This window comes from Brevundimonas sp., assembly GCF_029946145.1.
Taxonomy (GTDB): domain Bacteria; phylum Pseudomonadota; class Alphaproteobacteria; order Caulobacterales; family Caulobacteraceae; genus Brevundimonas.
Genome location: NZ_JAQSDY010000003.1, coordinates 1 through 57671, shown reverse-complemented (window position 1 = coordinate 57671; position 57671 = coordinate 1). Strand labels below are relative to the sequence as shown.

The 57671-nt window shown below is 66.9% G+C and carries 49 protein-coding genes, 3 tRNA genes and 3 pseudogenes (1 of these 55 running past the window's edge); 32 read left to right on the top strand and 23 right to left on the bottom strand.

Going from position 1 to position 57671, the window contains the following annotated elements; genetic code table 11:
* Positions 1-408: the 3' portion of a cation:proton antiporter gene (locus tag PSV23_RS00655; protein WP_370460968.1), read on the top strand. 867 nt of this gene lie to the left of the window's left edge; the window shows 408 of its 1275 coding nt (coding positions 868-1275); its start codon lies beyond the left edge, outside the window; the stop codon is at positions 406-408.
* Positions 409-478: 70 nt separating this feature from the next.
* On the opposite strand, the gene PSV23_RS00650 is transcribed toward PSV23_RS00655, so the two are convergent.
* From PSV23_RS00650 to PSV23_RS00630, 5 genes are all read right to left on the bottom strand, one after another.
* Positions 479-1978: a tryptophan 7-halogenase gene (locus PSV23_RS00650; RefSeq protein WP_300465566.1), complete on the bottom strand. Its 1500-nt coding sequence runs from the start codon at positions 1976-1978 to the stop codon at positions 479-481.
* Between the two features lie 15 nt (positions 1979-1993).
* Complete coding sequence (locus PSV23_RS00645; protein ID WP_300465564.1) at positions 1994-3955, bottom strand: glycoside hydrolase family 3 protein; 1962 nt, start codon at positions 3953-3955, stop codon at positions 1994-1996.
* 72 nt (positions 3956-4027) lie between these two features.
* Positions 4028-6820, bottom strand: coding sequence for a TonB-dependent receptor (locus PSV23_RS00640; protein WP_300465563.1), 2793 nt, complete (start codon positions 6818-6820; stop codon positions 4028-4030).
* Between the two features lie 229 nt (positions 6821-7049).
* Positions 7050-8486, bottom strand: a complete 1437-nt coding sequence (locus PSV23_RS00635; protein ID WP_366524180.1) for a glycoside hydrolase family 30 beta sandwich domain-containing protein — start codon at positions 8484-8486, stop codon at positions 7050-7052.
* A gap of 98 nt (positions 8487-8584) precedes the next feature.
* Positions 8585-9652 carry a LacI family DNA-binding transcriptional regulator gene (locus PSV23_RS00630; RefSeq protein WP_300465561.1) on the bottom strand — a complete coding sequence of 356 codons (1068 nt, stop codon included), beginning with the start codon at positions 9650-9652 and terminating at the stop codon, positions 8585-8587.
* A gap of 93 nt (positions 9653-9745) precedes the next feature.
* Here PSV23_RS00630 and PSV23_RS00625 point away from each other — a divergent pair, with 93 nt between their 5' ends.
* Entirely contained in the window at positions 9746-10990 is a 1245-nt protein-coding gene (locus tag PSV23_RS00625) for an MFS transporter (protein WP_300465559.1), read from the top strand.
* A 107-nt stretch (positions 10991-11097) separates the two neighbouring features.
* Here the strand turns inward: PSV23_RS00625 and PSV23_RS00620 are convergent, their stop codons facing one another.
* The 3 genes and pseudogenes from PSV23_RS00620 to PSV23_RS00610 form a co-directional block, all read right to left on the bottom strand.
* Positions 11098-11310, bottom strand: coding sequence for a hypothetical protein (locus PSV23_RS00620; protein WP_300465557.1), 213 nt, complete (start codon positions 11308-11310; stop codon positions 11098-11100).
* 366 nt (positions 11311-11676) lie between these two features.
* A pseudogene (locus tag PSV23_RS00615) lies at positions 11677-11991 on the bottom strand (helix-turn-helix transcriptional regulator).
* Positions 11901-12274 (bottom strand): annotated as a pseudogene (locus PSV23_RS00610) (ATP-binding protein); the annotation flags it as partial. The pseudogenes PSV23_RS00610 and PSV23_RS00615, both read right to left, overlap by 91 nt.
* Here PSV23_RS00610 and PSV23_RS00605 point away from each other — a divergent pair.
* Positions 12269-12444: pseudogene (locus PSV23_RS00605) on the top strand (DDE-type integrase/transposase/recombinase); the annotation flags it as partial. The pseudogenes PSV23_RS00610 and PSV23_RS00605 overlap by 6 nt on opposite strands.
* 7 nt (positions 12445-12451) lie before the next feature.
* Here PSV23_RS00605 and PSV23_RS00600 read toward each other — a convergent pair.
* Positions 12452-13810, bottom strand: coding sequence for a pyridoxal-dependent decarboxylase (locus PSV23_RS00600; protein WP_300465556.1), 1359 nt, complete (start codon positions 13808-13810; stop codon positions 12452-12454).
* A 151-nt stretch (positions 13811-13961) separates the two neighbouring features.
* Positions 13962-15050 carry a PLP-dependent cysteine synthase family protein gene (locus tag PSV23_RS00595; protein ID WP_300465554.1) on the bottom strand — a complete coding sequence of 363 codons (1089 nt, stop codon included), beginning with the start codon at positions 15048-15050 and terminating at the stop codon, positions 13962-13964.
* Positions 15051-15126: 76 nt separating this feature from the next.
* On the opposite strand from PSV23_RS00595, the gene PSV23_RS00590 reads away from it, so the two are divergent.
* From PSV23_RS00590 to PSV23_RS00580, 3 genes are all read left to right on the top strand, one after another.
* Positions 15127-17163, top strand: coding sequence for a BTAD domain-containing putative transcriptional regulator (locus tag PSV23_RS00590; RefSeq protein ID WP_300465552.1), 2037 nt, complete (start codon positions 15127-15129; stop codon positions 17161-17163).
* 166 nt (positions 17164-17329) lie between these two features.
* Positions 17330-17695 carry a hypothetical protein gene (locus PSV23_RS00585; protein ID WP_300465551.1) on the top strand — a complete coding sequence of 122 codons (366 nt, stop codon included), beginning with the start codon at positions 17330-17332 and terminating at the stop codon, positions 17693-17695.
* Positions 17696-17906: 211 nt separating this feature from the next.
* Positions 17907-18413 carry a cupin domain-containing protein gene (locus PSV23_RS00580; RefSeq protein WP_300465549.1) on the top strand — a complete coding sequence of 169 codons (507 nt, stop codon included), beginning with the start codon at positions 17907-17909 and terminating at the stop codon, positions 18411-18413.
* Between the two features lie 392 nt (positions 18414-18805).
* Here PSV23_RS00580 and PSV23_RS00575 read toward each other — a convergent pair whose 3' ends face one another.
* Both PSV23_RS00575 and PSV23_RS00570 read right to left on the bottom strand, forming a co-directional pair.
* Positions 18806-20917 carry a GAF domain-containing hybrid sensor histidine kinase/response regulator gene (locus tag PSV23_RS00575; RefSeq protein ID WP_300465547.1) on the bottom strand — a complete coding sequence of 704 codons (2112 nt, stop codon included), beginning with the start codon at positions 20915-20917 and terminating at the stop codon, positions 18806-18808.
* Between the two features lie 237 nt (positions 20918-21154).
* Positions 21155-21400: a hypothetical protein gene (locus tag PSV23_RS00570; protein ID WP_300465545.1), complete on the bottom strand. Its 246-nt coding sequence runs from the start codon at positions 21398-21400 to the stop codon at positions 21155-21157.
* Between the two features lie 890 nt (positions 21401-22290).
* On the opposite strand from PSV23_RS00570, the gene PSV23_RS00565 reads away from it, so the two are divergent.
* Together PSV23_RS00565 and PSV23_RS00560 are read left to right on the top strand one after the other, a co-directional pair.
* Positions 22291-22665 (top strand): response regulator, encoded by a 375-nt coding sequence (locus tag PSV23_RS00565; RefSeq protein ID WP_300465543.1) that lies wholly within the window; start codon positions 22291-22293, stop codon positions 22663-22665.
* A gap of 11 nt (positions 22666-22676) precedes the next feature.
* Positions 22677-25928: a PAS domain S-box protein gene (locus PSV23_RS00560; RefSeq protein WP_366524181.1), complete on the top strand. Its 3252-nt coding sequence runs from the start codon at positions 22677-22679 to the stop codon at positions 25926-25928.
* Positions 25929-26040: 112 nt separating this feature from the next.
* Here PSV23_RS00560 and PSV23_RS00555 read toward each other — a convergent pair whose 3' ends face one another.
* Both PSV23_RS00555 and PSV23_RS00550 read right to left on the bottom strand, forming a co-directional pair.
* The gene (locus PSV23_RS00555; RefSeq protein WP_300465541.1) at positions 26041-26292 is read right to left on the bottom strand and encodes a helix-turn-helix domain-containing protein; all 252 of its coding nucleotides are present in this window, start codon (positions 26290-26292) and stop codon (positions 26041-26043) included.
* Between the two features lie 236 nt (positions 26293-26528).
* Positions 26529-26603 (bottom strand) — tRNA-Asn (locus tag PSV23_RS00550).
* Between the two features lie 70 nt (positions 26604-26673).
* Between PSV23_RS00550 and PSV23_RS00545 the strand changes: the two genes are divergently transcribed.
* Together PSV23_RS00545 and PSV23_RS00540 are read left to right on the top strand one after the other, a co-directional pair.
* Entirely contained in the window at positions 26674-27477 is an 804-nt protein-coding gene (locus PSV23_RS00545) for an RNA methyltransferase (RefSeq protein ID WP_300465539.1), read from the top strand.
* 272 nt (positions 27478-27749) lie between these two features.
* The gene (locus tag PSV23_RS00540) at positions 27750-28298 is read left to right on the top strand and encodes a hypothetical protein (protein WP_300465537.1); all 549 of its coding nucleotides are present in this window, start codon (positions 27750-27752) and stop codon (positions 28296-28298) included.
* Positions 28299-28332: 34 nt separating this feature from the next.
* On the opposite strand, the gene PSV23_RS00535 is transcribed toward PSV23_RS00540, so the two are convergent.
* Positions 28333-28406, bottom strand: a tRNA-Cys gene (locus PSV23_RS00535).
* A gap of 154 nt (positions 28407-28560) precedes the next feature.
* Between PSV23_RS00535 and PSV23_RS00530 the strand changes: the two genes are divergently transcribed.
* The 5 genes from PSV23_RS00530 (at position 28561) to PSV23_RS00510 (ending at position 35240) form a co-directional block, all read left to right on the top strand.
* Positions 28561-29190, top strand: a complete 630-nt coding sequence (locus tag PSV23_RS00530) for a protein-L-isoaspartate O-methyltransferase (protein WP_300465535.1) — start codon at positions 28561-28563, stop codon at positions 29188-29190.
* 125 nt (positions 29191-29315) lie between these two features.
* Positions 29316-30857, top strand: a complete 1542-nt coding sequence (locus tag PSV23_RS00525; protein WP_300465533.1) for a TolC family outer membrane protein — start codon at positions 29316-29318, stop codon at positions 30855-30857.
* 152 nt (positions 30858-31009) lie between these two features.
* Entirely contained in the window at positions 31010-31645 is a 636-nt protein-coding gene (locus PSV23_RS00520; RefSeq protein ID WP_300465532.1) for a DUF2497 domain-containing protein, read from the top strand.
* 131 nt (positions 31646-31776) lie between these two features.
* Positions 31777-34515 carry a valine--tRNA ligase gene (locus PSV23_RS00515; RefSeq protein ID WP_300465530.1) on the top strand — a complete coding sequence of 913 codons (2739 nt, stop codon included), beginning with the start codon at positions 31777-31779 and terminating at the stop codon, positions 34513-34515.
* A complete protein-coding gene (locus PSV23_RS00510) occupies positions 34512-35240 on the top strand; it encodes a TlyA family RNA methyltransferase (RefSeq protein WP_300465529.1) in 729 nt (242 codons plus the stop codon). Before PSV23_RS00515 ends, PSV23_RS00510 begins: the two co-directional genes overlap by 4 nt.
* Before the next feature lie 103 nt (positions 35241-35343).
* Here the strand turns inward: PSV23_RS00510 and PSV23_RS00505 are convergent, their stop codons facing one another.
* Positions 35344-36015: a hypothetical protein gene (locus PSV23_RS00505; RefSeq protein WP_300465527.1), complete on the bottom strand. Its 672-nt coding sequence runs from the start codon at positions 36013-36015 to the stop codon at positions 35344-35346.
* A 153-nt stretch (positions 36016-36168) separates the two neighbouring features.
* Between PSV23_RS00505 and PSV23_RS00500 the strand changes: the two genes are divergently transcribed.
* Both PSV23_RS00500 and PSV23_RS00495 read left to right on the top strand, forming a co-directional pair.
* Positions 36169-37413 carry an RNA methyltransferase gene (locus PSV23_RS00500; protein ID WP_300465525.1) on the top strand — a complete coding sequence of 415 codons (1245 nt, stop codon included), beginning with the start codon at positions 36169-36171 and terminating at the stop codon, positions 37411-37413.
* Positions 37414-37422: 9 nt separating this feature from the next.
* Complete coding sequence (locus PSV23_RS00495; protein ID WP_300465522.1) at positions 37423-37836, top strand: hypothetical protein; 414 nt, start codon at positions 37423-37425, stop codon at positions 37834-37836.
* Here PSV23_RS00495 and PSV23_RS00490 read toward each other — a convergent pair.
* The 3 genes from PSV23_RS00490 to PSV23_RS00480 all read right to left on the bottom strand — a co-directional run bounded on the left by PSV23_RS00490 (position 37833) and on the right by PSV23_RS00480 (position 40880).
* On the bottom strand, positions 37833-38948 hold the full coding sequence (locus PSV23_RS00490) for a PA0069 family radical SAM protein (protein WP_300465519.1): 1116 nt from the start codon (positions 38946-38948) through the stop codon (positions 37833-37835). The two genes, PSV23_RS00495 and PSV23_RS00490, sit on opposite strands and share 4 nt — an antisense overlap.
* An 85-nt stretch (positions 38949-39033) precedes the next feature.
* Positions 39034-39118: transfer RNA gene (locus tag PSV23_RS00485), tRNA-Leu, on the bottom strand.
* 94 nt (positions 39119-39212) lie between these two features.
* Positions 39213-40880, bottom strand: coding sequence for an amino acid permease (locus PSV23_RS00480; RefSeq protein ID WP_300465517.1), 1668 nt, complete (start codon positions 40878-40880; stop codon positions 39213-39215).
* A 211-nt stretch (positions 40881-41091) separates the two neighbouring features.
* Between PSV23_RS00480 and hrpB the strand changes: the two genes are divergently transcribed.
* Positions 41092-43530: an ATP-dependent helicase HrpB gene (gene hrpB, locus PSV23_RS00475; protein ID WP_300465515.1), complete on the top strand. Its 2439-nt coding sequence runs from the start codon at positions 41092-41094 to the stop codon at positions 43528-43530.
* A 64-nt stretch (positions 43531-43594) separates the two neighbouring features.
* Complete coding sequence (locus PSV23_RS00470; RefSeq protein ID WP_300465513.1) at positions 43595-43975, top strand: gamma-glutamylcyclotransferase family protein; 381 nt, start codon at positions 43595-43597, stop codon at positions 43973-43975.
* A 16-nt stretch (positions 43976-43991) separates the two neighbouring features.
* Here the strand turns inward: PSV23_RS00470 and PSV23_RS00465 are convergent, their stop codons facing one another.
* Complete coding sequence (locus tag PSV23_RS00465; RefSeq protein WP_300465511.1) at positions 43992-44870, bottom strand: M23 family metallopeptidase; 879 nt, start codon at positions 44868-44870, stop codon at positions 43992-43994.
* On the bottom strand, positions 44867-45601 hold the full coding sequence (locus PSV23_RS00460; RefSeq protein WP_300465510.1) for a hypothetical protein: 735 nt from the start codon (positions 45599-45601) through the stop codon (positions 44867-44869). The genes PSV23_RS00465 and PSV23_RS00460 overlap by 4 nt, the downstream gene beginning before the upstream one ends.
* Before the next feature lie 220 nt (positions 45602-45821).
* Between PSV23_RS00460 and rpsB the strand changes: the two genes are divergently transcribed.
* From rpsB to PSV23_RS00435, 5 genes are all read left to right on the top strand, one after another.
* Complete coding sequence (rpsB, locus tag PSV23_RS00455; protein ID WP_300465508.1) at positions 45822-46757, top strand: 30S ribosomal protein S2; 936 nt, start codon at positions 45822-45824, stop codon at positions 46755-46757.
* Positions 46758-46849: 92 nt separating this feature from the next.
* Complete coding sequence (gene tsf / locus PSV23_RS00450; RefSeq protein WP_300465506.1) at positions 46850-47791, top strand: translation elongation factor Ts; 942 nt, start codon at positions 46850-46852, stop codon at positions 47789-47791.
* Positions 47792-47990: 199 nt separating this feature from the next.
* Positions 47991-48395 carry a hypothetical protein gene (locus PSV23_RS00445; RefSeq protein WP_300465504.1) on the top strand — a complete coding sequence of 135 codons (405 nt, stop codon included), beginning with the start codon at positions 47991-47993 and terminating at the stop codon, positions 48393-48395.
* A gap of 91 nt (positions 48396-48486) precedes the next feature.
* Positions 48487-49050, top strand: a complete 564-nt coding sequence (locus PSV23_RS00440; protein WP_300465502.1) for a hypothetical protein — start codon at positions 48487-48489, stop codon at positions 49048-49050.
* 85 nt (positions 49051-49135) lie between these two features.
* Entirely contained in the window at positions 49136-50104 is a 969-nt protein-coding gene (locus PSV23_RS00435; protein ID WP_300465500.1) for a M20/M25/M40 family metallo-hydrolase, read from the top strand.
* 40 nt (positions 50105-50144) lie between these two features.
* On the opposite strand, the gene PSV23_RS00430 is transcribed toward PSV23_RS00435, so the two are convergent.
* Positions 50145-50951 carry a hypothetical protein gene (locus PSV23_RS00430; protein ID WP_300465498.1) on the bottom strand — a complete coding sequence of 269 codons (807 nt, stop codon included), beginning with the start codon at positions 50949-50951 and terminating at the stop codon, positions 50145-50147.
* 152 nt (positions 50952-51103) lie between these two features.
* On the opposite strand from PSV23_RS00430, the gene mce reads away from it, so the two are divergent.
* The 8 genes from mce to PSV23_RS00390 all read left to right on the top strand — a co-directional run bounded on the left by mce (position 51104) and on the right by PSV23_RS00390 (position 57219).
* Positions 51104-51529 (top strand): methylmalonyl-CoA epimerase, encoded by a 426-nt coding sequence (gene mce, locus PSV23_RS00425; protein ID WP_300465496.1) that lies wholly within the window; start codon positions 51104-51106, stop codon positions 51527-51529.
* A complete protein-coding gene (locus PSV23_RS00420) occupies positions 51529-51789 on the top strand; it encodes a DUF1467 family protein (protein ID WP_300465494.1) in 261 nt (86 codons plus the stop codon). Before mce ends, PSV23_RS00420 begins: the two co-directional genes overlap by 1 nt.
* Before the next feature lie 9 nt (positions 51790-51798).
* Positions 51799-52137 (top strand): DUF3088 family protein, encoded by a 339-nt coding sequence (locus tag PSV23_RS00415; protein ID WP_300465492.1) that lies wholly within the window; start codon positions 51799-51801, stop codon positions 52135-52137.
* Between the two features lie 51 nt (positions 52138-52188).
* Positions 52189-53250 (top strand): acyltransferase, encoded by a 1062-nt coding sequence (locus tag PSV23_RS00410; RefSeq protein WP_300465490.1) that lies wholly within the window; start codon positions 52189-52191, stop codon positions 53248-53250.
* Between the two features lie 61 nt (positions 53251-53311).
* Positions 53312-54628 (top strand): proline--tRNA ligase, encoded by a 1317-nt coding sequence (proS, locus tag PSV23_RS00405; protein ID WP_300465488.1) that lies wholly within the window; start codon positions 53312-53314, stop codon positions 54626-54628.
* On the top strand, positions 54625-55926 hold the full coding sequence (locus PSV23_RS00400) for a lipoprotein-releasing ABC transporter permease subunit (RefSeq protein WP_300465486.1): 1302 nt from the start codon (positions 54625-54627) through the stop codon (positions 55924-55926). The genes proS and PSV23_RS00400 overlap by 4 nt, the downstream gene beginning before the upstream one ends.
* Positions 55919-56620: an ABC transporter ATP-binding protein gene (locus PSV23_RS00395; protein ID WP_300465484.1), complete on the top strand. Its 702-nt coding sequence runs from the start codon at positions 55919-55921 to the stop codon at positions 56618-56620. Before PSV23_RS00400 ends, PSV23_RS00395 begins: the two co-directional genes overlap by 8 nt.
* 182 nt (positions 56621-56802) lie before the next feature.
* Positions 56803-57219: a hypothetical protein gene (locus PSV23_RS00390; RefSeq protein WP_300465482.1), complete on the top strand. Its 417-nt coding sequence runs from the start codon at positions 56803-56805 to the stop codon at positions 57217-57219.
* A gap of 171 nt (positions 57220-57390) precedes the next feature.
* On the opposite strand, the gene PSV23_RS00385 is transcribed toward PSV23_RS00390, so the two are convergent.
* Positions 57391-57510, bottom strand: coding sequence for a hypothetical protein (locus PSV23_RS00385; protein WP_235561751.1), 120 nt, complete (start codon positions 57508-57510; stop codon positions 57391-57393).
* Positions 57511-57671 lie beyond the last annotated feature (161 nt).

Genomic DNA, 57671 nt, shown 5'->3' with positions numbered 1-57671 from the left:
CTGCCGATGTTCTTCACCTTCTCGGGACTGAACACCCAGCTGACGATGATAAACAGCCTGGGCCTGCTCGGAATGACCGCCGTTGTTCTGGTCGGCTCGATCGCGGCCAAGGGCCTGGCCTGCTATGGTGCCGCGCGCCTGACGGGCCAGGACAACGCAACCGCCATGGGCATCGGCGCCCTGATGAACGCGCGGGGACTGATGGAACTGATCATTATCAACATCGGGCTTCAGCGCGGAATCATCGGACCGGCGCTGTTCTCCATGCTGGTCCTTATGGCCATCGTCACCACCCTGATGGCCTCGCCCCTGTTCGAGTTCGTCTATGGCCGGAAGGCGCGCGAGCGCGGCGAACTTGGCGCTCTGACCGACGACGCCGCCGCCGCCCCTTCCAAAGCCGCCACCTGAGCCTGGGCGCGCCGACCGCTCAAAGTCGACCGCGGACGCGCCGGGTCCTGCTGGATCGGCTGAAGAGGGGCTAGGCGGCGGGACAGGTCCGCGCGATGTAGGTGGCGTGGGAGGGCATGACCGCCACGCATTTCCGGATGACGTCTTCCACGCCGGTCAGGAAGGTCACAAGCTCGGCCCCCGACTTGAGGTCGACCAGCGGGTCCCAGGCGCGCGGGATGACGCCCTGGCCCAGGAAGACCTGGATCCAGCTCTCCTCGGCGAACAGCTCCTCGTCCTCCCGGAAGATGCGACCGTTGGCCCGGAACAGGTCGATCTTTCGCTGCAGCGTGTCCGGAATCGCCATGTCGCGGCAGTAGCGCCAGAAGGGCGTGTCGTCCCGTTCGGTGGCCTTGTAGTGCAGGATGATGAAATCGCGGATGCGCTCGTATTCAAAATCGCTCTGGCGATTGAACTCCGCGATCGTGGCCGGATCAAACCCAGCATCCGGCAACAGGCGCACCAGCCGGATGATGGCGGACTGGATCAGATGGATGCTGGTCGATTCAAGCGGTTCCAGGAAGCCGCCGGCCAGGCCGATGGCGACGCAATTCCTGTTCCAGATCTGTTTTCGCTTGCCGGTGACGAACCGAAGCCGGTTGGGCTCCGCCAGCTGCTCTCCGTCCAGATTGGCCAGCAGGAGCCGTTCCGCCTCGTCGTCCTCCATATATTGGCTGGAATAGACGTGGCCGTTGCCGGTCCGGTGCTGAAGCGGGATGCGCCACTGCCAGCCCGCGGGGCGGGCCGTCGAGCGGGTGTAGGGGGTGAAGGGCTCGACGCGCGCGCAGGGCACCGCCATGGCGCGATCGCAGGGCAACCAGTGCGTCCAGTCCTCATAGCCGGTCTTCATCGCCTGTTCGATGATCAGGCCGCGAAAGCCCGAGCAGTCAATGAACAGGTCGGCCTCGATCACTTCGCCATCGTCCATGGTCACGGACTGGACGAAGCCGTCCTCTCCTCGCAACGTCACGTCTGCGACCTTGCCCTCACGCCGACGGACGCCCGACGCCTCGGCGAGACCGCGCAGATATTTCGAATACAGGGCGGCGTCGAAATGGAAGGCGTGGGCGATGTGGCCCAGCGGCGAGTCCATCATCTTGGGATCGGCCCGCATGAATTTGTTCTCGAGCGCGGCCGCGGTGTTGATCGAGTAGTTGGCGAAGTCCGAGGCCTCGCCCCGGGCGTTCAGCTTGAGCCAGTACTGGTGGCAGCGCAGCCATTCCAGATCGCGGCCGATGACGCCGAACCCGTGAATATAGCTGGCGCCCTGCTTCCACCAGTCGACGAACTGGATGCCCAGTTTGAAGCTGCCCTGGGTCCGTTGCATGAACGCGTTTTCGTCGAGGCCCAGCAGTTCATTGTATTTCTTGATCGCCGGGATCGTCGCCTCGCCGACGCCGATGATGCCGATGGCCTCGGACTCGATCAGGGCGATCTCGTACAGGCCCTTGAACAGCTTCGACATCAGGGCGGCCGTCATCCAGCCCGCCGTGCCGCCGCCGATGATCAGGATCCGCTTGAGCTGCTGCATGGTTTCGGGTCCGCGCTACCGGGCGGAGATTTCGCAGGCGGCGGGCGTGGCAGGCAAGGGCAGTTGGCCGACCCGGCGGTCGGCGGCGTAGCTGAGGCCGTAGCCCCGAGCGAACTGGACCACGTCCCCCGGACCTTCGCCGGTGCTGCAGGCCGAGCCGGGCCAGGCGAACGACAGGCGGCCGGTGAAGTCATGGCGGCCGCCGGTCAGGACGTCGGCCAGCCCGGCTCCTTCGGTGCCCGGCAGGAAGGCGGCGACAAAGGCGTCGGACAGGTTGATCAGGTCGTTGGCGTAGGCGGGCCGTCCCGAATACAGCACCGATACGACCGGCACGCCCTTGCCTGACACGGCCTGCAGGGCAGCGAGATCGGCGGGATACAGTGCGCTATGTTGCACGGGTTTCGGGAAGCGCACGTCGCCATTGAACTCGGCATAGGGCGTCTCGCCCAGTACGGCCACGACGGTGTCGAAGTCCGCGACGTTCACGCCGGACCCGTCGGCGGACCAGGTCACATTGGCTTCGCCCAACGCCTGTCGCAAGGCGCCCAGAAGGGTCGAGCCTGTGGCGAAATCGGCGTTGGTGTTCTCGGTGCCCTGCCAGGTCAGCGACCAGCCGCCGGTCTGGTTGGACAGGCTGTCGGCGCTGGCTCCCACGACCAGAATCTTGCGGCCGCGGGCAAGCGGCAGGGCGTGGTTGTCGTTCTTGAGCAGGACGACGGACTTGCGCACCGCCTCGCGGGCCAGGGCGCTGGCGTTCAGGGCGGCGACGCGGCCGGTGAAGGCGCTGGCCGACGCGGGGTGGTCAAACAGACCCGAACGCATCTTCACGCGCAGGATCCGGGTCACGGCGTCATCGATGCGCGATTCCGCGATGCGGCCCTCGTGGACGTCGGCGAGGGTGTTGGCGATGAAGGCGCGCCAGTCCTCCGGCACCATGATGATGTCCATGCCGGCGTTGATGGCCTGGGCGCAGCGGTCCCTGGCGCAACCGGGCACCTGTTCGATGCCGTTCCAGTCGGACACGACCAGCCCGTCGAAGCCGAGGCGGTGCTTCAGCACGTCGGTGATCAGTTCGCGATTGCCGTGCATCTTGCCGTAATCGCGCCCCGCCGAGACGTCGTTCCAGCTGCTGTAGGACACCATCACGGTCTGAACGCCCGCGTTCAGGGCGGCGTAGTAGCCGACGGCCTCCTGCTGGATCAGCTGCTCACGGGTGTCGCGGTTCTCGCCCTGATCCACACCGTCGAAGGTGCCGCCGTCGCCCAGATAGTGTTTGGCGGTGGCCAGGACGTCGCCCTCTCCGGAGATGTCGCCCTGGAGACCGTGCACCATGGCCGCGGCGTAGCGGGCGACCAGGGCCGGGTCGCTGGACCAGCTCTCATAGGTGCGGCCCCACCGGCGATTCTGGCCGATCGCCAGCGTCGGGGCGAAAGCCCAGGTGATGCCGGTGGCGCGGACCTGCCGAGCGGTGGCACGGCCGATGCGCTCGATTAGCGCCGGATCGTTGGCGGCGCCGAGGCCGATGTTGTGAGGGAAGAGGGTCGCGCCGGAGACGTTGTTGTGCCCGTGTATGGCGTCCGTGCCCCACAGCAGCGGAATCCGCACCGGCATGTCGGTCGACAGGGCGGCCCGGGCGAAGCGGTCAGCGAGGTCGCTCCAGTCGTCGACCGTCGCGTGCTTGTTCATCGACGGCCAGGCCCCGCCGCCGTTGAGCACCGAGCCGATGTAGTACTGCCGCACCTCGTCCGGGGTGATGTAGCGCACGTCGGGCTGGGTCATCTGCCCGATCTTCTGCTCCAGCGTCATGCCCGCGACGATGGCGGCGATGCGCCGTTCCATGGCCGCGTCCGGCGCCGTGGGCGACCGAAGCGCCGGCCATTCCGCCACAGCAGGCGGGACGGCCTGGCTCGCGGGCATCGGTGCGCATGCGGCCAGCGCCAGCAACGAGGCGCAGAGCTTCAGTCGGAGGGAGTTCATCGTCTACTCGTTACTCACTCTGGAGGATGGCCCCCGCCAGGGCCGTGAAGTCGCGCCAGCGCCCGGCCCGCCCTAGAACCTGTAGTTGATGCCGAACAGGAACTGGCGACCGTATTCCTCGTAGGTCTCCGGAAGGGCTCCGCCGTCAGCCGTCGTGGTGCCGCCTGTGTCCAGACCCAGACGGGTGCGATAGGGCGAGTTGGTCAGATTGTTGACCTGGAACAGCAGCCCCAGCCCTTCGAACTGCCCTGACTGGAAGGTGTAGCCGATCTGGGCGTCGACCTGCTCGTCGTCGAGGATTTCAGTGTAGCCGCGGGTCGCGAACAACTGGACCACCTCGCCCTTGAAGGCCTCGCGGAAGCGTTTGCTGATCCGCGCCTGGAAACCGTTGCGCTCATAGTAGCCGGTGAGGTTGTAGACCATGCCGGACAGGCCGGGGATCCGCACCTCGTCGCCCGTCGGGCTCGGGTTCAGGTCGGACTCGGTGAACGAGATACTGCCGGTCATGCCGAAGCCGTCGAGCGGCTCCCATATGGAGCCGAAGTTGAGCGCGCCGCTGACCTCCAGCCCCTGAACCACGCCGCCGTCGCCATTGGCCGGCAGGGTGATCTGGCCGATCGGACTGATGAGGACGCCCGCAGGGATCGCCGAGGCGGTGCTGGGCAGGGGTATGCCGGAGAAGTCGAAGGTTCCGGTCTGCTGGTAGATGTAGGTCTCCAGCTCCTTGTAGAAGGCGGCGATCGAGAAATAGGTCGTGGAGTTCACGTACCATTCGTAGGCGAGATCATAGGCGTTGGCCCGCCACGGCTCGAGTTCGGGATTGCCGCCGCTGGCGGACCATGGATTGACGGTCTGGCCCGGCGTGCAGGGTTGGCCGGTGCAGACCAGCGAGTTGAAGCCCGGCGTCACATTCGCGCGCATCTCGTCCATCCGGGGACGCGCCATGGTCTTGGACGCCGCGAAGCGCAGGCGATGCCCGCCGCCCAGATCGTAGATCAGGTTCAGGCTGGGCAGAACGTCGGTATAGTCGGCTCCCTTTGTGACCGACGTCGGCACGATCGGCTGTCCCGGCTCGAGGCCGTTGATAACGACCCCGGTGGACTCCTGCTCTTGCTGGACGACCTGCAGGCCGATGTTGCCGCGGAACCGTCCGCCCTCGAAGTCGGCCTTGGCGAAGAAGGTGGTGACCCGTTCTTCGATGTCCCAGTTCTTGTCGAAATAGTTGGCGTCGAGGATGGGCGCGCGGTCGTAATAGACGTCCAGCGCGCGGGACAGGTCCACCGACAGAACCGAACCGAAGCCGGCGTAGCCCAGCGAGGTCGGGGTCTCCAGATATTGTGGATCGACCAGAACCTGCTGACGCCCGTTCTTCAGGAACAGGTCGAAGTCATCGACCCGTTTCATCTTGTCGCGGTTTGCGAAGTTCACGCCGGCCGAGACGCTGGTGAAGAAGCCGTCGAGGTCGCGCTCTGCGCTCAGGTCGATGGCGTAGATGCTTTCCTCGACGTGCGGGAAACGGATGGCGCCGTCGTGGCCCCAGCCACCCCAGGGCGCCCGGTCGCCTAACGAGACCTGGCCGGCGTCGGCGTAGTTCAGGCCTTGCGAATAGGTCGGATAGCCGTCGTCGTTCACCTCGAAGGTGATGGTGTCGAGCGTGCGACCCACGTCCGGCGTTCCCGGCGCAACACCACCGACGCCGCGGCCGTAGCCGGCGTAGGTCTCGAGGATCTGCTCGTCCCGGATGTTGCTTGAATAGGACAGATCGGCGCGAACCCGGGTGCGGTCGTCAACCTCGTATTCGTTGTTCAGGCCGACGGAGAACAGCTCGTCTTCACGGGTATTGTAATCGTTGCGGATGATCGGCACGCCGCCGTTCAGGGTCCCGCTGCGGGCGAAGGTCGAGCCGCCGCGCTGTTCGGTCTGGACATTGGTGAAGGTCGCGCCGTCCGCCCAGCCGTTGGAGAACCACTGCGCGCCGCGCGTCGTCTCCTCCTGGTCAAACTTCGAATAATAGAGGTCGAGAATGCTGTGCAGGCGATCGTTCGGACGCCATTCGGCGATGGCGATGAAGGCGTCGCGGGTGTTCAGGCGGGAGGTGGCGAACAACTCCTGGCCATTGAGTATCAGGGCGTCATCGGCGCTGTCAGGTGTTACGGCGAACCCGAAGGCCTCATAGCCATAGGCCTTGTAGTGCTGGTTCTGCGACGGGGAATCGAGGTGCGCATAGCCGAGCGCGAGACCGAAGGTCCCGTCGGCGAACTGGTCGATGTAGCTGATCGACGCGCGACCGCCGTAGTTGCGGACGTCATCATTGAGCGCGTCGCCCTCGATAAGCTCGCCGCGGAGGTTGACCGCGATCGCGCGCTCCCGAAACGTCAGCGGACGCACGGTGCGCAGGTCGGCGGTGCCGGACAGGCCCATGCCCGAAATCCCTGCGTCGGGCGTCTTGTAGATCACGACGCTGGACAGAAGCTCGGACGGATACTGGTCGAACTCCACCGAGCGGTTGTCGCCGGAGCTGGCCTGTTGCCGGCCGTTGAGGAGGGTGGTGGTGAAGTCCGGAGCCAGGCCGCGGATGGAGATCACTTGGGCGCGGCCGTTGACCCGCTGAGCCGCGAGTCCGGGCAGACGGGCGATAGACTCAGCGATCGAGACGTCTGGAAGCTTGCCGATATCCTCGGCTGAGATCGCCTCTACGAGCGAGGTTTCGTCCCGCTTGATGCTGATCGAATCCGCGATCCCGCGCCGGATGCCGGTAACGATGACTTCATCGAGCTGGGTCGCTTTGGGGTCCTGTGGCGTCCGGGCATCCTGGGCCAGCGCCGCACCGGGCAGGGCGATGGCCAGTGCAGCCACCGACGACATCAGCGCCGTCCTTGTCCTCGACATGGATACGGACGAACGAACGCCTGCAAAATCGCTTCGCATGTAGACCCCTCGTGTTTCCCCGGCGCCGGCCTGTGGCCGGTCGTCCCTTCTATTTTTCAGCCCCCTGCCGCGATCATGTCAGACCTTGGTTGGAAGCGCTTCCAATTGCTATCCCATTTGCCCGCCGGCCGCAATCCCGATCAGCGTTCTTCGATTTCTCCGGCTGTCAGGGCATCCGCCAGACATAGGTGGCGGCGGTTCTGGCGGGCAGGATGGCCGATGCCTGCCGGTCCCCCTCTTGGATGTTGAACGATACCGGCGTGACGGCCTCGTTCAAAATGATCAGCACGCGCTCGCCATCCGGATTGACGAAGGCGACACCCTGCAGGCCCTCGGGCTCGAGTGATGAGATGCGCCGCGCGCCCGGTCGCACAAACCGGCTGGCGTGGCCGAAAGCGTAATATTCCTGGTTCCGCTCGACCGTCCCGGTGCGGCTGTGGATGGTCACTACGCCGCGGCAGTCGCCGCAGCCGCCGGCGTGCGGCCCGTGGTTCTCGTCGAGGGCGAGGTTCCACATCAGAACCCCGCGCGCCCAGTGATCGGTGGAGCCGATGATGAGCGCCTTCATCGTCCAGCTGAAGCTGTCCGAGAAGTCAGCCGCCCAGTTCCCGCCCGAGCATTCGGTGAAGAAGACATCCTTGTCCGGATGGACGTCCCGCACCTGGCTCTGGGCTCCGACGTCGCCTCCATAGCAATGCCAGGCGACGCCGGCGACGTGGGCGTTGGCGACGGGATCGGCGAGTACGCCAAGCGGTTGTTCGGGATGATCCCAATTGTGATCCCAGTCGAGAATCCGCGTCTCGATTCCCGCCGACCGGAACCTTGGGCCCAGGTGTCGGCCAATAAACTCCGCGCGCCCTGGCGGCGCCCAGCGCATGCCGGGATAGGAGTCGGGCTCGAAATCCGGTTCGTTCTGGATGCTCAGATAGTCGGTGGGCACCCCGTGGTCGGCGGCGGAGCGAACGTAGCGGGTCAGATAGTCCGCATAGGTTCCGTAGTATTCCGGCTTGAGCTGGCCCTGGATCATCGACCCGGTTGTCTTCATCCAGCCCGGCGCGCTCCACGGCGACGCCATGATCTTGAGCTCCGGATTGACCGCCAGCGCCTGCCGCACGGTAGGGAAGACATATTGTTCCATCCGCGCCGTGGAGAAGCTTCGCAGCTCAGGGTCGGGCGTGTCGACCAGGCTGTAGTGATTCAGGGAGAAGTCTGACGCCCCGATCGTGACGCGCGTGAAGCTGAAGCCCAGCCCGCCGTCCTCGCGCCCGAACAGCTCGCGGATCAGAGCCTCGCGCGCCGTCGGCGTCAGCTTGGTCTGGATCAGCCAGGCAGAGGCGTCAGTGACGGCCGCCCCGAAGCCGACCATCGACTGATACTGCAACCCCGCATCCACGGCGACAACCGGGCCGTCCGCCACGTCGGCGACCTGAAAGACGAGGGCGGGCTGTTCGCTCAACAGCCGGGTGCGGTCGCCGGACGTCATCCAGACGCGCGCCGTCGCGGCCGGCGCAGGCTGGGGAACGCCGGCGCACCCGCCCAGGCATAGGGCCGCCAGCGTGGCGCTGAAGGCCAGGCTCCTTGTCAGCATTGAGACCTTGATCACGATGTCCTCCCTGCGAGGATGACGCTTCCGTTCGTCGGAAGTCGCTCCGGGTGCTTGTTGGAAGCGCTTCCAATAAGCGCCCGGACCGACGCCTTCTGTCAAGCCTCGGCGATGACCAACTGCGGCAGAAGGCGTCCCGCCGATCCCCGGGGGACCACGGCGTGGGGCAGGGTCATGAAGCTCCAGGGCGCCCCCGCGCCGCTTCCGCCCAGCCGCCGGGTCAGCGCCAGGACGGCCTCGCGGCCCATGTCCTTCAGCGGCTGGTGCACCGTCGTCAGCGGCGGCCAGACGATCGATGAAACCGGCGTGTCATCGAAACCCGTGATGGACAGCTGGTCCGGCAAATCCAGCCCCCGACCATGCGCCACCGAAAGCGCTCCGGCGGCCATGTCGTCATTGGCGCATATGAGGGCCGTCGGCGGGTTCGGCATGTCCAGCAGGCGGGCGGCCAGCAGGCTTCCCGACCTGAAGGTGAAGTCCCCTCGCGCCATCTCGACGTCGTCGGGATCAAGCCCGTGCTCACACAGCGCGCGCTTGAGGCCGTCGAAGCGCTGTTCGGCGGACAGGTGGCCCTCGATCCCGCTGATGAAGGCGAACCGACGGTGGCCGAGTTGCAGCAGGTGCTCGGCGATATCGTGGCCGCCCGCCTCGTCGTCGATGCCGACGCCGTCGGCCACTGAACGGCCCGGCCCGCCCGGAGAAATTGTCGCCACCTCGCAGCCGCGCGCACGAATCTCCTCGATCAGGGCCACATCATCGGCGAACGGCGGCGTGAGGATCAGGCCGCGGCAACCTTGGGCGGTCATCAGCTCCAGCACCTGCTGGCGACGGTCAGGGCTCTGGGGCGGGACGTGGCGGGTCAGGAGCTGGTACCCGAGAGACAGACACTCCCGCAGGGCCCCCAACTCAAGCGCCGAGGCGTAGAAGGAGTTGGGTTCGGCCTCCAGGTCGGACGCCAGGATCAGGGCCAACATGCCGCCGCCCCCACCCGCCAGTGAGCGGGCCTGGGGATTGACGCGGTAGTTCAGCGACTCCACCGAGGCCAGCACTCGCCGCCGGACCTCGTCGCGGACGTTCGGGCCGCCGTTCAGGACGCGTGAGACCGTGGTTCGACCCACGCCGGAGTGGCGCGCGACGTCGTCGATGGTCGGTTTTCTGGCCGTCAAATTCCGCTCCCTCGCGCCTGCGACGACGATGGGCCTGCGCCCCCCGCCTTTCAATAGCTCGACGACGTCGGCGCGGCGACGTCATATGACGCCATGATCGACGCCGCCCCCAAGGCCGACGCGCCGCCGTCCCCGCGCTCAAGATGGTTCATCCTCGGATACGGCGCCGCCCAGACGGGCGCGTTTGTCTGTTTTATCCCTTTGCTGAGCCTGCTTCTTCCCGAAAAGGCGGGCGCGATCGGCGGCGCCGACCGTGCGATGCTGCTCAGTCTCGCCGCCATGCTGGGTGGGGCGACGGCCGCAGCCGCCAATCTGTTGTTCGGCGCGCTGAGCGACCGGACGCGCAGCCGTTTCGGCCGGCGCCGGCCCTGGATCCTGATCGGCATGGCCATGGTGGCGGCCAGCCTCACCCTGCTGGCGTTGGCCCGGACCCCGATCCACCTCATAGTGGGAGTGATCTTGTTCCAGATCGCGGTGAATGCCCTCTACGCTCCGCTGACGGCGCTCGTGCCCGATCTGGTGCCAGATGAGCAGAAGGGGTTGATCTCGGCCTGGGCTGGCGCGGCGCTGCCGCTGGCCAACCTGTTTACGGTGCTGGCGGTGAGCCGGCTTGCCGGGTCGACCGGCGCCCAGTTCACGGTCGTGGGGCTGGCCGCGGGCGTTCTGGTCCTGCCCTTCGCCCTCCGCCTGCGCGAGCCGCCGACGACGGGTCCAGCGGAGCCGTTCCGTCTGTCCCTGACAGCCCTTCGGAATGGTCGCTTCCGTGCCCTGTTCACCTCCCGCCTGCTCGCCGAGAGCGCGGTGGCGATCAACACCCTCTATCTTCTGTTCTGGGTGCAGGAACTACCGACGCGGTCGATTCCGGCGGGCTGGTCAGCACTCGATGCGTTCGGCGTTCTGCTCCTCGTCTCCACCCTGGCGGCGACGCTTGGCGGCTTCGCGGCCGGAACCCTCTCCGATCGATGGCGGGGCAGGCGTGTGTTCGTCGTCGCGGGCTGCGCGGGCATGGCCTTGGTATTCGTCATGATGGTCGTCTGGCCGACGTGGACGGGCCTTCTGGCGGCCCAGCTGCTGTTCGGCGTCAGCCACGGCGTGCACGCCACGAGCGTGGCGGCCATGACGGCCGAGGGCTTGCCCGACCGCAAGCGCGTCGGTCGGGACCTGGGTGTGATGAATATGGCCGTTGCTGCGCCCCAAAGCCTCGCGCCCGCGTGCGCCGCCATGCTCCTGGCCCTTGGTCTGCCGCTCTCCGCGGTCTTTGTCGCGGCCGGCCTGGCGGCGATCGCAGCCGCGCTGGTGCTGGCCCTGGATCAGGCAGTCATGGAACTGTCAGCCTAGTTCGTCGAATCCCGCTTATGCGCATTTCGAGGAGCTGGAAAGGATGCGTTGGCAAGCCGAGGTCCGGATACACGCCTTGTCTGTTATTCTGAGAGACTGACACCCGGCTAGATCGAATAGGTGCCGACCAACCGCTCTGCGCCGGATTTTTGATATTGCTGGAAGTCCCGAAGGCATCGGAGGGCCAGCGCTGCCGTGGCTTCGGAATCTTGAGCGCCGGGCAGGGTGCCATCCCTCTGGGCGAACGCAGTCAAAAGTGGGTGGCCGAGCGCCGCCGGATCTCCAGGCGACGCAAACAAAAGCCAATCGTAAAAGGCCATCGGCGCCGTGGCGGCAATCCCATTGAGAGCGGCTAGTCGTTTGGCCGTTTCGGATACCTCGAGAAGGTCTGCGCCAAACTGAAGGTCAGAACCCGGATCGAGGCCGTCGCCTCGGCGGTCCGCCAGGGCCTGATCGAACCGGGGTGAGAAGAGGGGGCGGGCCAGGAACTTCTGTGAGGAAGCCCGGCGTTTCGTCGCCGATCGCTGCCGACGTTTGCACGTCCCCTGGCTCTTGATCGACGCCTATCGTTCCCGGAACCCGCCGACCGCCATTCTAAGGCGCTCTGTCATTTTCGGCGAGGGGGAACCGAACCAGATGCCGGCGGCGTACGCCGCCACCCATCACCCAATGAAGGACTCAACCCACTAGGGATAATGGCCCTCCGCGCGTGGGGCTGCCGGATGGGGCCTTTGACGCGGGTCCGTCGTCGGGGCGCGAAGGCCGCTGTCGGCCCATTGGGAGAGATCGGCGAGATCATAGACCACCCGACCGCCGAGCTTTCGATAGACGGGTCCGGTGCCATACGTCCGATGCTTCTCGAGCGTGCGGCTCGATCACCCCAGATATTCGCTGGCTTCCGGCGTCCGCAGCTGTCGTTGCCGGTCTCGACGTCGCGGTGGTGGGTGATGCGGTCGAGCAGGGCCGTCGTCATCTTGGGATCGCCGAACACGGTCGGCCATTCGCCGAAGGCGAGGTTGGTCGTGACGATCACCGAGGTGCGTTCGTAGAGCTTGCTGATGAGGTGGAACAGCAGTTGCCCGCCCGAGGGCGCGAACGGGAGGTAGCCGAGCTCGTCGAGGACGACGGCGTCGAGGCGACAGAGCTGGGCGGCCAGTGCACCGGCCTTGCCCAGGCGGGTTTCCTCTTCGAAGCGGTTACCAGGTCGACGGTGTTGAAGTAGGCCACGCGCCCCGACGCGCCCCGACGCGCCCCGACGTTGGCGATGATAGCGGTGGCCAGGTGTCCAACAGCATGGACGCTGAGTTCTGCATCCAGGCCTGGAGGAAGCCCTGGCCCGCTATGGGCCGCCGGAGATCTTCAACACCGACCAGGGCAGCCAGTTTACATCGCCCCGCTTCGTCGACGTGCTGAAGGACGCCGGCGTACGGGTCTCCATGGATGGCCGCAGCCGCTGCGTTCTTACACAGCCTCCGTCGCTTTCGCGCTTTGCATCGTTGCCAATAACGCCTTCGCGATATCGCGGACACGGGCGACCATCAGGTCGATGTCCGAGCGGCGGGTCCGGTGGTTTGTGATCGCGACACGCAAGCAATGAGTGCCCTTCACCGTCGTGTCCGATACCGCCGCGACGCCCTCCTCCTGGAGGCGAAGCATGATCTCGACGTTCCAGTGTTTGAGGCCTTCCGCATCGAGATCGATCCGTGGGCGATGCCGGAAGCAGACAATATTGATGCAGGTGGGGGCGGCGATCTCCAACTCCGGCGACTGCCGGATCAGGGCATCGAGATATTTCGCCTGGGCAATGTTCTGGTCGATCAACCGCCCGAACTTGGCCGCGCCATGTTCCATCAGGGCCATCCAGATCTTCAGGGCCCGGAATCCCCGCGAAGTCTGGGGGCCGAGGTCGTAGAGCCAGGGCGCGGCGGCGAGACCGCGCGCCTTAGGTTCGAGGTATTCCGAGGACTGGGCGTAGCTGCTGCGATGGGCTTTGGCGTCGCGGACCAAGGCGCAACCGGCTTCGAAGGGGGCATGGAGCCATTTATGCGGATCCATGGCGAGGGAATCGGCGCGTTCCAGCCCGACGATTAGAGGGGCCCCCTCCGGCGCGATGGCGATCAGCGCGCCGATGCAGCCATCGACGTGGAACCACATCCGTTCCGCTGCGGCCAGATCGGCCAATGCGACAAGGTCGTCGATGGCGCCCGTGTTCACGGTTCCGGCAGTGCCGATGAGGCAGGCTGGCTTCAGTCCGGCCGCCTGATCCTCGGCGATAGCGGCGCGCAGCGCGTTCAGATCGATGCGGAAGTCTTCGTTCGTTGGAATCAGGCGAAGCGTCTTCCTGCCCAAGCCGAGCGCCTCCACCGCTTTCAGATGGCAGCCATGGACCTGGTCAGAGGCATAGAAGCGCAGCGGTTGAGGGGCCGTGCCGATACCCTCGGCGCGCACGTCGATGCCCGCCATGACGTTGCGGGCGACGGTCAGGCCGATCAGATTGGCCTCCGAACCGCCGCTGACCAGGGTGCCGCTGGCGTCGGCGGGGAAGTGCACCATCTCCTTCAGCCATCCCACGACCTGATCATCCATCCGCGCCGCGGCATGGTTTCCTCCGCCGAGATTCGACCCCTGAACGGCTGCGAGAAACTCGCCGAGGGCACCGGTCAGATTGCCGGCCCCCATGTACCAGGACCAGAAGCGGGGATGGACGTTGCCCATCGGATAGGCCATCGCCGTGTCGAACACCGCCTGTACGACCTCTGCCAAGGGGGTCGGGCCGTGCGGCAGCGGGGTGGTGAAGCGGGCGCGAATCTCGGGCGGCATGTCACGCCAGACAGGGCGGGACCGGATGTCGCGCAGGTGATCGACCGCTTCGGCGGCGACACGCGTTACGAGGTCCCGCGCCGCGTCCCAGTCGGCCGGGTCCAGGGTTTCCTCGACGGCGGCTATATGCTGGTCCGTCCCGCCCCGCATCTCATTCCGCCGCGAGCTGAGCACCCGGCGTCGAGCGGGACAGGGCCGTCTCGGCTTCGTCCATCTCCGCGGGGATAGCCTCGAAAAGCGGTGTGGTCATGTAGCGCTCCCCGGTATCGGGCAGCATACAAAGGATCACCGAGCCTTCCGGGGCCTGCTCCGCGATCCGGACGCCCGCCGCGAAGGTTGCGCCGCCCGAGATCCCGGTGAGGATGCCCTCGTTCCGCGCGAGCTTGCGGGTCCACTCCATCGCCTCGGCTCCGGAGATCGGCACAATCTCGTCGAAGCCGTTGGCTGAGATCGCCGCCTGCAGGACCTGTGGGATGAAGTCGGGCGTCCAGCCCTGGATGGGATGCGGCTCGAAGGCGGGGTGGCTGCCGGACGGCGCGCCGCCGTCGCCGCGCGCCTGCGGCGTGCCGCTGCCAACGAGCTGGGCGTTGGCGGGCTCGGTCAGGACGACCCTTGTGTCCGGTCGCTCGCGGCGCAGGACGGCGGAAACCCCGGCCAGCGTCCCGCCGGTGCCATATCCGGTCACGAACCAGTCCAGACGGGTGCCGGCGAAGTCAGCGATAATCTCGCGCGCCGTGGTGGCCTCGTGGATCGCGGCGTTTTCCGGCGTCTCGAACTGGCGGGCCAGAAACCAGCCATTGGCCTCAGCCAGCTCGACAGCCTTGCGATACATGCCCAGGCCCTTCTCGGTACGGGGCGTCAGGACGACCAGGGCCCCAAACATCCGCATCAACTTGCGCCTTTCGATCGAGAAGCTGTCGGCCATCGTCACCACGAGGGGATAGCCCTTCTGGGCGCAGACCAGCGCGAGACCGATGCCGGTATTGCCGCTCGTCGCCTCGATCACCGTCTGGCCGGGTTTCAGGGCCCCGGATCGCTCGGCCGCCTCGATGATGGCGACGGCGAGTCGATCCTTGACCGAGCCACCCGGATTGAAGAACTCGGCCTTCACGTAGAGCGTGACGTGGCCTGGACCGAGGTTGTTGATCCGGACGGTCGGCGTGTCGCCGATGGTATCGAGGATCGAGTCGTAGAGGCGGCCTCGGCCATTTGTGGTTCTTGGTTGCCGGTCGATGGGCATGATACTCATCCTTGTCTGGGCTCGACTTGCGCGGTTCACGATAGCATTGCCGTAGAGCCCTGACGTGGGAGATGACGTGGGACGCGCCGTGGAAATCGTGCAGCCGACCGAACTGGCGGAGGTGCCGATGCTGGAAATCCTCTTGCTGGGACCGGTAGCGGTTTGCCGGAACGGACGGCCCGTAGCCCTTGCCCGGTCGCGCAAGTTGAGGGCGCTGCTGTCCATCCTGGTGATCGAGGGACGATCGGTCAGCCGGACGTGGCTGTGCGACCTCTTGTGGGATCGCCCGAACGATCCGCGGGCCGAGCTTCGCTGGCACCTCAGCAAGCTCCGGCAGATCCTGGACGAGCCGACCCGCCCCAGGGTGCTTTCGGACGAGGACGAGATCGGCGTCGACCTCGAGGGCTGCGTCGTCGATGCCCTGCAAGTCCTGACCGTCGAGCAAGGCCATCCGCCGTCCCCGGAACGACTGAAGGATTTGGCGGCGCTTTACCGGGGACCGTTCCTCGGCGACTTGGAACTTACCGGCGCACCCGCCGAGCAGTGGCTGACGGCCCAGCGGCGCCGATTCGCCTCATGCCGGATCGTCATCCTCAAGCAACTCGCTGCGGCACTGCCAGCAGATTCCGGGGACATTGAGCCGCACCTGGAGCGATGGCTGGAGCTCGCGCCGTTCGACGTCGATGCGCATCGACGGTTGCTCGATCATCTGGTCTCACGGGGCCGTATCGCGGAGGCGGGCAAGCATGTCGCTGCCGTGGAGCGACTGTTCGCCGACGAGGGGGTGTCTGCGACTGGACTACGCGAGGCATGGAAGGGGATCCGGTCGCGACGGGCCCCTGCCGCGGTGATTGAGGCCGGCGTACGGGAAGCACGGCCACTCCTGGGCGAGCCACAGCCTGCGCTCGACGGGGCGTCCGCGCCCGCCCCGCAACGCTCGGCGCTTGCCGTGATGCCGTTCACGACCGTAGAGGACCACGCCGTCGCGCGAGGGATTGCGGATGGCCTGACGCAGGACATCATCACGCGACTGGCGAAACTCAGGAGCCTGTCGATCATCGCCCGTGGCTCGGTTTACGCCATGGCGGAGTTGTCCCTGCCGAGCGTGGAGGCGGGGCGGCGTCTCGGCGTCGACTACGTGGCCTCGGGTACGATCCGTCGGGACGCCGACCGGCTCAGGGCCCAGATCGAACTCGTGGAGGTCCCGACGGGCAGGATCGTCTGGGCGGAGGACTGTGACGCGCCCGCCGGGAATCTGCTCGAGGCGCTGGACGAACTCGGCGACCGGATCGTCGCGGCCTTGACGGGCGAAATCGAGCAGGCCGAACGTAATCGGGCGGTCTTGCGATCGCCCGCCTCGCTGGACGCCTGGGGCGCGCACCATCGTGGCCTCTGGCACATGTACCGCTTTACCCGGGAGGACAACGCGCAGGCGCAGCACTTCTTCGACAGGGCGGTGACGCTCGACCCGACCTTCTCCCGTGCCCACGCCGGTCTTTCCTTCACCCATTGGCAGAATGCGTTCCAGAACTGGTCCGACCCGGTGGTGGAGACCGAACGAGCTTACGCCGCCGCCGCGCAAAGCCTGTTCGCGGATGAACAGGACCCGGCGGCGCACTGGGCGATGGGGCGGGCCCTGTGGCTGCGCCAGCAGCACGAGCAGGCGGTTCTGGCGCTGCGAGAGTCGGTCGACCTCAGCCCGAATTTCGCGCTCGGCCACTATTCGCTCGCCTTCGTCGAGTCCCAGACCGGCGACCCGATGGAGGCGATCAAGGCCTCGGACAAATCGCGCGCGCTCAGCCCCTACGATCCGCTGATGTTCGGCATGTTGGGGAGCCGGGCGATGGCGCATCTGCGACTGGGTCAGTTCGAGGAAGCCGCCGTCTGGGCGACGCAGGCGGCGTCCCGCCCGAACGCTCACATCAACATCCTCGGGCTCGCCGCCCTGTGTCTCTCGTTGGCGGGGCGGATCGCAGAGGGGCAGGCTGTTGCGACCACCATTCGTGTGACCCAGCCTGACTACGGAATCGACGACTTTCTCAGGGCGTTCCACTTTTCGCCGGACAAGGCGAAACTCCTGCGGGCCGCAGCGGTGCGGGTGTCGATGGCCTGAGCGCGCCAGTTCGGAAATTTCCACGGCGGTTCCAACGTTTCCGGCCGCGCGCAGACCCATGCCCACGGGGCATCAACGGAAGAAGCGGGGGAGAAACGCCGCACGTCCCCCGGCTCGATCCTCGGGTTCCCGAAGGGGCGCGAACCCACAGAGAAAGAAAGCCGACATGAGCAATCCCATTGAAATCAGACGCTTTGAGTCCCCCGACGACACGCTTGATATGAAGGAGCGTGGCGGCATCAACATAATCAGGATGGCCGACGGGACTACGGGCATGCGGGCCGTTTTCGAGCCTGGCTGGACATGGGAGAACGACGAGAAGCCGCTGCTCGGCTCGCCCGACTCCTGCCCGATGCGCCATACGGGTTACTGCATTGCGGGCCAGCTCGTGGTCCGCATGGTCGACACCGGTGCCGAAACGCCTATCGCCGTGGGTGATTTCTTCGAGATTCCGCCTGGCCATGACGCGTACGTCGCCGGTTCCGACCGGGTCGAACTGATCCTGTTTGGATCGCCGGAGCACCAGCACTGACGCGGACTGGGAACGGGCGCATCCCTGTGTGCTGGCAAGGCGCAACGAGTGCGCCGCAGGTCGGCGGGGTTAGACGAGCCCGGGCGCACAAATCCAGAATTTCCCTGACCGATCCAACGTTTCGCGCCGGGTCCAGCATGGCCACGCAGGTATCGAAGGACGCGGCAATTCAGAACCGCCGAGACCATCGCTTTCTTGAAAGGAAAGACTAATGAGACGATTTCATGGACCCTCCCGCCTGTCCGGCATCGCGGCCGCGCTGGCGCTCGCCGCCTGCCTCGGGGCCATCGACCGCCCTCTCGCCGCCGAGCCCGACCACCACAAGGTCGTACCCGCCGGGGAAGTGACCTTCGGGGCCGGTCCGCCGTTCCTGCCGCCGGGCGTCGAGATGGTAGTGCTCGCCGGAAATCCCGGTGTGGCGGGCGTCTTCGTCCTCCGGCTAAAGTTTCCCGCCGGATACGTCATCCCGCCGCACATCCATTCGCAGGACGAGCTGGTGACGGTGATCTCGGGTCAGCTCGGGGTCGCGATGGGCGACACACTCGACCGTGATGCCGCGCACCCCTTGGCCCCAGGGAGCTTCGTCCAGCTGCCGGCGAACATGTCGCACTATGCTTGGGCCGATGAGGAAACAGTGGTCCAGCTTGCTGGCATGGGTCCGTTCGACATCACCTACATCGACGATGCCGACGATCCGCGGATCAACGGCCGCGACTGACGGTTACGGTCGGTCCGGCACCGGGTTTTTGCTTCGGCGGTGCCGGGCGCAGGCCGTTGCGATCGAGAACGCACTTATGCGGAAAAGGCGGGAGGGCGAGCGGCCCACGGGACAACAGGAGCACCGGGTCCGGGAACTCCCATAAGGGCCAGCGTCGGTACGCCGTCGCAGAACAGACCGGACAGATGGCAGCATCGGACTACGTGTCAGAAACTCCCAAATTCACTCTTGCGCTGAAGGGGGCGTCCACAGATGGAAAGCGGACTTTCAATTCTGCGGGCAGCAAATCACCAACGCGATGCGACGCCTCGGGGAGCGCTGCAGCGGAATCTCAGGGCCCTGGTGGAGCAAAGGTGGGGATCTTGCTGTGACCGATGTCGCCCTCTTGGTCTTCAGGCGGCGGCTGTTGCATCGGCATCATCGAGGGCCGGCGCGATCAGAGCTGCGATGGCCTCGATCAGGGCGGCGGGGCGGACCGGCTTGGCCAGGTGCAGGTCAGAGCCTGCCTCGAGGCTGCGCCGCACATCGTCGGGCATGGCGTTGGCGGTCAGCGAGATCACCGGAGTGCGCACTCGACCGGACTTCGATTCCAGCTCGCGTATCTTTCGCGTAGCTGTAAGGCCGTCCATGACCGGCATTTGAACGTCCATCAGGATCAGGTCGAAATCGGTCATGGCGGCTTGCTCAAGCGCCAGCTGGCCGTTTTCGACCATGACCAAATCGACGCCCAGAGGCTCCAAGATCATGGACACCACGCGCCGGTTCACGTCGTGGTCGTCAGCGAACAGGATGCGCAGATTGCGGTCGATTGCGGTGTCAGCCTGAGAAGTGGGAGTTGGGATCGACGCCTCGTCCGTCCCATCCACAGCCCGCAGCAAAGGAAGCGTGACGAAGAACAATGTCCCTTTTCCCGCAGATGAGCGCACTCCGATCCGACCGCCCATCATTTCGCAAAATGAGCGGCAGATCGAAAGCCCCAAGCCGGTTCCACCGTGGCGACGGTTGACCGATGTGTCGGCCTGCTCGAATCTCTGGAACAGGCGCTTGGCGGTCGATCGGTCGAACCCCGATCCGGTGTCGCGGACACAGATGCGCAGGCCACTGCGCCCTTGAGAAGCGGAGACAAAGACACTGCCGCTTTCTGTGAACTTTACAGCGTTACTGATGAGGTTGGAGATCACCTGCCCGACGCGGGTCTGGTCGCCGATGTAGCACCCTGATGCCCCAGGCGTCAGGATCAGTTCCAGCTTCACGTCTTTGATCGCCGCCGCAGCGGCGTGCAGGTCGGTGACACCGGTCAGGACAGCCTCCAGGTTGAAGGGCGCGGACTCGAGCTTCATCTGGCCAGCTTCGATTTTGGCCACATCGAGGATGTCGTTGACCACGTATTCAAGCATATGGCCCGAGGCGATGATGGTTTCCGCCATTGCGCGGGTGCGGTCGTCTCTCTGCAATCCCAGGAGCATGTCGGCCATGGCGATGATGCCGTTGAGCGGTGTACGCAGTTCATGGCTCATGTTAGCGAGGAACTGTGACTTGGCGGCGTTGGCGTTCTCTGCGACAGTCAACGCCTCGTTCAGCGCCACCTGGCTTGCTTGGCGCTCGGTGACATCCTCGCCAACCGTGACGATGTAAGTCGGCTTGTCATCCTGGAAGACAGCCACCTTCTTGGTCGTGAAGAACTTGGACTTTCCGCAACCGGTCGTTACGGCGAAATTCTCATCGGTAATAACAGACCGGGCCGCAATGACTTCAAGATCTTCATGATCAGACGACAACGCTTCTTCCGCGGGAAAGAGGTCGTGAACGGTCTTTCCGACGGACGTGTTTGATACCAATCCCAAGGCGGCCTCGGCTGCGGGATTTATCAATACAAATGATAGATCTACTGCGTTCTTGACCACCAGAAACGTCGGCATCATGCCGATGACTACGCTATAGAAGGCCTCTCGGGCCGCGTGGGCCTCACAGGTATCTCTCAATTCCGTGGTAGCGCGCTCCAGCAGGTCAACCAGGTGCTTTCGCGACAGCGTCAGAGCAACGAGGTGCGCTGCATGCGCAAGTGACTGAACGTGCGCTTCGCTCGGGCACCTGACGTCACGATGATACAAAGCGAATGTGCCCAGCACCCGGTCTTGTGTGTCGCGGATTGGTTGGGACCAGCATGAACGCAGGCCGGCGTTTTCGGCCAGCGTCCGGAAATTGGCCCAGAGGGGGTCGGCCTGAATGTCTTCGACGATGATCGTGCGGTTGAGGAATGCGGCCGTGCCACAGGAGCCGGCATTGGGCCCGATCGCAACGCCATCAATTGCCGCGTTATAGTCGTTCGGCAGACTGGGTGCGGCGCCTACCAGCAGGTGTTCACAGCTCTCATCAAGCAGCAGGATGCTGGCCAGAGTGCCGGGCATCTCCATTTCGATGGATCGCACAATGCCGGCCAGAACTTCTGGTAGCGGGCGATCCTCAGCTATGAGCCTGAGTGCTTCTGTCACGGCAGGCGACATATCGAGGCCCCTAGAATGGTCTGAACGAGCGGTCGCTCTGCCAACGCAACGGGTCACACTTGGAATCGGCGCCGCCGCCCCCGCGCGCCAACATTGAGCCTGTGGTTACCAGCATGAACAAAGTCTAAATGCGAGGCCACGGCCCCCTGTAGGGGCGCTGACTGCCCATACTTGGCCGACCGAGCAAGCCCGCCCGATCCGGCTGGAGTCACCCTGAACGCCCGCAATGTGGTGGGCTCAACTGATCGCTGCAACACGCTCGGCGAACTTCTCCGCCGGTGTCGACTCGCTTGTCGTATCGGGTTGCGACGCGGCGGTAGTCCTTGAGCCGGGCCCATAGACGTTCGACGGTGTTGCGGTCTGGTTGCGGATGAACAGGTTGAAGACCGCGCGGCGGAACTGCTGCTCGATGTCGACCGCATCGAGGCCGAGGAGGCGGATCGTCTCGACGGCCTGCTCGTACCTCGAGAAGGTCTGCGCCAAACTGAAGGTCCGAACGCGGATCGAGGCCGTCGCCTCGGCGATCCGCCAGAGCCTGATCGAACCGGGATGAGGGAAGGGGGCGGGCCAGGAACTTCTGTGAGGAAGCCCGGCGTTTCGTCTCCGATCGCTGCCGACGCTTGCACGTCCCCTGGCTCTTGATCGGCAGCTATCGTTCCCGGAACCCGCCAGCGCGCAGTCTAGGCTTTCACCGAAGGTTCGGCGAGGGGCGCGCGAACGAAGGACTTGACCAGCATCAGCACTTCGGGACAACAGCCGTCATGGCAAAGTACGCCCCCCTAACGAGCTATCTTCGGCGCCAGAAACAAGCCGAGCTGGAACTGACCTTCTGAGATATCGAGAGGATCGTCGGGGGTATCTTGCCCAAAGCGGCGAACGACGCTCGATGGTGGCTCGCTGGCGAGAGCGACACTCTGCAGCCCCAGCACATTGCGCTGGCTCAAGCAGGGTTCATCGCCCAGCCTTCGATCCGCTCGGAACGCGTGCGCTTCGTGAAGGCGATGAGCGACCCCGGCTAGTCGCAGGGCTGTGGCAGGTGTCACGACCGGTATCCGTCTTCAATGGTCATGGAGACAGCCGTGGGCGTGGTGGGGCTGCGAGCGGCTTCACGACGCTGACGGGCGCGGATGTGCCGAACGGCGCGGAACATGCCGATCCGATTGTGGCTGGAGTCGCGTCTGCCGAAGCCAGCCCAAATGAATCATATCTCTTCAAGATTTTAGCGCGCAAAGCTTTGCCATGAGTTGTGCGGTCTCCCGTACAGCGCGTTGTTTGGTCGGAATTGTCTGGATTTCCTATTCCATGACAAGAATCCGGTGGCTCGTCGGTGACTTTCTAAAGAGTATGACATCCATGATGACCATCAACTCTCAGTGCTCAACCCGATGGCTGTAATTCTTGTCGTCGAGGACGAGGTTTTTATTCGTCAGAACGCAGAGTGGACGTTGGAAGATCTTGGCCATACGACTCTGCTCGCGTCGGATCTGGGCGAGGCGCTCGCGCACTTGTCGGCGTCCGTCGTCATAGATGCTCTGTTCGTGGACATGCGCCTTAGGGAAATGGCCGGTGGCGGCTATGATGTCGCGAACCAGGCGATCGCCCTGCAGCCCCACCTGCGTGTGCTTTATACCTCGGGAACCCTGCTGACCGCGGACATGTCAGATCGCTTCGTTCCGGGCGGCCAGTTCCTCCAGAAGCCCTATTCCCCGGAACAACTGGGGATCTCCATGGAACGTCTTCTGAACTGACGACTTAAGTCATTGCTACGCAGGTCGTTCCACGCGCCGAGTCAGGACACCCGATTACAATTTCCGACGCCGAAACGGGCCTGGCGCTCCCGACGGCCGAGGTTGGCGATGGCCGCCCCGGAGTCCAATCCGAAGAATCGATCGTCAAGATCGGCGCGCTGCAGAGCGCGATCTTCAACAGCGCCAACTTCTCCAGCATCGCCACCGACGCCAAAGGGGTCATCCAGATCTTCAATGTCGGGGCCGAGCGGATGCTGGGCTATGCGGCGTCGGAGGTGATGAACACCATCACGCCCGCCGACATCTCCGACCCGCAGGAGTTGATCGCCCGCGCCGAAGCGCTCAGCGCCGAACTTTCCACGTCGATCACTCCGGGCTTCGAAGCCCTGGTGTTCAAGGCGTCGCGCGGCATCGAAGACATCTATGAGCTGACCTATATCCGCAAGGACGGCACCCGGTTCCCCGCCGTCGTGAACGTCACCGCCCTGCGCGACGCGCAGGACGCCATCATCGGCTATCTGCTCATCGGCACCGACAACACCGCGCGCAAGGAAGCGGAAGAGGCCCTGCTTCAGGCGGGCGCCCTGCAGAACGCGATCTTCAACAGCGCTAACTTCTCCAGCATCGCCACCGACGCCAAAGGGGTCATCCAGATCTTCAACGTCGGCGCCGAACGGATGCTCGGCTACGCGGCCGGCGAGGTGATGAACAAGATCACGCCGGCTGATATTTCCGATCCGCAGGAGCTGATCGCCCGCGCCGAAGCGCTGAGCGTCGAACTCGGCACCCCGATCACGCCCGGCTTCGAGGCCCTGGTGTTCAAGGCGTCGCGCGGCATCGAGGACATCTATGAGCTGACCTATATCCGCAAGGACGGCACCCGGTTCCCGGCGGTCGTGAACGTCACCGCCCTGCGTGACGCGCAGGACGCCATCATCGGCTATTTGCTTATCGGCACCGAACTCAAGGCGGGCGCGCTTCAGAGCGCGATCTTCAACAGCGCCAACTTCTCCAGCATCGCCACCGACGCCACAGGGGTCATCCAGATCTTCAACGTCGGCGCCGAGCGGATGCTGGGCTACGCGGCCGCCGAAGTGATGAACAAGATCACGCCGGCTGACATCTCCGACCCACTGGAGGTGATCGCGCGCGCGGAAGAACTGAGCGTCGAACTCGGAACGCCGATCACGCCCGGCTTCGAGGCGCTAGTGTTCAAGGCCTCGCGCGGGATCGAGGACATCTATGAACTGACCTATATCCGCAAGGACGGCACCCGGTTCCCCGCCGTCGTGAACGTCACCGCCCTGCGCGACGCGCAGGACGCCATCATCGGCTATCTGCTCATCGGCACCGACAACACCGCGCGCAAGCAGGTCGAAGAAGAACAGAAAAAGTCCGATCAGCGCCTGCGCGACCAGCAATTCTACACCCGCTCGCTGATCGAATCCAACATCGACGCGATCATGACCACCGACCCTTCCGGCGTTATCACCGATGTCAACAAGCAGATGGAGGCGCTCACCGGCTGCACGCGCGACGAGCTGATCGGCGCGCCGTTCAAGGACTACTTCACCGATTCGCAGCGGGCCGAAGCCGCGATCAAGCGCGTGCTGCGCGAAAAATCGGTAACCGACTACGAGCTGACGGCGCGGGCCCGCGACGGTACCCAGACTGTGGTGTCCTACAACGCCACCACCTTTTACGACCGGAACCGTAAGCTGGAGGGCGTCTTCGCCGCAGCGCGCGATGTCACGGAGCGCAAACGGGTCGAGGTGGAACTACAGCAGGCCAAGGCCGTCGCCGAGAGCGCCAATCGGACCAAGTCGGACTTCCTGGCCAGCATGAGTCATGAAATCCGCACGCCGATGAACGCGATCATGGGGATCGCCGACCTGCTGGCCAAGACGGCGCTCACGCCAGAGCAGGACAAGTTCGTCCAGATCTTCCGCCGGTCAGGCGACAACCTGCTCAACCTGATTAACGACATCCTCGACCTGTCCAAGGTGGAGTCGTCCCAACTCGATCTGGAGCGGACGGGCTTCTCCCTGGCCGACCATCTGGAAAAGGTGATGGAGATGGTCGCGCCGCGGGCGCAGGAGAAATCCCTGACGCTGGTGTGCGAGATCATGCCCGGCGTGAGCAACGACCTGGTGGGCGATCCCACACGCCTGCGTCAGGTGCTGCTCAACCTGCTCGGCAATGCGATCAAGTTCACCGAGTCCGGCAGCGTCTCCCTTCGCGTCGAACCCGATGCGAACGACGCCGTGCCGACCGCCTTGCGATTCACGGTCACCGACACGGGGATCGGTATCGCCGACGACAAGCTGGATCGCGTGTTCGAGCGCTTCACCCAGGCCGACTCCTCGACGACCCGGCGGTTTGGCGGGTCTGGCCTAGGGCTGACGATTTCGCGCCGTCTTGTAGAACTGATGGATGGTAAGATTTGGGTGAAAAGCCAGATCGACGGGGGGAGCGTCTTCGCCTTCGCGGTTCCATTCGAAGTCTCCGCCGTGGCCATTCGACCGGTCGCGGCCGCCGTCGGGACCGCCCCGGAGGCGCCGCTGCCGGCCCTGCGCATCCTCATGGCGGAGGACTCGCCGGACAATTGCGTCATCGCGCTCGCCTATCTCGAGGACACACCCTACCAGGTCGACGTCGCCGAAACGGGCGTGCTCGCCTGCGAGATGTTCCAGACGGGACGTTACGACCTCGTGCTGATGGACCGCCAGATGCCCGCCATGGACGGGCTGACGGCGACACGAACCATCCGGGCTTGGGAGAAGGCCAACCACCGCGCGCCCACGCCGATCATCGCGCTGACGGCGTCGGCCCTGAAGGGCGATCGCGAAAGCTGTCTCGCGGCCGGCTGCACCGCCTACCTGACCAAGCCTATAAAGCAGGACGTCCTTCTCCAGGCGATTAAGGACCACTCCGCCGTCGGGATCCCGCTCCAAGCCTCGGACGTGATCCTTTCTCGCGGGGCTCAGAGGTTGGTCGAGCAGACGCCGGCTTATCTGGAAAACTGCCGGATGAATGTCATCGCCATGCTCGCCGCCCTGGACTGCGGAGACTTCCAGGTGGTGACCATCCTTGGGCACAATCTGCGGGGCTCCGGCGGAGGCTTCGGTTTTCAGATGATCACCGATATCGGCGCGGGCCTGGAGCAGGCCGCTGATGCCGCTGACGCGGCCGTATCGCGCAGGTGGCTGGGCGAACTGTCGAGCTATCTCGACCATCTAAAAGCCGGCGGGCGACCACACTAGCGCCGATGCACTGTTGGCCTGTTGCCACGGCTAAGTCGAATAGCCGACTCTCCCATTTCGCCTGCATGGCCCAAGCTGTACGGCGTCAGCCACCACCCAATTGATGAGCCCGCTAGGGATACTGGCCCTCCGCACGCGGGGCTGCCGGACGCGGCCCTTGCCGCGGGTCCGTCGTCGAGGCGCGAAGGCCGCTGTCGGCCCACTGGGAGAGATCGGCGAGATCATAGACGACTCGACCGCCGAGCTTCCGATAGACGGGTCCGGTGCCGTACGTACGATGCTTCTCGAGCGTGCGGCTCGATAGCCCCAGATAGTCGCTGGCTTCCGGCGTCCGCAGGAATCGCCGCCCTATGCGCTCATCCATGCGAGCCTCCGTTTCAAATGCCGAATCATGAGCGGAGCAGCGACGGCGGGCAACCCGTGAGGCCGCCACCGCAGAAGCACGGGGGATCGCACTCGTTCAAGCGATTGTGAATTGGTTCGGAAATGGCGCTAGAACACTCGCCGAACTCACCGTTCTAAACGCCGTTCTAAACAGCCAAGCTAGAACGGACCCCTGAAGGGGAAGTCTAGATTGTTGAGGGATTTCAAGGCCGAGAGTGGCTCCGCGGGTAGGATTCGAACCTACGACCAGCCGATTAACAGTCGGCTGCTCTACCACTGAGCTACCGCGGAACACTTCCTCTCGGGAAGGCGGGCGCTATAGCAGCGCGAGTCAGACTGACGCAACGGGAAATATCCGATCTTGGCCGTGATCCGCATCGACCACCCCGACGATCCGCGCATCGCGGGCTTTCGCGATATCCGCGAGCGTGACCTGACGGGCAGGCAGGGCCTGTTCGTGGCCGAGGGCGAGGTGGTGCTGAACGTGCTGACCTCGCCGCAATCCCTGTGCCGTCCGGTCGCGCTGTTGCTGGATCAAAAACGGGTCGAAGGGCTGGCCGGAGTGATCGCCCGCCTGGATCCGGACACGCCGGTCCATGTCGCGGACCAGCCGATTCTCGACGCCATCGCCGGTTTTCACCTGCATCGCGGCATCCTGGCGCTGGGGCGCAAGCCCGGGCCGGCCACGCTGGAGGCGCTGCTGGCGCCGCTGGGGCCGGATGCCGTCGTCGTCGTGGCCTGCGGCATCGGCAACCACGACAACATGGGCGGTCTGTTCCGCAACGCCGCCGCCTTCGGGGCGGCCGCCATGCTCCTGGATCAGACCTGCTGCGATCCCTTCTACCGAAAGGCCATAAGGGTGTCGGTCGGGGCCGTGCTGAGAACGCCGATGGTCGTGGGGCTGGAAGCGTTGGAGATGATCGACGGCCTGCAGCAGACCGGCTTCACCGTCATCGCGCTGACGCCTGGAGCGGAGACGCCGCTGGAGCGTATGCCCCGCGGCGGCCGGGTCGCGCTGATTCTGGGCCCGGAGGGCCCCGGCCTGTCCCCGGATGTGATTGCGCGGTGCCGCCCGGTGGGAATTCCGATGTCGGGCGGCTTCGATTCGCTGAACGTTTCGGTCGCCAGTGGAATCGCGCTGCATCATTTCACCCGACAGGGGTGAAACGATCACGGAATTGCGATTAACGTTTTGTACACCTTGATGAACCGTCGGACTTGTGTCGCTGTGGCGGGGTCCGGGGAGGGTTCCATCATGTTTGGCGGCGTTTTCGTCTTCATCCATCGCAATGCGCGCCTCGCGCTCGTGGTGGCCATTGTCACGGCCGGCGTCAGCGCGGCCAGCGTGATCGGCTGGATCACCGCGCCGATCTAGGCTCTGGTGGCGCCGTCCGGGCTGGACGGGAGCGGTCGATGAATTCCTTGTCCAAAAGAGCGTTGACCGCCGTCGTGTTGGCTGTGGCCGGGCCGGGCTGCCAAAGCATGGGCGGCGCGGCCATCCAGCCCGTCAGCCTTGCCGGCGGCGTCGTCACGATCACCCCGCCCGGAGGATTTGAAACAACCGTTCAGCCGCCCCGGCCCGGGGCGACGTCGCAGACAGTGACCTTTCGGGGACCCGCCTGGCGCCGGGGCAATTTCAACAACTGTACGGTTCGCTCGGTCCGGATCGAGCCGGCCGACCTGAACGACGAGTCTCTCGGCGAATTCGTCGCTTCCGCCGCACGCAAGAGGCATGCGGTGCATCAGTCAACCGACGGCCTGCATGATGTTTCGCTTGGCGAGCCTGTCCCTGGCCGGGCCAATGATCCGTACGTGGTGCGTTCGTCCTTCACGATCGACTACACGCTGCGAACCTCCGAGCGTTACTGGGGCGTGCGGTCCGCCGCGGGCGATTTCGTGATCATCCAGAACTGCGGGACGGGCGGATCGCCGGAAGAACTGGCGGCGATCGAGGACGCCACGCGCCCGCTGTTTCCCGCGCCCTGATCGCCCCGGAGGGAGTTACGGGCAAGGATCGCGATGGAGGCCTGACCGAGAATCGAACTCGGGTGCAAGGATTTGCAGTCCTCTGCGTAACCACTCCGCCATCAGGCCCTGGGCCGGCCCGGAAACGATCCCGTGGACGACCTCGCCATCGCGAGGGGCGTTCGCTATCAGATCGGATTGTCGCCCGCAACGCACAGACCTATAAGCGCGCCAGATTTCCCGGCCTGTCGCCGGGCGCCCACAGTCGCAGGATCGTCGCTCCATGGATTTCGCCGCCGCCCGCAAGGTCATGGTCGACAGCCAGGTCCGCGTGAACGACGTCACCGACCGCGGTTTGCAGGCCGCGCTGCTGGCCGTGCCGCGCGAGCGATTCCTGCCGGACGACCGCGCCTGGTCGGCCTATGCCGAGATCGAGCCGGAGATCGCCGGCGGACGGCGGCTGATGATGGCCCGTGACCTCTCCAAGCTGCTGATGGCGCTGGACGCGAAGGCGGGCGAAACCGCCCTGGCCATCGCGGCCCCCTATGCGGCGGCGGTGCTGGCCCGCCTCGGCCTGACCGTGACGGCCCAGGAGGCCGACGACGCGGTGTTCGGGGTCACGGGCGCCGTCCTGGCGGAAGAGGGCGTCCGGACCGTGGTCGCGCCGCTGTCGGCGCCGGCCGGCGCCGGCTATGACATCATCATTTCCGAGGCGGCGGTTCCCGGCCGGCCCGAAGCCTGGCTGGGCGCGCTGAAGGTCGGCGGCCGGATGGCGGTCGTCGAGCGCAGCGGGCCGGTCGGCAAGGCGGTGCTGTATGTCCGCGGCGAGCAGGGCGTGTCACGCCGGGAGCTGTTCAATTCGACCCCGCCAGTCCTGTCCGACCTCGCGCCGGACCCAACCTTCGCGCTGTAGGATCAGGGAGACGGAGTTCCCGAGCTTGAGCGTGAAAAAAACTTAACTGGCGCGGGGGTAAACCATCCCGCATCAGACCTATATATACCACGGGCGTGCTTCCCCCGCGCCAGGCAGGAACAGACATGCTGAAACGTTCGCGCGCGCTCGCCTCGGTGGCCGCCATCGCCATCCTCTCCAGCATCAGCGCACCGGCATGGGCCGAAACGCTGAAGGAAGCGCTGGCCCTGGCCTACCAGACCAACCCCTCGCTTCTGGCCCAGCGCGCCAGCCAGCGGGCGCTCGACGAATCGATCGTCCAGGCCCGCGCGGGCCTGCGGCCCCAGCTCGATGTCAGCGCGAACGCCGGCTACCTCTACAATGAGAGCGCCGGCGGCCCCCGCCAGGTCGACACGAACAACGACGGCGTTCCCGACACCACCATCAACTTTCCCGCCTCGAACAGCGACAGCACCAGCGCCGGCGCCAGCATCGGCCTGTCGCAGACGATCTGGTCCGGCGGCCGGATCGGCCACGGCATCACCGCCGCGGAGGCCAACATCCTCGCCGGCCGCGAGAACCTGCGCGACATCGAACAGACCGTCCTGGCCTCGGTCATCCAGGCCTATGCCGACGTGATCCGCGATACGGAAATCCTGCGCATCCGCCAGTCCAACCTCGGCGTTCTGGGCCGCCAGCGGGACGAATCCTCGGCCCGGTTCGAGGTCGGGGAGATCACCCGCACGGACGTGGCCCAGTCCGAAGCCCGGCTGGCCCAGTCCGAGGCGGACCTGGCCAACGCCCAGGCCCAGCTTTCCGTGTCGCGCGCCGTCTATGCGGCGGTCGTCGGTCAGGCCCCCGGTGATCTGGCGCCCATGCCGGTCCTGCCGAACCTGCCGGCCGATTTCGACAGCGCCCTGGACGTCGCGTTGGCGGACAATCCCGGCATCCGCGCCGCCGGCTACAATCTGCAGGCCGCCGAAGCCAATGTCGCGGCGGCCAAGGCCGAGTACATGCCCTCGGCCCGGCTGACGGCGTCCTACGGCGGCTCGACCAACGACATCGGCAGCCCCGGCGACATCGCCGACAACACCAGCTTCACGGCCGGCGCCTCGATCTCGGTGCCGCTGTTCACCGGTGGGCTGAACAGCTCGCGTGTCGCCCAGGCCCGTGAGCGCGCCAACGTCGCCCAGATCAATGTCGAGGGCGAACGCCGCAACACCCTGCAATCGGTCAGCTCGGCCTATGCCCAGTCCCTGTCGGCGCGCGCGACGCTGACGGCGGGGCAGGAGGCGGTTCGCGCCGCCACCGTCGCCGCCGAGGGCGTGCGTCAGGAGGCCCAGGTCGGTCTGCGCACCACCCTGGACCTGCTGAACCAGGAGCTGGAGCTGCGCAACGCCGAGGTCACCCTGGCCAGCGCGCGCCGCAACGAATACGTCGCCCAAGCCAATCTGCTGGCCGCCATGGGCCGGCTGGAAGGCCAGGATCTGGACGCGTCGATCGCGGTCTATGATCCGGCGGCCAACTACAACCGCGTACGCAACCGCGGCGCCCTGCCGTGGGACGGCGTGATCGAGGCCATCGACCGGATCGCCGCCCCGTCGATCATGCCCGCCAACGACGCCGCCGACGCGCCGATCGACACGCAGCTGAAGTCCGAGGTCGTCCAGACGGCCCCGCGCGACTGATATCGGCCGGATCGCCTGCCGCGCGACTTCGGTCCCGGGGGGTTAACCGGTCAGGCGAAAAACGCCCGTTGATTCCAGCGGGCTGAGATGCGACGACAGCCGTACAGGGGTGGTTCGCCGACCCTGCCGCCATTGGCCCCCGGGGTTTCGACATGACCGACCAGACCGCCGCCCAGGAACCGACGATGGAGGAAATCCTGGCCTCGATCCGCCGGATCATCTCCGAGGACGACGCCCCCGCCGAGACGGCGACCGCCGCCGCGCCCGAGCCGGAAGCGGAGGGCGAGGCCGAGGCCGAGGATGCGGCGTCGCCGGCCCTGATGGACGAAACGCCGTCGATGCAGGAGCCCGAGTCCTCCGAAGAGGATGTGCTGGAGCTGACAGAAGCCTACGAAGCGCCCGTCGCCGAAAGCATCGGTGATCTGGATGTTTCCGTCGCCGAGGAACCCGAGCCCTTCCCCAGCGCCCCGGTCAGCGAGTCGATCTTCGCCGCCGAACCGGTCGAGGTGCATAAGCCCGAGCATCCGTCCGTGCCGACGACGAGCTATGACAGCCTGGTCGGCGACAGCGCCGCCGCCAGCGCGGCCTCGGCCTTCGCCGGCCTCGCCTCGACCCTGAAGAAGCCCGAGCCGGCCGACGTGTCGTTCCCGTCGGGGCCGACCATCGACGAGATGGTGCGCGGCCTGCTGCGACCGATGCTGAAGGAATGGCTGGACGCCAATCTGCCGGCCATCGTCGAGGCCCAGGTACGCAAGGAAGTCGAACGCATCGCCCGCACCGCGGGCTGACTTCACCTGCGACCTGATCAAGGCTAGATCATTCCGGGGCGGCTCCAGTCGGGGCCGCCCTTTCTCTTTTGTCCGAAGACCCCCTCAAGCAGCGACGCGTCGCGCGGAGCGCCAGGGAAAAGAAGATGACCATGCTCGACAAGACCTTTGACCCGACCGCCGCCGAACCCCGCCTGTACGCGATGTGGGAGGACAGCGGCCTGTTCGCTCCGAAGACCGAGGGAGCCGCCGAGGCCTATTCGATCGTCATCCCGCCGCCGAACGTGACGGGGTCGCTGCACATCGGCCACGCGCTGAACAACACCCTGCAGGACATCCTGGCCCGCTATCACCGGATGAAGGGCAAGGCGGTGCTGTGGCTGCCGGGCACGGACCACGCCGGCATCGCCACCCAGATGGTGGTCGAGCGTCAGCTGGCGGCCGCGGGCAATGTCGGACGCCGCGAGATGGGCCGCGAGGCCTTCATCGCCAGGGTCTGGGAATGGAAGGCGACCAGCGCCGGGTCGATCCAGAACCAGCTGCGCCGCCTGGGGTCCAGCTGCGACTGGTCGCGCGAGCGCTTCACCCTCGACCCGTCGCTCCAGGACGCGGTGCGCAAGGTGTTTGTCCAGCTGCACAGGGAAGGCCTGATCTATCGCGACAAGCGGCTGGTCAACTGGGACCCGCATTTCCAGACGGCCATCTCGGACCTGGAGGTCGAGCAGAAGGAGATGGACGGCTCCTACTGGCATTTCGCCTATCCGCTGGCCGACGGCGTGACCTATGAGCACCCGGTCGCCTGGGACGGCGACGGCCAGCCGACGGAATACGAGACGCGCGACTACATCGTCGTGGCGACGACCCGGCCCGAGACCATGCTGGGCGACACCGGCGTGGCGGTGCATCCGGACGACGCACGCTATGCGGGGCTGGTCGGCAAGTTCGTGACCCTGCCCATCGTCGGCCGCCGGATCCCGATCGTCGCCGACGACTACGCTGATCCGACCAAGGGCTCCGGCGCGGTGAAGATCACCCCGGCGCACGACTTCAACGACTTCCAGGTCGGCAAGCGGGCCGGGCTGGAGGCGCTGAACGTCATGGACGCCTTCGGCCGCATCACCGCCGCGGACACGCCGGACGTGCCCGCCGACTACGAGGGCATGGACCGCTTCGCCGCGCGCAAGGCCATCGTGGCGCGCGCCGGGGAGGAGGGCTGGCTCAAGGCCATCGAGAAGACCCGCCATGTCATCCCGCACGGCGACCGTTCGGGCGTGGTCATCGAGCCGTGGCTGACGGACCAGTGGTACGTCGACGCCCACACCCTGGCCCAGCCGGCGATCAAGGCGGTGGAGCAGGGCGACACGGTCTTCGAGCCGAAGAGCTACGAGAAGATCTATTTCGAATGGCTGCGCAACATCGAGCCGTGGTGCATCAGCCGCCAGCTCTGGTGGGGCCACCGCATCCCGGCCTGGTATGACGCCGAGGGGAACATCTACGTCGCCGAGAGCGAGGCCGAGGCGCTGGCCCAGGCCGGCGGCAAGGCGCTGACCCAGGACGAGGACGTCCTCGACACTTGGTTCAGCTCGGCCCTGTGGCCGTTCTCGACCATGGGCTGGCCCGAGGACACCGAGGACCTGCGCCGCTTCTATCCGACCAGCGATCTGGTCACGGCCGCGGATATCATCTTCTTCTGGGTCGCCCGGATGATGATGATGGGACTTCACTTCATGGATGAGGTTCCGTTCAAGCGGGTCATCATCAACGGCCTGGTCCGCGACGAGAAGGGCCAGAAGATGAGCAAGTCCAAGGGGAACGTCATCGACCCCCTCGGTATCATCGACGAGCTGGGCGCCGATCCACTGCGCTTCACCATGGCCATCCTGTCGGGCACGCGGGACATCAAGTTGTCTCGACAACGCATTGAAGGTTATCGTAACTTCGGCACGAAATTGTGGAACGCGGCGCGCTTCTCGCAGATGAACGAGGCGAAGCGCGTCGAGGGCTTCGATCCCGCGACAGTCGACCAGACCATCAACCGCTGGGTCCGCGGCGAGCTGACGAAGGCCGAGCGCGCCGTCAGCGAGGCCATCGAGGGCGGGCGTTTCGACGACGCGGCTTCGGCCCTGTACCGCTTCGTCTGGAACGTGTTCTGCGACTGGTATCTGGAGCTGGCCAAGCCTGTCTTCATGGGATCCGATGAGGTCGCCAAGGCCGAGACCAGGGCCATGACCGCCTGGACCCTGGATCAGACGTTGAAGCTGATGCATCCCATCATGCCCTTCATCACCGAAGAGCTGTGGGACAAGCTGGCCATGGAGGGCGTGCCGCGCACCGAGGCCACGCTGATCGGCGCGGCATGGCCCGACCTGCCGGACAGCTATGTGGACGGTGAGGCGACCGAGGACATTTCCTGGCTCGTCGGCGCCGTGACCGAGCTCCGGTCCAGCCGCGCCGAGATCGGTGTCGCGCCGGCGGTCAAGCTGTTGCTCGCCCTCTACAATCCCACGCCGGATATTCAGGCCCGATTTGATCGCCACTCTGATCTGATCAAGACGCTTGCGCGCCTTGAGGACATCACGACGGTCAGCGCCCAACCGTCAGGCTCAATCACTATCACTGTCGGCGGCGCCTCGGCGCACATCCCGCTTCAAGGGATCATAGACATCGCCGCGGAGCGTGAGCGACTGACGCGGGAGGCCGCCGCCTACGACAGCGATATCGCTCATGTGGGCAAGAAGCTCGGCAATCCCAATTTCGTGTCTCGCGCCGCGCCAGAGGTCGTCGAGGAACAGCGTGCGAAACTGGCCGAGGCCGAGGCCGGCAGGATCAGGTTGACCGCTTCCCTCGCCCGGCTGGACGAGATGGAGCAGGTGCTGAAGCCTCACGGATGAAAACGCGGCTCGACCAGCTGCTGGTCGCGCGCGGCCTCGCGGAGAGTCGGTCGCGAGCGAAGGCGGCGATCGAGGCGGGCGGAGTGACCGTGGACGGCGCGCCGGCGAGGGCGGCGTCCCAGGCTGTGGCCGAAGACGCGGTCGTCACCTATGCCGACGCTCACGGGTGGGTCGGGCGCGGGGCGCTGAAGCTGGATCACGCCCTGACCCTGTGGCCCGTCGAGGTCAAGGGACGGGTGGTGCTGGACGTGGGCGCCTCGACTGGCGGGTTCACCGAAGTCTGCCTGTCGCGCGGTGCGGCGCGGGTGTTCGCCGTCGATGTGGGCTCGGGCCAGATGCATCCGCGGGTCGCCGCCGATCCCCGGGTGATCAATCTGGAGCACACGGACGCCCGCGACCTGACACCCGACGTGATCCCGCAGGCGCCGCAACTGATCGTCTGCGACGCCAGCTTCATCGGCCTGGCCAAGGTGCTGCCCGCCGCATTGGCCCTGGCCGCGCCGGGGGCGGATCTGGTCACCCTGGTCAAGCCGCAGTTCGAGGCCTCGGGACCGGGCGGCGCGAAGAAGGGCGTGGTCAAGGACCCTGCCGCGCGTCAGGCGGCGCTGGCCTCGGTTTCGGAATGGCTGGAGGGGCAGGGCTGGTCCGTCCAGGCGACGACCGAAAGCCCGATCACGGGCGGCGACGGCAATATCGAATTCCTGCTCCGGGCGAAGCGGCGCTAGTCCAGACAAGGAAAAACCCCCGGTGGATTGCTCCACCGGGGGTCTCCGTCACGTCGCCGATCGACAGGGGGGCTGAAAAATAACCGGCGACGCAATTCTGTGGTCAGTAGCGGTCCGGGCAGGACTGCTCGTAGCGGGTGACATAGCGGCCATTGTAGTCGCGGCTGCGGACCTCGACCGTGCGGCAGCCGGACTGGTAACCGGACTGGTAACCGGACTGGCCATAGCCGTACTGGCCATAGCCGGCTTGGCCATAGTCAGACTGGTACGAGCGGTCGTAGCCGCCGTCGCGATCATAGCCGCGGTCGTACGACTGATAACCGTAGCCGTCGCCGTAGGACTGGTTGCCATAGCGCGACTGGTCGTACTGATAGCCGTAGCGGCCCTCGCCGCCGCAATCGCGGGCGGAGCTGCCGCCGACTCCGGCGCCGATCACCGCGCCCAGAACGCCGCCCAGGATGCTGCCTTCGGTGCGACGGCCACGGGCCGCCAGTTGCGAACCGGCCACGGCGCCGAGGGTGGCCCCGATGGCGACCCCGCCGCCCTGACGGCTGCTGCGGTCCGAGCGGCAATAGTCGTAGCTGTCGCGATAATCACGCTGATCGCCGTAGCGCGACTGGTCGTAACCGTACTGTTGGCCGTATGCGCCCGAGCCATAGTTCTGCGGGCCCTGATAGCTGTAGGTCTGGGCCGATGCGGCGCCCGGAGCCAGCATGGCGGCGGCGGCGAGAGCGGCGGCCGCCGCGGCGGTCTTCAAGGTCAGGCGGGCGAACATCAGCGTGGTCCTCGGTTTCAGGGACGGATGGCCAACGGCTGGCGTCCCCTTCTGTTGGGTCCGTTATGGGCGGGTGAAGCTGAACGGCCTTTGAGCAGACCGTTCATCTTCGTTCAGGTTTCACAACCCGGCCGGAGCCTCTAGGAACGGGCGATGACGGAGACGCTGACGATCGCGCGCGTGGGCGGGCAGGGCGACGGGATCGCCGAGACGCCCGGGGGGCTGGTGTTCGCGCCCTTGACCTTGCCGGGCGAAGTCGTGCGCGGAGAGATCCGCGACGGGCGTCTGGACGCTGTCGAGATCCTGACGCCGAGTCCCGATCGGATCGCGCCGGTATCGCCCCATTATGGCGACTGCGGCGGCTGTTCACTGCAGCACTGGGCGGCGGGTCCCTATCTGGGCTGGAAGCGCGAACAGGTGCGGCTGGCGCTGGCGCGAGAGCGGATCGAGACCGAGATCGAGGCGACGGTGGCCGTGCCGCCCGGAACCCGGCGGCGCCTGGCTTTGCACGCGCGCCGCGGCGAGGACGGGCGCGTTCTGCTGGGCTTCAAGGCGCGCAAGAGCTGGAGGCTGGTCGAGGTGACGGCCTGCCCGGTGGCCGATCCCCGACTGGTGGCGGCCTTCCCGGCGCTGAGGCGGATCGCGGAAGCCTTTCTGGAGCACCCAAAGTCGGCGCCGACCCTGCATGTGACCTGGACCCTGACCGGGCTGGACGTTGATGTGACGGGGATTGAGCGGCGCTCGGGCGGCCTGTCCGGCGACGCGCGGATGCGCGCCATCGCGGCGGCGGCGGCGGCGGATCTCGCGCGGCTCAGCCTGGCGGGCGAAACCCTGATGATGGAGCGTCAGCCCATGGTGGCGTTCGGCGCCGCGACCGTGCACCTGCCTGCGGGGGGCTTCCTGCAGGCCGTGCCCGAGGCCGAGGCGGCCATGGTCGAACGCGCGGTCGCGGCGGTGCGGGGGGCCAGGAAGATCGCCGACCTGTTCTGCGGGGCCGGGACCTTCACCTTCCCGCTGGCCTCCGTGGCACCCGTGCTGGCGGCCGACGCCTCGGCGGCGGGGATCGCCGCGCTGAAGGCGGGGGTCGGTCCGGCCCGGGGTCTGAAAGCGATCACGGCCGAGGCGCGAGACCTGTTCCGCCGTCCGCTGGCGCCCTACGACCTGCGCGGCTGCGACGCCGTGGTGATGGATCCGCCGCGCGCCGGGGCGATCGAACAGACGAGGCAGCTGCCGGGGACGAAGGCGGCGGTCGTGGTTGGCGTGTCCTGCAACCCCGTGACCTTCGCCCGCGACGCGCGCATCCTCATCGACGCCGGCTTCCGCCTGGAGCGGGTCACGCCGGTGGATCAGTTCCTGTGGTCGGCCCATGTCGAGCTGGTGGGCGTTTTCAGACGATAGGCGATGACCATGACCGATGACCCGCATGACGAGGATAAAAACGCGGACGGCGGCGGCTTCGACGCCGAGGACTGGACCCGGCTGAAACCTTTCGTCGGAGCGGTGGCGACGCTGGACGACGTTCAGGCGCGCCGGGCGATCTTCGCCCTGGGCGACACCGACGACCCGCGTCCTATCGCCATGGACCTGCCGCAGCCGGTGATCTGGTGGGACGACGACGGCGAACAGGCGGCGGTGGCGGTGCAGGCCGAGACGCATCTGGGGCCGGACGGCGAGGAGATGGAGGTCCTGGGCCTGATCCTGCCCGACGGCGGCGGGGCGGTGGCCCTGATGGAGGACGTCGATCTGGTCGATGCGACCGATCCGACCTGGCGCGATCTGGTCACCAGCGCCATCGACCCGTCCGCCGCGGACGAGGATTAGCCGAAGCCTCCAACCTCTTCGGGTGAGGGGAGGGGCGAGACCGGCAGATCGAACAGGTCCATCTGTTTCTTCATATCGGCCGGGACGCGGAATCTCGTCTCGTCCAGCGGTGCGCGTGGCGCATCGAGACCATACCGTTTGACGGCCGCGCGGAAGCGGGCGCCGATCAGTTCGGCGACCGGGCCGGTTCCCTTCATGCGCTGGGACCAGTCGGGGTCGTAGTCGCGGCCGCCCCGCGTCTGGCGGATCAGGGACATGACCCGGGCGGCGCGGTCGGGCCGGGCGTCGGCCAGCCATTCGCGAAACAAGTCCTTGATCTCGAGCGGCAGGCGCAGGGTCACATACATGGCCGAGACCGCGCCGGCCTTCGCCGCCGCTTCCAGCACGGCCTCCAGTTCGTGGTCGTTGAGGCCGGGGATGACGGGCGCGAAGCCGACGGTGACCGGAACGCCGGCCCCGGACAGCCGGCTGATCGCCTCGAGCCGTTTCGCCGGGGTCGAGGCGCGCGGCTCCATGGTGCGGGCCAGACCCCGGTCGAGGGTGGTGATCGAGACGCAGGCCGAGGCCAGCCCCTCGGTTGCCATGGCCCCGAGAATGTCGGCGTCGCGGGTGATCAGCACCGACTTGGTGATGATGCTGAACGGGTGCCGGAACCGCTGCAGCACCTCCAGCACCGACCGGGTCGAGTTCATCTCGCGCTCGACCGGCTGATAGGGGTCGGTGTTGCCGCCTATGTGGATGCGTTTGCAGACGTAGCGGGGCTTTGAGAGTTCCTGCTCCAGCAGACGCGCGGCCTCGGGCTTGAAGAAGAGTCGGCTCTCGAAATCCAGGCCCGGGGATAGGCCCATGAAGGCATGGGACGGACGGGCGTAACAGTAGATGCAGCCATGTTCGCAGCCCTTGTAAGGGTTGATGGACCGGTCGAAACCGATGTCCGGACTGGTGTTCTTCGCGATGATGGTCCGGGCGTGCTCCGGCGTCAGGGTCGTGCGCAGGGGTGCGGCCTCGGCGTCGTCGGTCGTCCAGCCGTCGTCGAAGGCCTGAACGGTTTCCGGTTCGAACCGGCCCGTCGCATTTGATCGCGCGCCCCGTCCTTTCACCGCTTCAGCCATGAAGGGAGGATAACGATGGAAAGGAACAAAGCAAGAACAATATCGACAATGAAAAACCGGCCTTGCAAGGGCCGGCTTCAATGGATGGTGCGGATGAGAGGACTCGAACCTCCACGCCTCGCGGCGCCAGAACCTAAATCTGGTGCGTCTACCAGTTCCGCCACATCCGCTCAGGTAGGGGAACAGCCTCTAGGCGAGACGGGGGAAAAGCGAAAGGCCCGGGATTGCTCCCGGGCCTTTGCCTTGTTCAGCCTGATCCGGAGATCAGTCGTCCCGCTTGGGATCCACGCCGCGGACGAAGGCGTCCGTCGCGCTTTCCAGCTTCACGTCCTCGGTGATGTCGATGCCCTTGGCGAGCTTCGAGTTCCAGAACCCGTAGATGATGTAGATCACCGCGCCGACCGCGGCGTAGCAGCCGAGGATGGTGAGCGGCAGCGGATTGCCGTCCATCGCGTGCTGGATCATCGGCCAGAAGTTGAAGCCCGCCAGCGCCAGGCAGGACAGGATGCCCAGTACGGCGGTGACGATGCCGCCCGGCACCTTGAACGGACGCTCCATCTCCGGATGTTTGATGCGCAGGAAGATCACGCTCAGGCACACGATCGAGAAGGCCACGGCCGTACCCAGGGACACCAGGTCGCCGAGGATCGAGATGGGCAGGAAGGACGCCGCGATGGCGATCAGTATGCCCAGCAGGATGGTGCCGATCCACGGGGTGCGGAACTTCGGATGGATGACGGCGAAGGCGCGCGGCAGCAGGCCGTCACGCGCCATGGTGTAGAAGATGCGCGTCTGGCCGTAGCACAGCACCAGCATGACCGAGGACAGGCCGGTGATGGCGCCGACCTTGATCAGGAAGCTGATCAGGTTCAGCGGGCTGCCGTCCGGCGTCAGGAACGGCGTGTCGGCCCATTCCAGACCCATGCGGTCGATGGCCACGGCCACCGGCGCGGGGCTGGCCAGCTCGAGGTAGGGCACAACGCCGGTCATGACCGCCGCGACGGCCATGTAGATCAGGGTGCAGACGATCAGGGCGCCCAGGATGCCGACGGGGACATCCTTGGACGGGTTCTTGGCCTCGGCCGCCGCGGTCGAGACCGCTTCGAAACCGACGTAGGCGAAGAAGATGATCGAGGCGCCCCGCAGGATGCCGGTCGCCCCGTATTCGCCGAACTTGCCGGTCGTGTTCTCGGGGATGAAGGGCACCCAGTTGGCCGGGTTGATGTACTGGACCCCGACCGCGATGAAGGTCAGCAGGACGACGATCTTGATCATCACGATGACGTTGTTGATCGAGGCGGACTCGCTGACGCCCAGGACCAGCAGGCTGCAGACCGCGGCGATGCCGATGGCGGCGACCAGGTTGAAGGTGCCGGTCAGCGGGAAGCTGGCGACGCCCGTGTCCGAGGTCACGGCCTGGATCAGCGGCGTGGCCCAGGAGGGGCCTTCGCCGCCCGCGTACTGGATCATCGGGAACAGGCTGTCGGCCACCCCGAAGTCCCGCAGGATGGAGACGACATAGCCGGACCAGCCGACCGCGACGGTCGAGGCCGCGACGCCGTATTCGAGCACCAGCAGCCAGCCCATGATCCAGGCGAAGACCTCGCCCAGGGTGCCATAGGCATAGGTATAGGCCGAGCCGGAGACCGGCATGGTCGAGGCCAGTTCGGCGTAACACAGGCCCGCCAGGCCGCAGGCGATGCCGGCGACGACGAAGCTGAGCATGATCGCCGGACCCGCGTGGGCGGCGGCGACCTGGCCGGTCAGAACGAAAATACCGGCGCCGATGATGGCGCCGATGCCCAGGCTCATCAGATTGATGGGGCCCAGCGAGCGCTTCAGCTCGCTCCTGGCCGCTTCCTTCTGGATCTGGGCTACGGATTTCTTGAGGAACAGGCGGTTCCCCTTGGGCCTAAGGCCTTCTGCGGACATCGAGTCTCGCCCCCTGATACACGGCGAGTCCTCCCCGGACCGCCTTCAATGGCGCGGACGCTAGCGGCGCATGATCGCGCTGGCAACGCGGTTTCCGATTGATGAAGGAGCGGAGACGCTTTCGTGAAAGGGATTCGTGGTCCCGCGCGTCGCTTCACGCTAGTTGAGCCTGACCTCGCGCGCACAGCCCCGGACCGAGCTTCGCCCCTTGATGCTGCCCATCCACGCCGTCCTGGAACCGCTGAAGGCCGCCCTGTCGGCGGGCAATGTCGCCGTGCTGGCCGCGCCGCCGGGCGCCGGCAAGACCACGGTCGTGCCCCTGGCCCTGCTGGGCGAGCCGTGGCTGGGCGGCGGCAAGGTGCTGGTGCTGGAACCGCGGCGGCTGGCGGCTCGGGCGGCGGCGGAGCGGATGGCGTCGTCGCTGGGGGAACAGGCCGGCGACACCGTCGGATACCGCACCCGCCTGCAGAGCCGGATCGGGCCGCGCACCCGGATCGAGGTCATCACCGAGGGCGTCTTCACCCGCATGATTCTGGACGACCCGGGGCTGGAGGGCGTCGGCGCCGTCCTGTTCGACGAATTCCACGAACGCTCGCTGGATGCGGACCTGGGGCTGGCCCTGGCGCGGGAAAGTCAGGGCCTGTTGCGCGAGGACCTGCGACTGCTGGTCATGTCGGCGACGCTGGATATCGCGGGTGTGTCGGGCTTGCTGGGCGGGGCTCCCGTGATCGAGGCCGAGGGCCAGATGTTCCCGGTCGAGACCCGTTACCTGGGCCGCAACGCCGCCGAACGGATCGAGGAGGCCGTGACCCGGGCGGTCCGGCTGGCCCTGAACGAACAGACGGGCTCGGTGCTGGTCTTCCTGCCGGGGCAGGGCGAAATCCATCGCACCGCCCAGCGCCTGAAGGACGCGGTGCGCGACCCGTCCGTCGACATCGCCCCCCTGTACGGCGCGCTCGACGCGAAGGACCAGGATCGCGCCATCCGGCCAGCCGGGCCCGGACGGCGCAAGGTGGTTCTGGCGACCGCGGTGGCCGAGACCAGCCTGACCATCGAAGGCGTGCGCGTGGTCATCGACGGCGGCCTGTCGCGCGTGCCCCGGTTCGAGGCGTCCAGCGGACTGACGCGGCTCGCGACGGTGCGGGTCAGCCGGTCATCAGCGGAACAACGGCGCGGCCGGGCCGGACGCGTCGAGCCGGGCGTCTGCTACCGCCTCTGGGACGAGGCTGCGTCGCGCGGCCTGGTCCCGCACCAGCGCCCGGAAATTCTGGAAGGCGACCTGACGGCCTTCGCCCTGGATCTGGCGCGGTGGGGCGCGCGGACGACGGACGGGCTCGCCCTGCTGGATCAGCCGCCGGCGGGGGCCTTCGCCGAGGCGCGCAAGGTGCTGCGGCGGCTGGATGCGCTGGATGACGACGGCGCCTTGACGGCGCACGGGCACAGGATGACCCGCATCCCGCTGCCGCCGCGTCTGGCGCACATGGTCGCCGTCGCGAGCGACGCCGGCGACGCGGCGCTGGGCGCGCGGATGGCGGCGGTGCTGAGCGAGCCCGGGCTGGGCGGTAACGACGTCGACCTGCGCGAACGGTTGCGGGAACTGGCGCGCGACCGGTCGCAGAGGGCGCGCGATGCAATGAAGCTGGCTGACCGCTGGATGCGCGTGGCTGGCGGCGGGCAGGGCGGCGAGGCGGACCCCGGAGGCCTGCTGGCCGAGGCGTTTCCGGAACGCGTGGCGAAGGCGCGGGGCAAACCGGGCGAGGTCCTGCTGGCTTCGGGTCGCGGAGCCTTCGTGGAGCCGACTGATCTGCTGGCGCGCGAACCCTGGCTGGCCGTGGCCGAACTGGGCGGCGGCCCAAATATTGAGAGTGGGGCCCGCGACCGCATCCGGCTGGCTGCGCCGATCGATCCGGCGGCGCTGGAGCGGCGGATCGAGACCGAGGATCGGCTCAGCCGCGAACCGTCGGGCCGGATGACGATGCGCCGCGTCCGCTGCATCGGCGCGATCGTGGTCGATGAGAAGGTGGTCGGCACGCCCGATCGGGCCGCGATCACGGCGGCGCTGAAATCCGAAGTCGAGCGCGACGGCCTGGCCGGCCTGAAATGGGGCGAGCGGGCGGCGGGCCTGCGGGCGCGGCTGGCTTTTCTGGCAACGCTGGAAGCCGGCTGGCCGGACGTGTCGGACGATGGCCTCAGAGCCGCGCGGGAGACCTGGCTGTGGCCGTTGCTGGAGAATGTGCAGGCGATCGACGCGGTCACCGACGGGGCGCTGGAGGCAGGGCTGAGAACCCTGGTCGCCTGGGACCGGCAGCGCGCTCTGGACGAGCTGGCGCCGGCGCGACTGCACACGCCGTTGGGCTCGGCGGCGATCGACTACGCCGCCCATGGCGGACCGCGCGTGGACATCCGGGTGCAGGAGCTGTTCGGCGTGAAGGCGCATCCGACGGTCGGAGGCGGGCGCACGCCGCTGACCCTGGCCCTGTTGTCGCCGGCGCGGCGGCCGGTGCAGGTGACGAAGGACCTGCCGGGCTTCTGGGCGGGCAGCTGGGCGGCGGTGCGGGCCGAGATGCGCGGCCGCTACCCCCGCCACCCCTGGCCCGAGGACCCGGGCGGAGCCGAGGCGACCTCGCGGGCCAAGCCGCGGGGGACCTGACCCGCCGAACCGGCCTGTTTGCAAACGAGGGCGTGCTCGCCTCGCATTTCAAGGGAGTTTCCGGATGACCCAAGCCAACCCGACGGACCTCGCAACCGACGCGGACCAATGGCTGTTTTCGTACGGGACCCTGCGCCAGCCGGAGGTGCAACTGGCCAATTTCGGCCGCCTGCTTGAGGGGCGCGATGACGTGCTGGAAGGCTATGCGCTTTCGATGATCGAGATCACCGACCCGGAGGTGATCGCGATCAGCGGTTCGAACCGGCATCCGCTCGTCCACAGGACCGGGAGGCCGTACGACCGCGTCGAGGGCGTCGTCTTTCGGGTGAGCGCCGCCGAGATCGCGGCGGCGGACGCCTATGAGACCTCGGACTACGTCCGCGTGACCCTGACCCTGGCCTCAGGACTGGAAGCCAGCGTCTATGTGAACCGCCCGGCGGATTGAGAGCGGCGGCGCGGTCTCAGGCCCCGCCGTTCAGCATCCGGCCATAGCTGTCGACCAGGCTGGTGTAGGTCGGGACGAAATTGACGCTGGCCGGACTGCCGGCGATCGACACCGGCGCCTTGATCTCGAAATGCAGATGGATGGTCGTGGCGTTGCCGCCGAAGTCCGCCGACACCTGGCCGATCTGCTGGCCGCGCTCGACGTTGCGCGAGGCCATGGTCGGGAACAGGGCGTTCACCCCGGCCATGTCCATGTGCAGATAGCGGTAGATGCGGCCTGAATCCCCCAGCAGGGTCACGGTGTAGCTGCCGATCGAGGTGATACGCCCGCTTTCGGCGGCGACGATCCAGTGCACCTTCTTCACGCAGGTGGCGGGGCGGATGTCCTGGCCCTGGTGGCCCCGTCCGGCGGGGCACATGCCATTGGTCCACGACCGGGTCTCGCAGAAATTGTCCCGCCACGGATAGGCGTAGTTGCGCGCGTCGCACTGGCCGCCCGGCCCCGGGGCGGCGAACCCGCCGTAACCATAGACCTGCGAGTTGGCGTAGGCGGGGCCCGCCTCCATCGGGAAGCGCATGCCCGCGGCCCACAGGGTGGCGTCGGTCGCCCCGCTGCCCGAACCCGGGGGCAGGGCGCCGCCCGGGTCGTGGGGCCAGCTGACGGGTTCCGGAACGGGCGGAGCCTCGGGCACGGGCTCCGCCACCGGTTCCGGAACAGGTTCCGGCTCGGGTATCGGCGCGGGCGGGACTTCGCCGGGCGGAGGAGCAGGCTCCGTCGGAGTCGGGACTGGCGCCGGCGGATCGGTCTTCACGGCCGGCGCGGCCGGCTCCAGGACGCAGCCGTTGGGCGAGCAGGCCGTCAGCAGCAGCAGGGCCGCGAGGGTCAGGCGCTTCACGACGCGCCTCCGCCGATCAATTGCAGGGTCGAGGCGAAGGTGATCGCCTCGGGCTCGGTGCACCCCGCCGCGCCGGGTCCCTCGCAGATGAAGCTGACATTATAGGCGGCTCCGAAACGGCTGAAGGTGACGTCGACACCGTATTCCGTGCGTTCGGTCCGGACATTGGTCAGACCCTCGGTCCGGGCCTGGGCCACCGCGCGCGAGGCGACGGGCGGAACGCGGGCGGCGGCGATGCGGGGGCCGGTCCGCGCGATCGTCGCCGGCGCCATCGGCCGGACGGCCCTGAGGGTTCCCGTGGTCAGGGCGGCCGTCGGCGATTGTTGCGGCGAGGCGGGCGCCAGGGGCGAATGGAAGGCCTTGGTCGAGCCGTAGATCTCGATGATCTGCGCGCCGCGCTGAACCACCAGCATATAGTGACGGTCGCCGGTGAAGATGCGGGCGGTGCGCAGCAAGGCGGGATCCGCGGGCGCCAGCACCGGCACGGGCGAGGCGTCGGCGACGGTCAGGACGCGCCTCGACACGGAATCCTGGCTCAACACGCCGCGCAACCGGGCGGTCAGCGGCTCCTTCTGCGCCGCGGCGAGGGCGGCGTTGTCCGCGCGCGTCCGGGGCAGATCGACCTGGGCCGCGGCGACGGGCGAGGGCGGTTGTTGCTGCGATGTGGCCACGCCCGCCAGGGCGGCGGCCAGAATGACGCCTCCGGCGAAGACTCCGGTACGGATGTTCATGTGATCGACCCTCCCGGAGACCGAGCATAGCGCCGTTATGCGAAGGTTGCGAGAGGGCAGCCCGCACGCGTCGCTTGCCTTTTCCGCCCATCCCGCCTACATGCCCGCCCACTTCACACGCAGGCGTGGCGCGGTCAGGGAGAAATCCTGCCCGCTCCGATCCGAGGACTTCGGTCTTTACAGCGCCTGCGGCGGATCAATCGGATAAAGGACTAACCTCATGGCTCTGCCAGAATTCTCCATGCGTTCGCTGCTCGAAGCCGGCGCGCACTTCGGCCACCAGACGCACCGGTGGAACCCGAAGATGGAGCGCTACATCTTCGGATCGCGCTCGAACATCCACATCATCGACCTGTCGCAGTCGATCCCGCTGCTGCACCAGGCGCTGGTCGCCGTGCGCGACGTCGCCGCCAAGGGCGGTCGCGTCCTGTTCGTCGGCACCAAGCGTCAGGCCGCCGATCCGGTGGCCGAGGCCGCCAAGCGCTGCGCCCAGTATTACATGAACAACCGTTGGCTCGGCGGCACCCTGACCAACTGGCGCACCGTGTCGGGCTCGATCGCTCGCCTGCGCGAGCTGGAAGGCCTGCTGGAGTCCGGCGGCGACGGCCGCGTCAAGAAGGAGCTGCTGAACCTGCAGCGCGAGAAGGACAAGCTCGAGCTGTCGCTGGGGGGCATCAAGGACATGGGCTCCATCCCGGACATCATGTTCGTGATCGACACCAACAAGGAGGCCATCGCCATCCTTGAAGCCCGCAAGCTGAACATCCCGATCATCGCCATCCTGGACACCAACTCGGACCCGGACGGCATCACCTATCCGATCCCCGGCAACGACGACGCCGCCCGCGCCATCCAGACCTATTGCGACCTGATCGCCGACGCCGTCCTGGACGGCCTGGCTGCTGGTCAGGCTTCGGCCGGCGTCGACCTCGGCGCCGCGGTGAACCCGGACGAGCCGATGCTGCGCGAAGCCAAGGCTCCGAAGGCCGCGAAGGCTGCTGAAGCCCCGGTCGCCCCGGCCGAGGCTGAAGCCGTCGCCGAGGAAATGATCGCCGCCGCCGAACCCGCAGCCGAGCCGGCCGTGGCCGACGAAGCCGCCCAGGCCGCGACCTCGGAAGCCAACGACGCCGTCGAAACCGAGGAAGCCGCGGTCTAAACGACCCCGCTTCCCGACGGCGAAATCAATACGCGGCCGGGCCCCTCAACGGGTCCGGCCGTTCCCGCATACGCATACCAAGGAGATACCCCATGGCCGAGATCACAGCCGCCCTCGTGATGGAACTGCGCGCCAAGTCCGGCGTCGGCATGATGGACTGCAAGAAGGCGCTTCAGGAAACCGGCGGCGACATCAGCGCCGCGATCGACTGGCTGCGCGCCAAGGGCCTGTCCAAGGCCGCCAAGAAGGCCGACCGCGTCGCCGCCGAAGGCCTGGTCGCCGTCGCCTCGAAGGAAGTCGGAGCCGGTGAAGTCGGCGCCGCCATCGAGTTCAACGCCGAAACCGACTTCGTCGCCCGCAACGACCTGTTCCAGAACGCCGCCAAGAAATTCGCCGAACTGGGCCTCGAGCACGCCACGCTCGAAGGCCTGCACGGCGCCGAGCTGGAAGCCGGCAAGTCGGTCCAGGACGAAGTGACCCAGCTGATCGCCACCGTCGGCGAGAACATGCAGCTGCGCCGCGCCGCCCGCCTGTCGGTCGATGAAGGCGTCGTCGCCTCCTACGTCCACAACGCCGTCTCGCCGGGCCTCGGCCGCATCGGCGTGCTGGTCGCCCTGCACGGCGGCGGCGACAAGACCGCCCTGCGCGAACTGGGCCGCAAGATCGCCATGCACGTGGCGGCCACGGCTCCGCTGTCGCTGAACACGGACGATCTGGACCCGGCCGCGATCGAGAAGGAACGTCAGGTCCTGACCGAGAAGGCCAAGGAGGAAGGCAAGCCGGAAGCCATGATCGCCAAGATCGTGGAAGGCCAGATCAACAAGTTCCAGAAGGACGTCGTGCTGATCAAGCAGCCGTTCGTCATGAACCCCGACGTGACCATCGAGCAGCTGGTCGCCGACGCGGGCAAGGAACTGGGCCACCCTGGCCTGCACCTGGCCGGCTTCGTCCGCCTCGCCCTCGGCGAAGGCGTCGAAAAGGTCGAGGGCCCGGACTTCGCCACTGAAGTCGCCCAGATGTCGAGCGGCCAGTAAACCTCCGTCAAACACCGACTGAAGGGGCCGGCGAGCGATCGCCGGCCTTTTTGTTGGGCCGACGCCGATCTGGCTATTCTCCTGCTTATCGATAGGCTTCAACCTTTGCCGGAGGATACCGTTGTCGCCATTTCTTCTGCTTCTGCTTCTTGGAAGCGCCCAGGATCCTGACGCCGGGACACCGGTCGAATCCTGGGCGATGGTCCGTTGGACCCTGCCAATGCCCGGCGCCCAGCGCGGATCGGACATGTGGTATCGCAGGCCCGTCCGCGTGATCTCCGAAGACGGCCCGATCCTTCAGGTCGAGGGACTAACGGCGCTGGAATACGGGAGTGACGGCGCGGTCGTCAGACACGCCCGTTATGTCGAACAACTGCATTGCGGAACGACCAATCTGCGACCGGTCCCGCAGCCGGGAGAAGCGGCCGAGCCATGGGGCCCGCCCCCTCCCGAATCCAGCCCGCCTTACGACTTCATTCGCGCCGTGTGCGATGACAAGCGCCCTTACGACACCGCCGCGGGGCCGGAGGAAGCGATCGCGAAAAGCGCGGAATACGAGCGTCAGTGGCGACGTCGCGTCGAGATGGGGCGCATCCGCCCCTGAATGAACCGCGAGACGTCAGACTCTCCCGTTTGCGACGGTCGCCATCTCGCGGCACTAAAGCCTGATCGATTCGCCCAAGGGGTCCTGCCAAATGAAGCGCCTGCTCGTCGCCGTTTCCGCCATCGCAATCCTCACCGCCGCCCCGGTCGCCGCCCAGGAGGTGGACCGGGTCGCGATCAACGGCATCATCGACCAGGGGCTGAACCACAGCGAGGTCATGCAGACCGCCGCCCACCTGACCGACCGCATCGGCGGGCGGATGACCAACTCCCCGCAGATGCGCGAAGCCGAGCGCTGGACCCAGCAGCGCTTCCGCGACTGGGGCCTGTCCAATGTCCGCGCCGAGGGTTTCGAGTTCGGCCGCGGCTGGTCGATCGTCCGTTCCAGCGTGCGCATGACCGCGCCCCGCCCGATCGACCTGCGAGCCATCCCGATCGCCTGGACGCCCTCGACCGACGGCGTGGTCAGTGGCGGCGTCATCGTGGCTCCGATCACCAGCGCCGGCCAGTTCGACCAATGGCGCGGCAGGTTGCGCGGCAAGATCGTGATGATCACCCGTCCGGACACGGGATCGGAGCCCACCGAGGCGCCGTTCCGACGCCTGACCGACGAGGAGCTCGCGGGCCGCATCCCCTACGTCCAGCCCCTGCAATGATCCGGACGCGGCCGAGCGCGCGGCCCGCTCCGGCCGGGCCGACTTCGCCTCCCGGCTCGACGCCTTCCTGGTCGAGGAGGGGGCCGTGGCCTGGGTGCGGATGTCGAACCGCGACGGCGGCCTGCTGCACGGCACGGGCTACACCCATCAGGTCGGCGCCACGCCGCGGCTTCCGGGCATGGAGCTGGCGGCCGAGGACTATCGCCGCCTGGCGCGCCTGGCCCGGACCGACACGCCCCCGACGCTGGAGCTGATGAGCGAGGTCCGGTTCCACGACGACGACGTCAATGCGTACAACATCCTCGCCGACATCCCGGGAACCGGCCGGACCGACGAATACGTCATGGCCGGCGCTCACCTCGACAGCTGGGTCGCGTCCGACGGCGCCGTCGACAACGCGGCGGGCAGCGCTGTCGTCATGGAGGCCGCGCGCATCCTCAGGGCGCTGGGCGTCCGCCCGAAACGCACCATCCGGTTCGCCCTGTGGAGCGGGGAAGAGCAGGGCATTCTCGGTTCGCTGGCCTATGTGGACCGCCACCTCGCCACGCGCGCGGCGTCGAGCGATCCCGCCCTGGCCTCGCGACCGAACGGCCAGACCTGGCGCGCCCGCTGGCCGATCCAGCCGCGCGAAGGCTATCGCGACCTCGTCGCCTACTTCAACCTGGACAACGGCTCGGGCAGGATTCGCGGCATCAACGCCGAGGGCAATGTCGCCGCCGCCCCGATCTTCCAGGACTGGCTCCAGCCGTTTGAAAGCATGGGCGCCTCGACCGTGTCATTGCGGCCCTCGGGCGGCACCGACCACGTCTACATGCAGACGGTGGGCGTGCCCGGCTACCAGTTCATCCAGGATCCGCTCGACTACGGCAGCCGCCTGCACCACACCTCGATCGACAGCTACGACCACCTGCGGCCCGACGACCTGCGTCAGGCGGCGGTGATCCTGGCCAGCTTCCTGCTCAACGCCGCCAACAGCGACGAGCCCCTGCCGCGCATGCCACTGCCGACGCGGCCGACCGCCAGCGATCCGTTCGCGTATCCGGGCGGGGAGTAAGGGCTGCGGCGTCCCGGGCACGGACGTCGCCGCGCCGTAATTACCGGACCTCGATGATCCGGTCCTTGTTCCTGAAGCGGATGGTGAAGGCCGCGCGCGCCTCCACAGCCTGTCCGTCGACCGTTCTGGGATGGAAGCGGTAGGTCCCCTCGGCAGCGAGCGCCGCTTCGCCCAGACCCATGCCAGCAACGGACTCGCGGAGCAGCTGGCAAGCTCTTGCCCGGCCCTCGACGGTGACGATGCACTCGATGTGGGCGGCACCCTCGCTGAGGTTCAGGGCGGCCGCGGGCATGGCCAGCCGGGGCGTCTCGGCCCAGGTCGGAGCCGTCGAAACGGCGTTCGGCCTGATCGGCTGTTCGAGGCCGGACGGCTCCCTGAGGGGCTCGAGCGTGCGTGGCGTCCTTCCCGGCGCGCGGGCGCTCTCCGGCACGAACCTGGCCCATACCCTCGCCGACACCGGGGGCATGTCCGCTTCGACGGCGGGGATCAACGGTTCGGCGTCCACGAGCATCGCCGCGGCGTCATCCATTCTCGCCGCGCAGTGATCCTTCCGGAGATCGTCGGCGTCTGCGCTTTCGGCCCCTTGCTGGTATGACATGTAGAAGATCTGATCGAGGATCCCCTCGCCGCCCGGCTGCTCGACCGGAAAGCCGGAAGGAGCGCTCGCCTCGAAGGCGGCGATCTGGTCCGCCGGCATATAACGACGGCAACGTCCGAGCTGGACGCCGAACCGGGAGACGGCCGCGAAGGCCCGTTGCTGATCGAGTGTCAACTCGATGCGCTCGCGCGTCACCTCGACCATCGGTGACTGCTGGAACGCGGCGACGGCCAGCCACAGGAAAATCATTCTGGATCTCTCCGATACTGCGAGGTCGCCGACCTGCTTGGGGCTTCGCCCTGTCACTCACAGCGGATATGCAAATGTCCAGGGCGTCAATCCGCTCGGCGCGACGAACCGCCCGCCTTCTCGCGCGCGCCGACACGGTCTAAGGCATCTGCATGATCGGAAGACTGAACCACGTCGGCGTCGCGACGCCGTCCATCGAGGCCAGTGTCGCCCTGTACCGGGACCTGCTCGGCGCCACGAAGGCGCACGCGCCCTTCGACCTGCCAGCCCAGGGGGTGCGGGTCTGTTTCATCGACCTGCCCAACGCCCAGATCGAGCTGATCGAGCCGCTGGGCGACGACAGCCCGATCCACGGCTTTCTCGCCAAAAACCCAAAGGGCGGGCAGCACCACGTCTGTTTCGAGGTCGAGGACATCCTCGCCGCCCGCGACGCCCTGCGGGCGAAGGGGGCGACCATCCTCGGTACGGGCGAGCCGCGCATCGGCGCGCACGGCACGCCGATCATCTTCCTCCACCCGAAGGACATGGGCGGGGTGCTGGTCGAACTGATGGAAACACCGAAAGACGGAGCGCACTGATGCCGATCGGCCCGGTCACCATGCTGGCCATCTACCTCGTCTGCTGGTGGACGGTGCTGTTCGCCGTCCTGCCGCTGGGTACCTCGAAAGAGCGGCACGAGCCGCCGACCGACGGGGCCCAGTGGGGCTCGCCCGAGAAGCCGGACCTGAAGCGCAAATTCATCACCACGACGTGGGTCGCGGCCGTGGTCTGGGCTCTGGTGATGGTCCTCGTCTTCATCGGCTGGATGCCGTTGCCGGACCTCGCCCCGCCGGTTTAGGATCGCTCGATGACCGACCGCCTGTTTGTGCTCAATCCCGGCTGGACCGACGAACAGGGCGGTCCGTGGTACTGCCCCGCCGGCGCGGTCATCGAAGGCGTTCTGGCCTTCTATCCAGCTCTGCGCGAACAGCTCGATATCACCTATCTTGACCACCCGCGCCCGCGCCCGCCCGTCATCGAACTGGTCGGCGAAGACCATCAGAGCTGCCCGATCCTGATCCTCGACGAGACCTTCGACTGGCCCGAGGCGCAGACCAGCGAAACAACCGGCAAACGCTTCCTGCAGGACGAGGCCATCATCCCCTATCTGGCCGCCAGATACGGCATCGGCCTGCCGCATCCCTGAAGCGCGCAAGCTGGAAACCACGCCTTAATACAGGCGCGTCAGGTTGACGGGATGACCGCCGCGTCCGACCTGCACTCGCCGATTTCGGCCGACGGCCGCTTCATGGCGCTGGACGGTCTGCGCGGCGTGGCGGCGCTGGTGGTGCTGATCCTGCACATTTCGTCGCTGCGCCATCTGGTTTTCCACGGTTATATCGCGGTCGATCTGTTCTTCATCATGTCCGGCTTCGTGGTGGCCCACGCCTACGAGGGACGGCTCAGGGCCGGCTGGAGCCCGGGCGCCTTCATCAGGGCGCGGATCGTCCGTCTGTGGCCGCTGTACATGCTGGGCACCTGCATCGGCGCCGCCGTTTACGCCGGAGCAATCAACGACGCCGGGGGTGTCATCGGCCTCGGGGTGCTTTTCGCCGCAGCCGCGATGATGATTCCGACGCCGCTGGACGCGAACTCGCAGGTCTTCACGCTCAACCCGCCCGGATGGTCACTGTTCTTCGAGATGGCGGCCAACATCGTCTACGCCTTCGCTGCGAGCCGGCTCAGCGACCGGGCGCTCAAGGTCGTTGTCGGCTTGGGCGCGGCGGCGGTGCTGGTTGCCTTCCTGATGGCTGAAAAGGGCTCGATCGGCCAGCGCGGCTGGTCTCTTGCGGGCGGTCTGGCCAGAATCGCGTTCGGTTTCCCACTCGGCTTATTGCTGCACCGGATGTGGATCGCCGGACGACTGACCTTGCGCTGGCCTGTCGCCCTGATCGTCGCGGCCTTCATCGCTATGGTCGTGGCGCCGGACCTCGGCCGCTGGAACGGCCTGGTTGACGCCGTGGCGGTCCTGTTCGTCCTGCCGTTCATCGTGGTCGCCGCCGTGACCGCGCGCCTGTCGCCCCGACTGCAAACCGCAGCAGCCTTCGTCGCCGCCCTGTCGTATCCGCTCTACATCTTGCACGGGCCGTTCCTCATGGTCGCCAAGATGCAGTTCGGCGATGTGCCTCTGAGCGAAATCGTTGCCGGAGCCGCCAGCCTCGTCGCGGCGTTCGTCGCGGGGCGCTGGTTCGATCCGCCAGCGCGCGCCTTGCTCGGGCGAATGTTGCAACAAAGACGCCGCGCGCCGCTGACCGCCTAGCTTTCGCCCCTCCGTCCCGGCTAAAGCACTGTTCCACGCCCTGCTTGCCGGATACCGACTCATGCGCCTGTCGCGCTATTTCCTCCCCACGCTGAAAGAAGCGCCCTCGGACGCCCAGATCGTCTCGCACCAGCTGATGCTGCGCGCCGGGATGATCAAACAGGAGGCCGCAGGCATCTACGCCTGGCTGCCGCTGGGCCTGCGGGTGCTGAACCGGATCGAGCAGATCGTCCGCGAGGAGCAGGAGCGGGCAGGGGCCGTCGAACTGCTGATGCCGACCCTGCAGCTGGCCGATCTATGGCGGGAGTCGGGGCGGTATGACGCCTACGGCCCCGAGATGCTGCGCATCACGGACCGGCATGAGCGCGAACTGCTGTACGGCCCCACCAACGAGGAGATGATCACCGACATCTTCCGCGGCTTTGTGAAGAGCTACAAGGCGCTGCCGCTCAACCTCTTCCACATCCAGTGGAAATTCCGCGACGAGCGCCGGCCCCGCTTCGGCGTCATGCGCGGGCGCGAGTTCCTGATGAAGGACGCCTATTCCTTCGACATCGACGAGGCCTCGGCGCGCAAGGCCTACAACCGCATGTTCGTGGCCTATCTGAACACCTTCGCCCGCATGGGGCTGAAGGCCGTGCCGATGCGCGCCGACACCGGCCCGATCGGCGGCGACCTGAGCCACGAGTTCATCGTCCTGGCCGAGACCGGCGAAAGCCAGGTCTTCTGCGACCGCAAGCTGGTCGAGATGGGCGCGCCCGGCACGGGCGTCGACTGGGACGACCTGCAGGCCCTCGTCGACGCGCGCACCGGCCTGTACGCCGCCACCGAGGAAATGCACGACGCCGCCCGGTTCGAGAGCGAGACGGCCGAGGCCGACCGCCTCACCGCCCGCGGCATCGAGGTCGGCCACATCTTCTATTTCGGCACCAAATACTCCGCTCCCATGAAGGCGAAGGTCGCCGGCCCCGACGGCAAGGACGCCGACGTCCACATGGGCAGCTACGGCGTCGGCGTGTCGCGCCTGCTGGGCGCCATCATCGAGGCCAGCCACGATGACAGCGGCATCATCTGGCCGGACTCCGTCGCCCCGTTCGACGTGGTGGTCATCAACCTGCGCGCCAACGACGAGGCGGTCTGCGCCGCCTGCGAGGAGGCCGTCGCCAAGCTCGAGGCCCTCGGCAAGGACGTGCTCTACGACGACACCGACGAGCGGCCGGGCGGCAAATTCGCCACCGCCGACCTGATCGGCATCCCCTGGCAACTGACCATCGGTCCCAAGGGCCTCGCCGACGGGGTTGTCGAGCTGAAGCGCCGCGCGACCGGCGAGAAGGTCTCCGTCCCGCTGGGCGAGGCCCTGGCCAAGGTTCGCGGATGACAGACGTCACGGCGGCGAAACCGACGAAGCCGGCCGGGCCCTTCTCCGGCTGGGAGATCGAGCTGGCGCTGCGCTACCTGCGCGCCCGGCGGAAGGAGGGCGGCATCGCCCTGATCGCCATCATCTCCTATGTCGCCATCTCGCTGGCGGTCATGGCCCTGATCGTGGTGATGAGCATCATGGCCGGCTTCCGGTCCGAACTGCTCAGCCGCATGCTGTCCTTCAACGGCCACATGTACGTCCAGGGCCAGATCCTGAACGACCCGGAACGCGACGCCGCGGTCCAGCGCATCAGCCGCGTCCCCGGCGTCATCAGCGTCACCCCCGTGATCGAGAACCAGAGCCTCGTCCGCGCCGCCGGCCAGACGACCGGCGCCGTCGTGCGCGGCATCCGCCCGCAGGACCTGGGCTCCATGTCCTATGTCCACGACAGCCTGTCGACCGAGGCGAAGCGCACCTTCGGTCAGGGCGCCTACGGCGGCGACAACGTCATCATCGGCAAGGCCCTGGCCGAGGGCATGGGTCTGAGGGTCGGCGACCCGATCACCCTGTATTCCCCGACCGGGGCCGACAGCGCCTTCGGCAATCTGGGCGGGCTGGAGAAGACCTATCGCATAGGCGGCGTCTTCACCTCGGGCACCGCCGACTTCGACCGCGCCTTCATCTTCATGCCGCTGGAACAGGCCCAGCTCTTCTTCGCCAAGGAAGGCGTCTGGGACGTGATCGAGATGAAGGTCGCCAAGCCTGACCAAGTGGCCGACCTCTATCCCGCCGTCCGCGCGGCCGCCGGCCCCAACGCCATCGTCAGCGACTGGCGCGACCGGCTGGCCGCCTTCTGGGGCGCGCTGAAGGTCGAGCGGGTGGCGATGAGCATCATCCTCGGCCTCGTCGTCGCCATCGCCGCCCTGAACATCATCTCCGGCATCGTCATGCTGGTGAAGAACAAGACCCGCGACATCGCCATCCTGCGCACGGTCGGGGCCAGTCAGATGTCGATGCTGCGCGTCTTCTTCGTCGCCGGCGCCGCGATCGGCGTGGCCGGCACGGCCACAGGCCTGTTCCTGGGTCTCGTCTTCTGCCTGAACATCGGGGCCATCCAGCATTTCCTCGAGGCCCTGCTGGGGGTCCAGCTGTTCAACGCCGACGTCTACATGCTGGACGCCGTGCCCGCCCTGGTCGATCCGGGCGACGTCTTCTGGGTCACCGTCTGGTCCCTGTTCATGAGCTGTATCGCCAGCCTGCTGCCGTCGTGGCGGGCCGCGAAAATGGATCCGGTCGAGGCGCTTCGGTATGAGTAACCCCGTCCTGTCGGTCCGCGGCCTGACCCGCACCTACGAGTCCGCCGCCGGCCCCCTGACAGTGCTCCGGGGCGTCGATCTGGACGTGCGTCCGGGCGAGGTCGTCGGCCTGATCGGCCCCTCCGGCTCGGGCAAGTCGTCCCTGCTGCACGCCGCCGGCCTGCTGGAGCGGCCGACCTCGGGTCAGATACTCATCGACGGCGAGGACGTCGGCAGGCTGGACGAACGCGCCCGCACCCACATCAGGCTGGCGAAGATCGGCTTCGTCTACCAATTCCACCACCTGCTGCCCGAGTTCGACGCCCGCGACAACGTCGCCCTGCCGCTGCGCATCGCCGGGGTGAAACAGCCCGAGGCCCGCGCGCGCGCCTCCGAGGTGCTGACCGCCCTCGGCCTCGGCGAACGCCTGACCCACCAGCCGGCCCAGATGTCGGGGGGGGAGCAGCAGCGCGTCGCCGTCGCCCGGGCCCTCGCCAACCGCCCGCGCCTGCTGCTGGCCGACGAGCCGACTGGCAACCTTGACCCCGCCACCAGCCAGACCGTGTTCGAGGCCCTGCACCGGCTGGTCAAGGACACCGGCGTCGCCGCCCTGATCGCCACCCACAACATGGAGCTGGCCGGTCACATGGACCGCGTCTTCGCCCTCAAGGACGGCCATCTGGAAGAGCGCCCGGCCGAGAGCCACGCCTACTAGGTCAAGCGACCGGCTTCGCAATCCAACCGTCATCCTCGGGCTTGTCCCGAGGACCCATTTGTGGCCCGCATGGCTGCGTCGTGGATTGCACCGTCGCCGGACCATCACGGCGTGTCGCGCATCTTCCACGATGGCCCCGCGGGACAAGCCCGAGGGTGACGGATTGAAATAGACAGGCCCCCATGACCGACGCCATCCAGGCCCATCTGACCACGGCGCGCGAGGCCATGGCCGAGGGCCGCTCGCTCGACGCCCGCAACTCATACGCCCGCGCCGCCGCCCTCAGCCGCGAAAGCGGCGCGCCCCTGCTGCAGGCCCACGCCCTGCGCCACCTGTCCGACATCGACCGCGAGGCCGATCATCTCGAACAGGCCCTGGCCCACGCCGAACAGGCGGCGGCCCTGTACCGCTCGAACGGGCAGGGGACGTCGCTCGACATGGCCAACGCCCTGCGGCTGACGGCGCTGGCGCTCGACGCCCTGCGCCGCCCGGCCGCGGCCGAAGCCCTCTGGACCGCCGCGCGTGCCCTCTACGCCGACGCGGGCGCCGCGGCGGGCGTCGCCGAGTGCGAGCGCCGGCTTGAGACGGCGGCGGACTAGCCGCAGCCCCCCCCTTCGGGCCAACCCATTCCGCTCATCCCGGCGAAAGCCGGGACCCGGTGCTTTGGGCGAACAGTCCTACCGGTTTGATCCACCGGCGATCCCGCGCACCGCGCGTCGCGAAAACACTGGGTCCCGGCTTTCGCCGGGATGAGCGGATATCTGGAATGGCTACTTCTTCCCCGGAGGCGTCGTGAACGGCGAGCTGCTGCTGACCGCCACGGACGGCTTGGGCTTTTCGGCCTTGGGTTTGCGGACTTCCTTGTTGCTCTTCACTTGACCCTTGGCCATGGCCGCTCTCCTGCGACGCCTGCCGCCGGGAGGGGCGGGGGTGGCGTTCGCCCCATCCTACAGGCCAGGGCGAGTCGTGTTCACCTCAAATTCGCTTGACGGGATAGTGAGCTGCACCCGGTTTCGAGGACACCCGGTTAAGCTACAACCGTCTGCCTTTC

Coding starts and splice junctions, on each gene's coding strand:
- PSV23_RS00585 (WP_300465551.1), top strand. CDS start 17,330: ATGAGCAATCCCATTGAAATCAGACGCTTTGAGTCCCCCGACGACACG.
- tsf (WP_300465506.1), top strand. CDS start 46,850: ATGGCCGAGATCACAGCCGCCCTCGTGATGGAACTGCGCGCCAAGTCC.
- PSV23_RS00595 (WP_300465554.1), bottom strand. CDS start 15,050: ATGCCCATCGACCGGCAACCAAGAACCACAAATGGCCGAGGCCGCCTC.
- PSV23_RS00505 (WP_300465527.1), bottom strand. CDS start 36,015: ATGTTCGCCCGCCTGACCTTGAAGACCGCCGCGGCGGCCGCCGCTCTC.
- PSV23_RS00575 (WP_300465547.1), bottom strand. CDS start 20,917: ATGTCGCCTGCCGTGACAGAAGCACTCAGGCTCATAGCTGAGGATCGC.
- PSV23_RS00395 (WP_300465484.1), top strand. CDS start 55,919: ATGAGTAACCCCGTCCTGTCGGTCCGCGGCCTGACCCGCACCTACGAG.
- PSV23_RS00580 (WP_300465549.1), top strand. CDS start 17,907: ATGAGACGATTTCATGGACCCTCCCGCCTGTCCGGCATCGCGGCCGCG.
- PSV23_RS00525 (WP_300465533.1), top strand. CDS start 29,316: ATGCTGAAACGTTCGCGCGCGCTCGCCTCGGTGGCCGCCATCGCCATC.
- PSV23_RS00430 (WP_300465498.1), bottom strand. CDS start 50,951: ATGATTTTCCTGTGGCTGGCCGTCGCCGCGTTCCAGCAGTCACCGATG.
- PSV23_RS00385 (WP_235561751.1), bottom strand. CDS start 57,510: ATGGCCAAGGGTCAAGTGAAGAGCAACAAGGAAGTCCGCAAACCCAAG.
- PSV23_RS00625 (WP_300465559.1), top strand. CDS start 9,746: ATGATCGACGCCGCCCCCAAGGCCGACGCGCCGCCGTCCCCGCGCTCA.
- PSV23_RS00390 (WP_300465482.1), top strand. CDS start 56,803: ATGACCGACGCCATCCAGGCCCATCTGACCACGGCGCGCGAGGCCATG.
- PSV23_RS00650 (WP_300465566.1), bottom strand. CDS start 1,978: ATGCAGCAGCTCAAGCGGATCCTGATCATCGGCGGCGGCACGGCGGGC.
- PSV23_RS00520 (WP_300465532.1), top strand. CDS start 31,010: ATGACCGACCAGACCGCCGCCCAGGAACCGACGATGGAGGAAATCCTG.
- PSV23_RS00640 (WP_300465563.1), bottom strand. CDS start 6,820: ATGTCGTCGGTGGCTGCACTGGCCATCGCCCTGCCCGGTGCGGCGCTG.
- PSV23_RS00400 (WP_300465486.1), top strand. CDS start 54,625: ATGACAGACGTCACGGCGGCGAAACCGACGAAGCCGGCCGGGCCCTTC.
- rpsB (WP_300465508.1), top strand. CDS start 45,822: ATGGCTCTGCCAGAATTCTCCATGCGTTCGCTGCTCGAAGCCGGCGCG.
- PSV23_RS00515 (WP_300465530.1), top strand. CDS start 31,777: ATGCTCGACAAGACCTTTGACCCGACCGCCGCCGAACCCCGCCTGTAC.
- PSV23_RS00645 (WP_300465564.1), bottom strand. CDS start 3,955: ATGAACTCCCTCCGACTGAAGCTCTGCGCCTCGTTGCTGGCGCTGGCC.
- PSV23_RS00445 (WP_300465504.1), top strand. CDS start 47,991: ATGGTCCGTTGGACCCTGCCAATGCCCGGCGCCCAGCGCGGATCGGAC.
- PSV23_RS00510 (WP_300465529.1), top strand. CDS start 34,512: ATGAAAACGCGGCTCGACCAGCTGCTGGTCGCGCGCGGCCTCGCGGAG.
- PSV23_RS00495 (WP_300465522.1), top strand. CDS start 37,423: ATGACCGATGACCCGCATGACGAGGATAAAAACGCGGACGGCGGCGGC.
- PSV23_RS00470 (WP_300465513.1), top strand. CDS start 43,595: ATGACCCAAGCCAACCCGACGGACCTCGCAACCGACGCGGACCAATGG.
- PSV23_RS00420 (WP_300465494.1), top strand. CDS start 51,529: ATGCCGATCGGCCCGGTCACCATGCTGGCCATCTACCTCGTCTGCTGG.
- PSV23_RS00440 (WP_300465502.1), top strand. CDS start 48,487: ATGAAGCGCCTGCTCGTCGCCGTTTCCGCCATCGCAATCCTCACCGCC.
- PSV23_RS00415 (WP_300465492.1), top strand. CDS start 51,799: ATGACCGACCGCCTGTTTGTGCTCAATCCCGGCTGGACCGACGAACAG.
- PSV23_RS00530 (WP_300465535.1), top strand. CDS start 28,561: ATGGATTTCGCCGCCGCCCGCAAGGTCATGGTCGACAGCCAGGTCCGC.
- PSV23_RS00480 (WP_300465517.1), bottom strand. CDS start 40,880: ATGTCCGCAGAAGGCCTTAGGCCCAAGGGGAACCGCCTGTTCCTCAAG.
- PSV23_RS00620 (WP_300465557.1), bottom strand. CDS start 11,310: ATGGCCTTTTACGATTGGCTTTTGTTTGCGTCGCCTGGAGATCCGGCG.
- hrpB (WP_300465515.1), top strand. CDS start 41,092: ATGCTGCCCATCCACGCCGTCCTGGAACCGCTGAAGGCCGCCCTGTCG.
- PSV23_RS00500 (WP_300465525.1), top strand. CDS start 36,169: ATGACGGAGACGCTGACGATCGCGCGCGTGGGCGGGCAGGGCGACGGG.
- PSV23_RS00460 (WP_300465510.1), bottom strand. CDS start 45,601: ATGAACATCCGTACCGGAGTCTTCGCCGGAGGCGTCATTCTGGCCGCC.
- PSV23_RS00600 (WP_300465556.1), bottom strand. CDS start 13,810: ATGCCGCCCGAGATTCGCGCCCGCTTCACCACCCCGCTGCCGCACGGC.
- PSV23_RS00410 (WP_300465490.1), top strand. CDS start 52,189: ATGACCGCCGCGTCCGACCTGCACTCGCCGATTTCGGCCGACGGCCGC.
- proS (WP_300465488.1), top strand. CDS start 53,312: ATGCGCCTGTCGCGCTATTTCCTCCCCACGCTGAAAGAAGCGCCCTCG.
- PSV23_RS00490 (WP_300465519.1), bottom strand. CDS start 38,948: ATGGCTGAAGCGGTGAAAGGACGGGGCGCGCGATCAAATGCGACGGGC.
- mce (WP_300465496.1), top strand. CDS start 51,104: ATGATCGGAAGACTGAACCACGTCGGCGTCGCGACGCCGTCCATCGAG.
- PSV23_RS00555 (WP_300465541.1), bottom strand. CDS start 26,292: ATGGATGAGCGCATAGGGCGGCGATTCCTGCGGACGCCGGAAGCCAGC.